General features: G+C 52.9%; 54 protein-coding genes, 1 other RNA gene and 1 other annotated feature (2 of these 56 cut by a window edge). Of the genes, 52 read left to right on the top strand and 3 right to left on the bottom strand.

All coding sequences use genetic code 11. The features are described 5' to 3' along the window. The 9 genes from DCCM_RS11665 to DCCM_RS11625 form a co-directional block, all read left to right on the top strand. Nucleotides 1–2,448: the 3' portion of a PAS domain S-box protein gene (locus tag DCCM_RS11665; protein WP_104372570.1), read on the top strand. It extends 93 nt beyond the left edge of the window; the window shows 2,448 of its 2,541 coding nt (coding positions 94–2,541); its start codon lies beyond the left edge, outside the window; its stop codon occupies nt 2,446–2,448. 34 nt (nt 2,449–2,482) lie between these two features. Then, the gene (locus DCCM_RS11660) at nt 2,483–3,754 is read left to right on the top strand and encodes a copper amine oxidase N-terminal domain-containing protein (protein ID WP_104372569.1); all 1,272 of its coding nucleotides are present in this window, start codon (nt 2,483–2,485) and stop codon (nt 3,752–3,754) included. A 94-nt stretch (nt 3,755–3,848) separates the two neighbouring features. Beyond that, nucleotides 3,849–4,121, top strand: a complete 273-nt coding sequence (locus DCCM_RS11655) for an acylphosphatase (protein ID WP_104372568.1) — start codon at nt 3,849–3,851, stop codon at nt 4,119–4,121. A gap of 85 nt (nt 4,122–4,206) precedes the next feature. Then, the gene (gene recJ, locus DCCM_RS11650) at nt 4,207–6,888 is read left to right on the top strand and encodes a single-stranded-DNA-specific exonuclease RecJ (RefSeq protein ID WP_104372567.1); all 2,682 of its coding nucleotides are present in this window, start codon (nt 4,207–4,209) and stop codon (nt 6,886–6,888) included. A 60-nt stretch (nt 6,889–6,948) separates the two neighbouring features. Further along, nucleotides 6,949–7,467 (top strand): adenine phosphoribosyltransferase, encoded by a 519-nt coding sequence (locus DCCM_RS11645; RefSeq protein WP_104372566.1) that lies wholly within the window; start codon nt 6,949–6,951, stop codon nt 7,465–7,467. 204 nt (nt 7,468–7,671) lie between these two features. Next, a complete protein-coding gene (locus DCCM_RS11640) occupies nt 7,672–9,834 on the top strand; it encodes a RelA/SpoT family protein (protein WP_104372586.1) in 2,163 nt (720 codons plus the stop codon). A 35-nt stretch (nt 9,835–9,869) separates the two neighbouring features. Next, on the top strand, nt 9,870–10,319 hold the full coding sequence (gene dtd / locus DCCM_RS11635; protein WP_104372565.1) for a D-aminoacyl-tRNA deacylase: 450 nt from the start codon (nt 9,870–9,872) through the stop codon (nt 10,317–10,319). A 164-nt stretch (nt 10,320–10,483) separates the two neighbouring features. After that, nucleotides 10,484–11,113 carry an MBL fold metallo-hydrolase gene (locus tag DCCM_RS11630; RefSeq protein WP_231702753.1) on the top strand — a complete coding sequence of 210 codons (630 nt, stop codon included), beginning with the start codon at nt 10,484–10,486 and terminating at the stop codon, nt 11,111–11,113. 374 nt (nt 11,114–11,487) lie between these two features. Beyond that, nucleotides 11,488–11,862, top strand: coding sequence for a PilZ domain-containing protein (locus DCCM_RS11625; protein ID WP_104372564.1), 375 nt, complete (start codon nt 11,488–11,490; stop codon nt 11,860–11,862). Here DCCM_RS11625 and DCCM_RS11620 read toward each other — a convergent pair. Both DCCM_RS11620 and DCCM_RS11615 read right to left on the bottom strand, forming a co-directional pair. Further along, nucleotides 11,859–12,437, bottom strand: coding sequence for a uracil-DNA glycosylase (locus DCCM_RS11620; protein WP_104372563.1), 579 nt, complete (start codon nt 12,435–12,437; stop codon nt 11,859–11,861). The genes DCCM_RS11625 and DCCM_RS11620 overlap by 4 nt on opposite strands. 87 nt (nt 12,438–12,524) lie before the next feature. Beyond that, on the bottom strand, nt 12,525–12,728 hold the full coding sequence (locus DCCM_RS11615; protein WP_104372562.1) for a hypothetical protein: 204 nt from the start codon (nt 12,726–12,728) through the stop codon (nt 12,525–12,527). 352 nt (nt 12,729–13,080) lie between these two features. Here DCCM_RS11615 and DCCM_RS11610 point away from each other — a divergent pair, with 352 nt between their 5' ends. Further along, a complete protein-coding gene (locus DCCM_RS11610) occupies nt 13,081–14,766 on the top strand; it encodes an AMP-binding protein (RefSeq protein ID WP_231702752.1) in 1,686 nt (561 codons plus the stop codon). A 35-nt stretch (nt 14,767–14,801) separates the two neighbouring features. On the opposite strand, the gene DCCM_RS11605 is transcribed toward DCCM_RS11610, so the two are convergent. Continuing rightward, nucleotides 14,802–15,053, bottom strand: coding sequence for a DUF896 domain-containing protein (locus DCCM_RS11605; RefSeq protein WP_231702751.1), 252 nt, complete (start codon nt 15,051–15,053; stop codon nt 14,802–14,804). Between the two features lie 408 nt (nt 15,054–15,461). Between DCCM_RS11605 and DCCM_RS11600 the strand changes: the two genes are divergently transcribed. The 42 genes from DCCM_RS11600 to DCCM_RS11400 all read left to right on the top strand — a co-directional run. Further along, nucleotides 15,462–16,448 carry a phosphotriesterase family protein gene (locus DCCM_RS11600; RefSeq protein ID WP_104372560.1) on the top strand — a complete coding sequence of 329 codons (987 nt, stop codon included), beginning with the start codon at nt 15,462–15,464 and terminating at the stop codon, nt 16,446–16,448. 1 nt (nt 16,449) lies between these two features. Beyond that, the gene (locus DCCM_RS11595; protein WP_231702750.1) at nt 16,450–17,394 is read left to right on the top strand and encodes a shikimate dehydrogenase family protein; all 945 of its coding nucleotides are present in this window, start codon (nt 16,450–16,452) and stop codon (nt 17,392–17,394) included. 125 nt (nt 17,395–17,519) lie between these two features. Further along, nucleotides 17,520–18,263, top strand: a complete 744-nt coding sequence (locus DCCM_RS11590; RefSeq protein WP_104372559.1) for a GntR family transcriptional regulator — start codon at nt 17,520–17,522, stop codon at nt 18,261–18,263. A 124-nt stretch (nt 18,264–18,387) separates the two neighbouring features. Then, nucleotides 18,388–19,407, top strand: coding sequence for a zinc-dependent alcohol dehydrogenase (locus DCCM_RS11585; RefSeq protein ID WP_165792129.1), 1,020 nt, complete (start codon nt 18,388–18,390; stop codon nt 19,405–19,407). Nucleotides 19,408–19,482: 75 nt separating this feature from the next. Further along, nucleotides 19,483–20,568 (top strand): substrate-binding domain-containing protein, encoded by a 1,086-nt coding sequence (locus tag DCCM_RS11580; RefSeq protein WP_165792128.1) that lies wholly within the window; start codon nt 19,483–19,485, stop codon nt 20,566–20,568. 79 nt (nt 20,569–20,647) lie between these two features. After that, nucleotides 20,648–21,667 carry a Gfo/Idh/MocA family oxidoreductase gene (locus DCCM_RS11575; protein ID WP_104372556.1) on the top strand — a complete coding sequence of 340 codons (1,020 nt, stop codon included), beginning with the start codon at nt 20,648–20,650 and terminating at the stop codon, nt 21,665–21,667. An 11-nt stretch (nt 21,668–21,678) separates the two neighbouring features. Then, complete coding sequence (locus DCCM_RS11570; RefSeq protein ID WP_104372555.1) at nt 21,679–23,166, top strand: sugar ABC transporter ATP-binding protein; 1,488 nt, start codon at nt 21,679–21,681, stop codon at nt 23,164–23,166. A 4-nt stretch (nt 23,167–23,170) separates the two neighbouring features. Further along, on the top strand, nt 23,171–24,169 hold the full coding sequence (locus DCCM_RS11565; protein WP_104372554.1) for an ABC transporter permease: 999 nt from the start codon (nt 23,171–23,173) through the stop codon (nt 24,167–24,169). 14 nt (nt 24,170–24,183) lie between these two features. Further along, on the top strand, nt 24,184–25,713 hold the full coding sequence (gene xylB, locus DCCM_RS11560) for a xylulokinase (RefSeq protein ID WP_104372553.1): 1,530 nt from the start codon (nt 24,184–24,186) through the stop codon (nt 25,711–25,713). Between the two features lie 124 nt (nt 25,714–25,837). Continuing rightward, nucleotides 25,838–26,809, top strand: coding sequence for a phosphoglycerate dehydrogenase (locus DCCM_RS11555; RefSeq protein ID WP_104372552.1), 972 nt, complete (start codon nt 25,838–25,840; stop codon nt 26,807–26,809). A 23-nt stretch (nt 26,810–26,832) separates the two neighbouring features. Continuing rightward, the gene (locus DCCM_RS11550) at nt 26,833–27,591 is read left to right on the top strand and encodes an HAD family hydrolase (RefSeq protein ID WP_104372551.1); all 759 of its coding nucleotides are present in this window, start codon (nt 26,833–26,835) and stop codon (nt 27,589–27,591) included. 10 nt (nt 27,592–27,601) lie between these two features. Beyond that, nucleotides 27,602–28,249 (top strand): bifunctional 4-hydroxy-2-oxoglutarate aldolase/2-dehydro-3-deoxy-phosphogluconate aldolase, encoded by a 648-nt coding sequence (locus DCCM_RS11545; RefSeq protein WP_104372550.1) that lies wholly within the window; start codon nt 27,602–27,604, stop codon nt 28,247–28,249. Nucleotides 28,250–28,268: 19 nt separating this feature from the next. Beyond that, nucleotides 28,269–28,829: a glucose-6-phosphate isomerase gene (locus tag DCCM_RS11540; RefSeq protein ID WP_104372549.1), complete on the top strand. Its 561-nt coding sequence runs from the start codon at nt 28,269–28,271 to the stop codon at nt 28,827–28,829. A gap of 50 nt (nt 28,830–28,879) precedes the next feature. After that, nucleotides 28,880–29,839, top strand: a complete 960-nt coding sequence (locus DCCM_RS11535) for a 1-phosphofructokinase family hexose kinase (protein ID WP_104372548.1) — start codon at nt 28,880–28,882, stop codon at nt 29,837–29,839. A gap of 37 nt (nt 29,840–29,876) precedes the next feature. Continuing rightward, on the top strand, nt 29,877–30,869 hold the full coding sequence (locus DCCM_RS11530) for a zinc-dependent alcohol dehydrogenase family protein (protein ID WP_207655589.1): 993 nt from the start codon (nt 29,877–29,879) through the stop codon (nt 30,867–30,869). Between the two features lie 36 nt (nt 30,870–30,905). Next, complete coding sequence (locus DCCM_RS11525; protein WP_104372546.1) at nt 30,906–31,850, top strand: sugar kinase; 945 nt, start codon at nt 30,906–30,908, stop codon at nt 31,848–31,850. A gap of 60 nt (nt 31,851–31,910) precedes the next feature. After that, on the top strand, nt 31,911–32,777 hold the full coding sequence (locus DCCM_RS11520; protein WP_104372545.1) for a class II fructose-bisphosphate aldolase: 867 nt from the start codon (nt 31,911–31,913) through the stop codon (nt 32,775–32,777). 110 nt (nt 32,778–32,887) lie between these two features. Continuing rightward, a complete protein-coding gene (gene deoC / locus DCCM_RS11515) occupies nt 32,888–33,565 on the top strand; it encodes a deoxyribose-phosphate aldolase (protein WP_104372544.1) in 678 nt (225 codons plus the stop codon). A gap of 270 nt (nt 33,566–33,835) precedes the next feature. Further along, nucleotides 33,836–34,051: a binding site (T-box leader), on the top strand. A 56-nt stretch (nt 34,052–34,107) separates the two neighbouring features. Further along, entirely contained in the window at nt 34,108–35,364 is a 1,257-nt protein-coding gene (gene hisS, locus DCCM_RS11510) for a histidine--tRNA ligase (RefSeq protein WP_104372543.1), read from the top strand. A gap of 76 nt (nt 35,365–35,440) precedes the next feature. Next, nucleotides 35,441–37,246 (top strand): aspartate--tRNA ligase, encoded by a 1,806-nt coding sequence (gene aspS, locus DCCM_RS11505; RefSeq protein ID WP_104372542.1) that lies wholly within the window; start codon nt 35,441–35,443, stop codon nt 37,244–37,246. Between the two features lie 163 nt (nt 37,247–37,409). After that, a non-coding RNA gene (ssrS, locus tag DCCM_RS11500) (6S RNA) lies at nt 37,410–37,597 on the top strand. Nucleotides 37,598–37,677: 80 nt separating this feature from the next. Next, complete coding sequence (locus tag DCCM_RS11495; protein WP_104372541.1) at nt 37,678–38,403, top strand: tRNA threonylcarbamoyladenosine dehydratase; 726 nt, start codon at nt 37,678–37,680, stop codon at nt 38,401–38,403. Between the two features lie 161 nt (nt 38,404–38,564). Then, nucleotides 38,565–38,894: a thioredoxin gene (trxA, locus tag DCCM_RS11490; RefSeq protein ID WP_104372540.1), complete on the top strand. Its 330-nt coding sequence runs from the start codon at nt 38,565–38,567 to the stop codon at nt 38,892–38,894. A 122-nt stretch (nt 38,895–39,016) separates the two neighbouring features. After that, on the top strand, nt 39,017–39,292 hold the full coding sequence (locus DCCM_RS11485) for a transcriptional regulator (protein WP_104372539.1): 276 nt from the start codon (nt 39,017–39,019) through the stop codon (nt 39,290–39,292). 436 nt (nt 39,293–39,728) lie between these two features. Further along, nucleotides 39,729–41,075, top strand: a complete 1,347-nt coding sequence (locus DCCM_RS11480; RefSeq protein WP_104372538.1) for a replication-associated recombination protein A — start codon at nt 39,729–39,731, stop codon at nt 41,073–41,075. Nucleotides 41,076–41,179: 104 nt separating this feature from the next. Then, nucleotides 41,180–41,626 carry an RrF2 family transcriptional regulator gene (locus DCCM_RS11475; protein WP_104372537.1) on the top strand — a complete coding sequence of 149 codons (447 nt, stop codon included), beginning with the start codon at nt 41,180–41,182 and terminating at the stop codon, nt 41,624–41,626. Nucleotides 41,627–41,860: 234 nt separating this feature from the next. Then, nucleotides 41,861–43,084 (top strand): cysteine desulfurase NifS, encoded by a 1,224-nt coding sequence (gene nifS / locus DCCM_RS11470; protein WP_104372536.1) that lies wholly within the window; start codon nt 41,861–41,863, stop codon nt 43,082–43,084. Nucleotides 43,085–43,144: 60 nt separating this feature from the next. After that, nucleotides 43,145–43,519: a Fe-S cluster assembly scaffold protein NifU gene (gene nifU, locus DCCM_RS11465; protein ID WP_104372535.1), complete on the top strand. Its 375-nt coding sequence runs from the start codon at nt 43,145–43,147 to the stop codon at nt 43,517–43,519. 316 nt (nt 43,520–43,835) lie between these two features. Next, a complete protein-coding gene (gene mnmA / locus DCCM_RS11460; protein ID WP_104372534.1) occupies nt 43,836–44,918 on the top strand; it encodes a tRNA 2-thiouridine(34) synthase MnmA in 1,083 nt (360 codons plus the stop codon). 130 nt (nt 44,919–45,048) lie between these two features. Further along, entirely contained in the window at nt 45,049–45,222 is a 174-nt protein-coding gene (locus DCCM_RS18650) for a YrzR-like zinc ribbon domain (RefSeq protein WP_165792127.1), read from the top strand. A gap of 18 nt (nt 45,223–45,240) precedes the next feature. Further along, on the top strand, nt 45,241–45,426 hold the full coding sequence (locus DCCM_RS11455; RefSeq protein WP_104372533.1) for a hypothetical protein: 186 nt from the start codon (nt 45,241–45,243) through the stop codon (nt 45,424–45,426). A gap of 71 nt (nt 45,427–45,497) precedes the next feature. Continuing rightward, complete coding sequence (locus tag DCCM_RS11450) at nt 45,498–46,535, top strand: AI-2E family transporter (RefSeq protein WP_104372532.1); 1,038 nt, start codon at nt 45,498–45,500, stop codon at nt 46,533–46,535. A gap of 120 nt (nt 46,536–46,655) precedes the next feature. Further along, the gene (alaS, locus tag DCCM_RS11445) at nt 46,656–49,292 is read left to right on the top strand and encodes an alanine--tRNA ligase (protein ID WP_104372582.1); all 2,637 of its coding nucleotides are present in this window, start codon (nt 46,656–46,658) and stop codon (nt 49,290–49,292) included. Nucleotides 49,293–49,507: 215 nt separating this feature from the next. Continuing rightward, a complete protein-coding gene (locus DCCM_RS11440; protein WP_269433752.1) occupies nt 49,508–49,765 on the top strand; it encodes an IreB family regulatory phosphoprotein in 258 nt (85 codons plus the stop codon). A 49-nt stretch (nt 49,766–49,814) separates the two neighbouring features. Further along, nucleotides 49,815–50,762 carry an aldo/keto reductase gene (locus DCCM_RS11435; RefSeq protein WP_104372531.1) on the top strand — a complete coding sequence of 316 codons (948 nt, stop codon included), beginning with the start codon at nt 49,815–49,817 and terminating at the stop codon, nt 50,760–50,762. Between the two features lie 90 nt (nt 50,763–50,852). After that, nucleotides 50,853–51,275: a Holliday junction resolvase RuvX gene (gene ruvX / locus DCCM_RS11430; protein ID WP_104372530.1), complete on the top strand. Its 423-nt coding sequence runs from the start codon at nt 50,853–50,855 to the stop codon at nt 51,273–51,275. Nucleotides 51,276–51,451: 176 nt separating this feature from the next. Beyond that, nucleotides 51,452–51,751, top strand: a complete 300-nt coding sequence (locus DCCM_RS11425; protein ID WP_104372580.1) for a DUF1292 domain-containing protein — start codon at nt 51,452–51,454, stop codon at nt 51,749–51,751. Nucleotides 51,752–51,928: 177 nt separating this feature from the next. Next, nucleotides 51,929–53,425 carry a VanW family protein gene (locus DCCM_RS11420; RefSeq protein WP_104372529.1) on the top strand — a complete coding sequence of 499 codons (1,497 nt, stop codon included), beginning with the start codon at nt 51,929–51,931 and terminating at the stop codon, nt 53,423–53,425. A gap of 133 nt (nt 53,426–53,558) precedes the next feature. Beyond that, a complete protein-coding gene (locus DCCM_RS11415; protein WP_104372528.1) occupies nt 53,559–54,314 on the top strand; it encodes a P-loop NTPase family protein in 756 nt (251 codons plus the stop codon). Nucleotides 54,315–54,441: 127 nt separating this feature from the next. Further along, complete coding sequence (mltG, locus tag DCCM_RS11410) at nt 54,442–55,485, top strand: endolytic transglycosylase MltG (RefSeq protein ID WP_104372527.1); 1,044 nt, start codon at nt 54,442–54,444, stop codon at nt 55,483–55,485. Between the two features lie 124 nt (nt 55,486–55,609). Continuing rightward, nucleotides 55,610–56,839 (top strand): peptidase U32 family protein, encoded by a 1,230-nt coding sequence (locus DCCM_RS11405; RefSeq protein ID WP_104372526.1) that lies wholly within the window; start codon nt 55,610–55,612, stop codon nt 56,837–56,839. A gap of 76 nt (nt 56,840–56,915) precedes the next feature. Beyond that, nucleotides 56,916–57,671 carry the start of a peptidoglycan D,D-transpeptidase FtsI family protein gene (locus tag DCCM_RS11400; protein ID WP_104372525.1) on the top strand. Its footprint extends 939 nt past the window's final position, so only the first 756 of its 1,695 coding nucleotides appear in the window; it begins with the start codon at nt 56,916–56,918; the stop codon falls past the right edge of the window.

Below are 57,671 nucleotides of genomic sequence, written 5' to 3'. Positions count from 1 at the left end.
ATGGCCGGGATAACGGGCTACAGTGCCGGTGAATTGCCCGGCACTCCCTTTACGTGGCTTTGTCACCCGGATGACAGTCCGGGCTTGATTAATGTTGTCAAAAAGTTGCTGGACGGGGGAGAGCATCCCGTTAGTCATAATTTTAGGGGTGTTAACAAACAGGGTGATACTTTGCTGGTAAAAACTTACCTGTCCCGTATTGAATTTGACGGACGCCCCGCCGTTCTCGGACAGGTCATTGACGAAACCCGGCAAAGCCTGGCGGAGGAAAAATTGTTGGCGGACCGCCACAGGTTTTTTTCCGTTTTAAATGAACTGCCTGCCGTGGTGTACCTGCAGTCCCCGGATTACACCATTCCCTTTGCCAACCGCCTATTAAGGGAGCGGTACGGCGATCCCGAAGGAAGATTTTGCTACGATATATTTCACGGCAGGAAGACGCCCTGTGAGATTTGCCGCACGTTCCGGGTATTTAAAACCGGCCGGACGCAAAAGCGGGAAAAATTCAGGGAATCCGACGGTGGGGTCTTCGAGGTGTATGATTACCCCTTCTGGGATGTTGACGGCTCTCCTCTTGTTTTGGAGCTTTGTATCAATATAACTGAACGTAAGCAGGTGGAAAGGGCGCTGCAGGAAAGCGAAGCCCGGCTCAGGCGCATTACGGATAACATGCTGGATTTAATCAGCCAGACCGATATCAGGGGCAAATACCTGTATGTAAGTCCTTCCCACGGTCCGGTGCTGGGTTACAAACCGGAATACTTCCAGGAAAAAACCATTTTTGATTTTTTACATCCGGAGGATCTAAAAAGAATCACAGAGGAATTTTACAATTCTATGCGGACATCTTCATCGGGAAAGGCCGAATACCGCTTCAGACACGCGGATGGCCGGTACCTCTGGCTGGAGACCGTAGGGAACCCGCTGTTCGATGACAGCTGGTCGGTTACCGGGGCAATATTCAGCAGCCGGGATATTACCCGGCGCAAACAGGCGGAGGAGGAGGCTGTTCGCCAGAAGGCTTATTTTCAGCAGCTTTTTGAAAGCTCTCCGGAAGCCATTGTGATACTTGGCAACAACAACAGGATAATCAATGCCAATAAAGGTTTTAAACAGCTGTTTGACTATTCCATTGGAGAAATAAAGGGCAAGTTATTAAATGATGTTATAGTTCCCGGGGAATTTTCCGGGGAGGCTGCTTTTCTTTTTGATACCGTAAGCGGCGGGCAGGTTGTACAAAGGGAGGCGGTGAGGAAGAGAAGGGACGGAACCCTTGTGGATGTGTCCATACTGGGTTTTCCCATTGTGGTGGACGGCAAGCAGGCGGGGATTTACGCCATTTACAGCGACATTTCCGAACGCAAGCAGGCAGTGAACAAGCTTACCTATTACAGCATGCATGACCAGCTTACAGGATTGTACAACCGTACTTTTTTTGAGCGGAAAATGCGGGAACTGGCGGCCGGCGCCCATATGCCTTTTGGTATAATCGTATGCGATGTGGACGGGCTCAAACTAATCAACGACACCATGGGACACGATGCCGGGGATGCTTTGCTGAAAGCGGCGGCAATGGTTGTGAAAAAGTGTTTTCGCCAGGGCGATACGGTTGCCCGGATCGGGGGCGACGAATTTGCCGTGCTGCTTCTCCAAAGCGGCAAGACGGTGGTGGAAAATGCGGTTTTAAGGATCAGAGCGGGGATAACGGGCTATAATGAAACCAATCCCGAATTGCCCTTGAGTATTTCCGTGGGCTTTGCCATAGCCGGCGGCCCGGGGGCAAATCCCGGGGATATTTTTAAAGAAGCCGACAACAACATGTACCGTGAAAAGCTGCACCGCAGCCGGAGTGCCCGCAGCGCCATCGTAAAAACACTGATGAAGGCGCTGGAGGCCAGGGACTTTATTACCGAGGGCCATGCCGACCGGCTGCAGGATCTGGTGGCCGGACTGGCTGTGGCCCTGGGGCTGTCCCGGCGCAGGATAACTGATTTAAGGCTTCTGGCCAAGTTTCATGACATAGGTAAGGTGGGGGTGCCCGACCGCATCCTATTCAAACCGGGCCCCCTGACTCCGGAAGAATTCGCGGAAATGCGCCTGCACTGCGAAATCGGTCACCGCATTGCGCTGTCCGCGCAGGATCTCGCGCCCATAGCCGATTGGGTTCTAAAACATCACGAGTGGTGGAACGGCCAGGGCTATCCCCTTGGCCTGAAGGGGGAAGAAATACCCCTGGAGTGCCGTATTCTGGCGATTGCCGACGCCTATGACGCCATGACCAGCGACCGGCCCTACCGGAAGGCCATGCCTTCCGGAGAGGCCCTGAAGGTAATAAAAAGCTGTTCCGGAACACAGTTTGACCCGTACCTGGTTAAAGCCTTTGAAAAAAACTATAAAATTTTTGAGGAAAAAAAAGGTATTTTTGAAAAGGAAGAAAAAAATATATAAAAGGAATCTTTAATAAAACGGGGAGGGGTTATATATGAAAGGCAAATTATATCTTGCTTTATGCGTGTCAATTCTGGCAATGCTGCTGGCGGCATTGCCGGCGGCGGCCGACGGCCCGGGCCTGAGCGTCAACAGCGACCCGGTGAAAATGGTCAAGCTGGAATTGAAAAATGATATTGTCATGATAGCGGCCGACGACTATGCCCGTATTGCCGGGGCGGACATTAAATATCCGGCGGAAGACAAGCTGACCATCGAGGAAGACGGAAAATCCCTGGAGATGACCATTGGCCAGACCGCTGCCCAGTTGGCCGGGCAGACATTAACCGCGCCCGGAGCCCCGGAGAAATCCGGCGACCGTGTGCTTATACCGCTTCGTTTCGTGGCTGGAATCTTCGGGTACGATGTCGGCTGGGACGACCGGCAGCAGCTGGTATCCCTTGCCCGCAAGGAAGTCAGAGACGGCATGTCCCCGGAGGAATTACTGGCAAAATCCACTAAGGCTTGCCAGGAATTCAATACCTATACCATGGAAGGCGATTTGGACATTCAAATGGAAGCTTACGCCGACGGTAAAAAGAACGAGGAAATGCCCGGCGGTTTTACCAGCAGTTTATATGGACAATATCAGAACGATCCTTTCGCCGTGTATATGAAACAAACAATAAAACCGGAGAGCCCGGATTTCCCCCTGGGAGAAACAGTGGTGGAAACCTACATGACCCAGGAAAACATGTATATCAAAATGCCCGGGCAGGAGTGGAGCAAAATGGATATGCCCTTCTCGCCGGAATTTTTCAAGCAGCAGCAGGATATCCAGTCGGATCCCCTAAAGGCTGTCGCCCAAATGAAGGAATTCGGTATAACGTTAAATTTCGGCAACAATGAAAAAATCGACAACCAGGAGTATTACGTGGTCAATGCCGCCATGGACATGGATAAATTTAAAGAGAGCTACCGGAAAATAATGGAGCAGGTAATACAAAACGTGCCCGGGGAGACGGAGAGCCAGGACCCTGGGCAGGAAATGCAGAATTTCATGCAAAGTATGTTCGAGAAAATGAAATTTGATTGTTACTATACATCTTATATCAATAAAAATACCCTGGTTTGCGATATAGTAAAATTTGACATGAAAATGAATTTCGATTTGGACCTCCCCGGGCAGGAGGCTGCTGAGGGCGACTCCGCAAAGCCCGCCCAGAAGGTGGAGATGGTGGTTACCAGCCGGGGTGACTTTAATATCAGGGACTGTGGAGAGCCCTTTTCGGCCCCGGATATAAGCGGGGCGTCCCAGGCCAACTAATCAAAAAAGGCCAGGCTGTTGCCGGGATTTACAGGCGGCAGCCTTTTTTTCAATAATAGAATATAATTTGCCACATTCAACAGGGGGGTTAAAAGTGCAAAGAAAGCATGTTTTGATATCCGGCCGGGTACAGGGCGTCTATTTCAGGGTATATACCAGGGAGGCGGCAGTCGGTTTCGGGCTCCGGGGCTGGGTGAGGAACCTGCCGGACGGCCGGGTGGAGGCGGTGTTCGAAGGAGAGGAGCAGGCCATTGAAAAAATGCTTGAATGGTGTTGGAAGGGTTCCCCTTCGTCCAGGGTGGACAAAGTTGAAATAATTGACGGGCCTTACCGGGGTGAATTCGCTGATTTTGTCATAAAGGGCTGATATTGATGTATATGCCTTATTTTTCATTGCCTCCCGGATATTAGTTGGATATAATCAAAAATAACTTTATATCAACGGGGGTTACATGAGAGGTAAAAGGAGCTGGCGGGTAAAAAAGGAATATCCCGCACTGATAAAAATTTTTCAGCACGAGCTTGGCGTTTCACCTGTTTTCGCCCGCTTGCTGATTAACCGGGGAATATACACGGTGGATGACGCCAGGTATTTTTTAGAGTCGGATACCGGGATGATGTTTGATCCCTACCTCATGGCGGACATGGATAAAGCGGTCCGGAGAATAACCCGGGCCGTGGAATCCGGCGAAAAAATACTGGTTTACGGAGATTATGACGCCGACGGCACCACAAGCACGGCCCTTCTGGTAAAGGTGTTGAGACGGCTGGGCGGAGAGGCGGGCTATTTTATTCCCCACCGTTTGGACCACGGTTACGGTCTTCACCTGGACGCGGTTAATAACGCCCGGGAGCAGGGATATTCCCTGCTGATAACGGTGGATTGCGGAATCAGCGGCTTTGCGGAGGTGGAAGCCGCGGCGTCCGCGGGAGGGCCCGACATTGTTATAACCGATCACCACGAAGTGCCTGAAAGGATTCCGCCTGCGGCGGCGGTGGTCAATCCCAAGCGGCCGGACTGTCCTTACCCCTTTAAGGAACTGGCCGGAGTGGGGGTCGCCATAAAGCTTGCCCAGGCATTGCTGACTAAATCCGGCTACGGAGAAGACGCCTGGCTTGAATACCTGGACCTGGCCTGCCTGGGAACAATTTCAGATATAGTGCCCCTCCAGGGAGAGAACAGAATACTGGTTAAACATGGACTTCCCAGGCTGGCCAATACTTCCAGCCCGGGTTTGCAGGCGCTTATTTCCGTGGCCGGGCTGAAGCCGGAACGCCTGGGAACCAGGGATGTGGCCTTCGCGCTGTCCCCGCGCCTCAACGCCGCGGGGAGAGTGGGTGAGCCTTCCGCGGCGGTGGAGTTGCTGCTGTGCGACCACCGGGAGGCGGCCCTGGAGATGGCTGCCCAGCTGAACCGGGGCAACCAGGAGCGACAGCAGATCGAAAGCCTTGTGCTGGCCGAAGCCCATGGAATGCTGGACGCCTCGCCGGAGTTGGCCTCCCAAAGGGTAATCGTGCTGGGGTCCCGGGGCTGGCACCCGGGGGTAATCGGTATAGTGGCCTCCCGGCTGGTTGATAAATATTACCGTCCGGTGCTTATGGTGGCCATGGATGGAGAGGAAGGCCCGGGTAAGGGCTCCGGGCGCAGCATCCCGGGGTTCCATCTGTACGATGCCCTTTCCGGCTGCAGAGATTGCCTTTTGGGGTTCGGCGGTCATGCCCAGGCGGCCGGATTTTCCGTAAGTCCGGACAGATTGGAAGATTTGCGCGGGGCAATTAATGATTATGCGGCCAAACAGGTGCCTGATGGAATATATACGCCGGAATTGGAATTGGACGCCACGGTTTCCCTGGGAGATATCTCCCAACAACTGGTGGAGGAATTGGAAATGATGGCGCCCTTTGGCCACTGCAACCCCGGGCCGCTGCTGGCCTGCCGGGAAGCGCGGCTGGTATCCTGCCGGGAAGTTGGGCGAAACGCCAGGCATCTTAAGTTATTGGTGGGGGAAAAGGATGTGGTTTTGGACGGAATTGCCTTCAACATGGCCTCCCGGGCTCCGGATATATCCGCCGCGGCGGCTGTGGACATGGCTTTTGTGCCTTCCATGAATTATTGGAACGGCAGGAAGTCCGTCCAGCTGGAAGTGCTGGACATTAAACCGTCAAAAAAAGGTTTTGTAAATGCTGCTGCTGAAAGTAAAGACAACCCCTGGGGCGTCGGGGATTATCTGGAGAAATTAGGCTATGCGGCTTATTTGCCCGAATATGTTTCCGGCCGCCTGGGAGCCATAGACTCCATGGCGGATATCGGCGCTTCATCCGAAGGTGGTTTTGATGGCAATATATTAAGCTTAAGCTCATCCGAAAAACCGGTGAAGGAAATCTTTCCAGTTATTAAAAATAAATGGCGTATACCTCACCGGCCGGCTAATATTAAAATGATGGCCTTCCAGCCGGGCAGAACCCTGGTGGTGGCATGTTCACCCAGCCGGACGGTGGAAGTGGCCTGTTACCTTCTTTTTTCCGGGATTTCCGCTGCCTTTCTGCATCAGGGGCTAAGCGGGGAAAACCGGGAATATTTGAAGGCCAAATTTGTTTCCGGAGATATAACCGTGCTGGTGGCAACTCCCGGAATGCTTCCCGGATTGAAAGAGGCGGAGTCCAGCAGGGTGGTATTATGCGATCCTCCCTTTTGCAGGGAGGAATTGCAAACCGTGGAGGAGTATGCCAGAGGAACGGACATTTACGCGGCATACAGCAGCCCGGGTTTGGCAGAATACAGGGAAATTATTGAAGCAAGCTTTCCCCCCAGGGAAAGCCTTGGCATAATATACAATTATCTGCGCAGGGAATGTTCCGGCGGGTTATTGGATCCGGTAAAAGCTGCGGCCCGGCTGCGCGCCGGCGGGGTGGCCAGGGCCGGCGAGAATACCCTTGCGGTCTGTCTGGCGATTTTTTCCGAATTGGGGCTGGTTAAATATACATATATTGATGGTATTTACCAGTTTAAACTGCTGCCGGTGAGTAAAAAGAAGGATTTAAGAAATTCTCCGGTTTATGCCCGGGGAAGGATAATAAGGGTTGAGGCTGAAAAATGGTGGGGAAAGCTGGAGGGTCTGACAGCCTGCCGTTAAACCCAAGGTTGACTGATTCCCGCGTCGTAGTGAGGCTTAATCACAATTCAGGAGGGAAACATGGATTTAAAACAAAAAATAAGGGTAATACCCGATTTCCCCAGGGAGGGAATCAGCTATAAGGACATTACCACCTTGCTCCGGGACGGGGCGGCATACAGGTATGCCGTGCAGGAACTGGCCCGGCAGTGCGCCGGCAAGGAAGCCGATTTGATTGTTTGCCCGAAGAACCGCGGTTTGCTGTTGGGAGCGCCGCTGGCCTACATTCTGGGACTGGGGCTGGTTACCGTGCGCAAAGCCGGGCAGCTTCCCGGAGAGGTCTTTACCTGGCATTACGACCTGGACTTTGGGGGAGAGGAGATGGAGGTGCACAAAGACGCCATCCTTCCAGGACAGAGGGTTATAATTGCCGATGAGCTTCTGGCCACCGGGGGAACAGCCTATAAAAGCGTCAGGCTGGTGGAAGAACTGGGCGGTCAGGTTACAGGAGCCGTTTTTCTTATTGAGCTGACCGGATTGGGCGGAAGACATAAACTGAGGGACTATGACACTATTTCCCTAGTGCAGTATAATTACTAATATAGTAAGTCTTTACGGGTACGAAGTGATAAGGCTTTGGCATAAGTTATGATAAATATCCAAAAGGCCGTTCAAAAACCGGTGTGACGGGATGGGAAGAGCCTGGCGGGACCGGCGTAATTGGTGAGGGGATACGCCCGGCAGCCTGATAAAGCCGGACCTGGTTTTTTAACGGCCTCCTGGCGGAGATGGCGGGAAGACGGAATGAATATCGAGGATGTTGTACAAAAATTAATACATTATAATCCCAAGGCAGACGTGACACTGCTTCACCGGGCCTATCGCTTTGCCGAGGAGGCACACCGGGGACAGCGCCGCTTTTCCGGCGAGGATTTTATCATTCATCCCTTAAACGTGGCCATGATTTTGGCAGAGCTGGAACTGGACATGGAAACCCTTCTAGCCGGTCTGCTTCATGACGTCGCCGAGGACACCAACAGGTCCCTGGAGGATATAAAGAACGAATTCGGGGAGGAAGTTGCCCTGCTGGTTGACGGGGTCACCAAACTGGGACGGCTGGAATTTAAATCCAAGGAGGAGCAGCAGGCGGAGAACCTGCGTAAAATGTTCCTGGCCATGGCAAAGGACATAAGGGTGATTTTAATTAAACTGGCCGACCGCCTGCACAACATGCGCACCCTGGTGTACCAGCCCGAGCACAAGCAGCAGGAAATATCCCGGGAAACCCTGGAGATATATGCGCCCCTGGCCAACCGTCTGGGGATTTACAAGCTTAAGTGGGAGCTTGAAGATCTGTCTTTCAGATTCATGAACCGCCGGGCTTATTACGATCTGGCCGAAAAAATAGCCAAAACCCGCTTTAAGCGGGAGGAATACATCCGGGGTGCCATAAAAGTCCTTGCTGAGAAACTTAAATCCATGGGCATCGAAGCGGATATACAGGGCCGTCCCAAGCACCTCTACAGCATATACCAGAAGATGCAGAAAAAACAAAAAGACCTGAGTGAAATATATGACGTTATGGCTGTGAGGGTGATTGTTCATTCGGTTAAGGACTGTTATGGCGCCCTGGGTATAGTTCATACCCTGTGGAAACCCATACCCGGCCAGTTCGACGATTATATCGCCATGCCGAAATCCAATATGTACCAGTCCCTGCACACCTCGGTGATGGGCTACCAGGGCGAGCCGCTGGAAATACAGATCCGTACGTGGGATATGCACCGCACATCGGAATACGGCATTGCCGCCCACTGGCGCTACAAGGAGGGCGGCCGGGGTGACAAGGAACTGGAACAGAAACTGGCCTGGCTGCGCCAGCTTCTGGAATGGCAGCATGATCTCAGGGACGCCAGGGAGTTCATGGAGACCCTGAAAATAGACTTTTTTACCGATACGGTTTTTGTCTTCACCCCCAAGGGCGACGTGGTTGAACTGCCCTCAGGCTCGGTTCCCGTGGATTTCGCCTACCGGGTGCATACCCAGGTGGGCCACCGCTGCGTGGGCGCCAAGATTAATAATAGGATCGTCCCCCTGGACTACAAGCTGAAAAACGGCGACATAGTGGAAATCTTGACCTCCAAGTCCATAGCCGGGCCCAGCCGGGACTGGTTAAACTTTGTTAAAACCTCCCAGGCCAAAAACAGAATCAGGCACTGGTTTAAAAAGGAACAGAGAGAAGAGAACGTGGCCAAGGGCAGGGACATACTGGAAAAAGAGGCCAGGAAGCACGGTATTGAACTGGAGCTTATTAAAGGGGACAAAGTGCTGGATTTCGGGAAAAAATACAGCCTGCAGACCATTGACGACGTTTATGCCGCCGTGGGCGACGGGGTTATAACCTCCCTGGCAGTGATCAATAGGCTCAAGGAGGAATCAAAGCCCCGGGAAAAGGGTACCCTGGCCGAAGAACTGCAGAACCTGGTAACCGAGAGCCGGCCAAAGCCCGACTGGGGCCGCCCCACCCAGGGAATCAGGGTGCGGGGTATAGACAATTTGCTGATCAGGCTGGCCCACTGCTGCAACCCGGTGCCCGGGGATCCTATTTTCGGCTACATTACCAGGGGCAGGGGGGTGTCCATTCACCGCCAGGACTGTCGCAATCTGGCCGTTTTTAAGCGGGCCGAGGGGGATAGGCTGGTGGAGGTGGCCTGGGACGAGGATTTCCAGGCGCCTTTTCAGGTTAAACTGGAAATATCGGCCATGGATCGGGCCGGCATGCTCAGCGATGTTTTAGCCGTCCTGCTGGAAATGAAAATAAGCGCCAACTATGTCAATGCCAGGGGACGCAAAGACTCCGCCACCATTGAACTGCTGCTGGAGGTAAAGACCAGGGAGCAGCTGGACTACATCATAGCCAAAATAGGCAGGATCAAGGATGTATACGGTGTACAGAGAACCAACTGATGGATGGAGCACCTTTATTATTGGAGCGTGGGAAAATGCGAGCGGTTGTTCAGAGGGCGGCCCGGGGCTCTGTTGTCGTGGAAGGAAAGACCGTGGGGAAAATAGGAGCCGGGGTTGTGGTACTCCTTGGCGTCGGCCGGGAAGACGGCCCGGAGGACGCCCGCTACCTGGCGGGTAAAATTGCCAACCTTAGAATATTCGAGGATGAGCAGGGCAAGTTGAACCGTTCCCTGCTGGATACCGGCGGGGCGGCTCTGGTGGTTTCGCAGTTTACCCTGTATGGTGACTGCCGCCAGGGCCGGAGGCCCGGTTTTTCTGATGCCGCCCCGGCTGAATTGGGCGGGGAACTGTATGAAATGTTTGTGGGTGAGATAAAAAGTTTGGGCCTGGAGGTAGCCACCGGGGTTTTTCAGGCGCACATGCAGGTGGAAATTATCAACGATGGACCGGTAACCCTGCTGCTGGACAGTAAAAAAACTTTTTAGGAAGCCGCCGCCGAGTTGTCTCCGGGCTCCGGCCGCAGTGTGCTTTTGCCTTGTCCGGTTTCGCCCTTTGCGCCATGCTTGTTTATTGAACGGGTTTTCGGCCGGTGCTTGAACCTTGGGCTAATTTCCAAATTTTCCAGTAATTCTATGGAGGAGGTATAATAGTGATTTTTGAAGGCTTTTCCGTGGGTCCCATGGATTCCAACTGTTACATTATCGGCTGCCGGGAAACTCTCCGGGCGGCTGTGGTGGATCCCGGCGCCGAGGGCGCAAGAATACTGAAGAGACTGGAAAGTCTAAACCTGGATTGTAAATACATAATATTGACCCACGGTCATGTGGACCACATAGGGGCCTTGCAGCAGGTGCAGGAAGCCACCGGCGCCCAGGTGCTGATACATTCCGCCGACGCCGCCATGCTCACCAATCCTTCCCGTAACCTTTCGGCCTTCATGGGGGCCAACATTAAGCTGAAGGAGGCCGACCGCCTGCTAAAAGACGGAGACACCTGCGATGTGGGTAAGATTCAGATTAAAATCATTCACACCCCGGGCCACACCCCGGGAGGGATAACCCTGGTTGTCGGCGACAACCTCATTACCGGGGACACTCTGTTTGCCGGGTCGGTGGGCCGCTCGGATTTTCCCGGGGGAGACCACGGGCAGCTAATCGCTTCAATTAAAGACAAATTACTAATTTTTCCGGAAAAAACCGGAGTATATCCCGGTCACGGACCTTCTTCCACCATTGGCGAGGAAGCGAAGCACAACCCCTTTCTTAACGGGACCTGGTAAAGCTCCTTTTAGCTTGATTGGTTTGCTAAGCAAAATTTTCTTCAGATAAACTTGGAGTCGGGGACATTCCTTTGCTGAATTAGTATGGAAATAGGAGATTATATAATAAAAAGGCGTGTCCCCTTACTTTAAATTATTTGCTAATGACAGGATAACTATCTCTGTCTTTTTTTATTTGCATAAGGAAAGAAACCTAAGGAGGCCGTGGCAATCCGGGATTTGCCGGATATAGCCAACCGGCTTCAAAAATAGGCATCAAAGTTTATAATTTAAAATTCAGTTAAATTTATTGACCCTATTCCGGGGATATACGATAATCGATTTGTAAGTTTTTTTAGAATTACCGGATATCTTGTTATAAGTGAGGGGATAGCGTGGAAAAAAGGAAATTTACCCGGGTTCCTTTCAGGGTGGAGGCTTCTGTTAAATACAAGGATATGGAATGCAGGGGAGAAGTGGAAAACTTGAGCTTAAGGGGCATGTTTTTAAGGATGCCGGAAAAAATATCCCTGGGTGAATGTGTGGATATCACCATATTACTTGCCGGGGACACATCAAAGTTGACTATTGATTTAAAGGGGAAAGTGGCCAGAACAGACCCGGACGGCATCGGCATAAAATTTCAGGAAATAGACCTGGATTCCTTTGTGCATCTAAAAAACATCGTGACATACAATAGCGGCGATGCGGAAAAAATTATGCAAGAATTCATCAATGCGGCGGAAAAGGGCGGGGAAACGGACGGTTAACAGAGTCCATTTCCCTTTAAATAATACCCCAGCTTTTGAAATTCGGCCCGTATTAATTCGTCCAGTTCCCGGCGATAAATGGCGGCGGCGGGGTGATACATGGGTATAATCGCCATATCCCCGGCCTTAAGCAGCTTTCCATGGCAGTTTCCAATATTGTATTGCTTTCCGCAAATCCATTTCAGCGATATATTTCCCAGGGTCACCACGGTTTTGGGCCGGATTATAGCCAGTTCACTGTTCAGCCAGTCCCCGCATGACGGGATCTCCCTGGAGGGGGTTCTGTTTCTTCTGCCGCCGTTGGATGTTGGCCGGCACCTGACAACGTTGGTGATATATACATCCTCCCTGGCAAGTCCCGCCAGGGCAAGATAGCCGCTTAGCTTTTTACCCGCCTCCCCCGCGAAGGGAATACCGTATTTCACCTCATTGGCCCCGGGAGCTTCCCCCACCAGTACCGCCGCCGCCTTTTCAGGATCGCCGTTGTCCCGGACCGGATTGGTTCTATCCGCGGCCAGCGGGCATTTGGTGCAAAGGGCTATGTCTTTATACAAATTATCAAGCTTTTTCAGCATTGTCTGCTTCGCTCCTGCTGTTCATAATAATTTCCGCCGGTAACCTTTTGTGTTATTGTGGTGTAAATTTCCCGCCTGGCAGGAAGATTAATTTTCACCCCCGTCAGCCCTGACTGTTACCACTATAGCCTTGCAGCAGTCCTCATTGCGGATGACGAAGCACTGCTCATTTTCCGTTATACTGTAAGGTCCGCTGGCTTCAATAACTAATCGCTCCCTGGAATAACCCTGTTTTTCCACAAAGAGCATCCTGCCCAGAGGCACGGTTTTGCTGGATGCCAGAACCGCCATGTCCAATCCCCCCAAACTTTTTTGCCGCCGGCCCCGGGCGGCGGCAAATTTATTTATAGTTCTATAACACCGCCGATAATCCTCCAGGCAGCCGGCTAGTATTTAAGGGGTTTAAGGGGCTGGTATGGAAGGAATATTCGCAATAGTGCGGAAATATATAGGTACAGGGATGCGGGTATGGGAACAAATCTTCTTAAATTACGCAAAATCTCATAATTCTAAACAATATAATATAGGAGCGTCCCCAATTTCCGGTGTGGGGACAGGTCTTCCCGGGCTACCTGATTTTCCATAATTCTAACAACCTCACGGAGCAATGTCCCTGTTTTACCAATGGAAAGGAGGAACCTACTTGGGTAATATCATTGCAGGAGCCATTCCGGGGGAACACAATCTTGGCGATTACGGAAAAGCGGTTAAGGATTTTGTTTTCGGGGAAGTTGAAAAGGAATTCAGCTGGTATACCACCGGTAACTGCAACATAGTCCATGAAGCGGTGGACCGCCATGTTATGGAGGGCGGGGGCGGCAGCCCGGCTCTTTATTATACCGACGGAAACAGGGAGGAAACGTACAGCTTTGCCATGCTCCAGGAGGATTCCAGCCGTTTTGCCGCCGTTCTGGCCAAATACGGGATAGGGAAAGGCGACAGGGTGGGTATATTTCTTCCCCGTTCCCCTGAACTTTATATCAGTTTTTTGGCCGCTGCCAGAATAGGGGCGGTGGTGGTGCCGCTGTTCGAGGCCTTTATGGAGGATGCTGTAAAAGATCGGCTGGGGGATAGCGGGGCGGTGGCGGTGGTCACCAGCCCGGAATTGTCCCAACGGATACCGTATCAGCAATTAGGCGAATTAAAACACGTATTTATAGCCCACGGAGAACCCTTAAGGCCCCAGGACATATCATGGCGCGGGGAGATGTCCGCGGCTCCTTCCTGCGCCAAAATCGAATGGGTGGACAGGGAACACCCCCTGTTTATACTTTACGCCTCCGGCGCCGACGGCAAGGCCAGGGGGCTGGTGCACGTGCACAACACCATGGTGGGCCTTTTAATCACCGCCCGCTGGGTGCATGATCTGAAAAAGGGGGATATTTACTGGTGCACCGCCGACCCCGGCTGGATAACCGGGATTGCTTACGGCTTTCTGGCTCCCTGGTTGCTGGGTATACCCGTGGTGGTCCGGGGCGGCCGTTTCAACGACGAGGACTGGTGCGCCACCCTGGCCCGCTACCGGGTTTCCGTGTGGTACTCCGCCCCCACGGCCTTCCGGCTGCTTATAGCCGGCGGGGATGATATGCTGCGCAGGTACGACCTGGGCAAGCTCAGGCATATTTTAAGCGTTGGCGAACCCCTTACCCCGGAGGTAATGGAATGGAGCATGGGCAAACTGGGGGTCCCCATATACGATACCTTCTGGATGAGCGAGACAGGTATGAACATGATTTGCAACTATCGCTGCCTGCCCATAAAACAGGGTTCCATAGGAAAGCCTTTCCCCGGCATTGTGGCCGGGGTGGTGGATGACCGGGGCGGGGAACTGCCTCCGGGTAAAATCGGCAATCTGGCCATAAAAGCCGGCTGGCCCTCCATGTTCCGCGGAGTGTGGGGGGATCCGGAGCTTTACCGCCGGTATTTCCGGTTTGAGCCCTGGTTCGTCACCGGCGACGCGGCCTATATGGACCGGGACGGATATTTTTACTTCCAGGGGCGGGTTGACGGAGTGATCAACACTTCCGGTGAAAGGGTGGGCCCCTGGGAGGTGGAGAAAAAACTTGAGGAGCACCCTGCCGTGGACAGGGCCGGGGTGGCCGGCAAGCCCGACAAGCTGCGGGGAGAAATAGTAAAGGCATATATCCAATTGAACCCCGGTATTATCTGGAGCGAATCCCTGGCCGGGGAACTGAGGGAACTTGTTAAATTCGGACTGGCTGCCCACGCGGCCCCCCGGGAATTTGAAGTTAAAGAACAAATACCTCTTACAGCGGACGGCGATGTGGACCGCAAGGCGCTGAAAGGATGGGTGCTGGGGCTGGAATAAAAAACGGCCCGCCTGTAACGGGCGGGTCGTTTTTTTTAGTGCTGTTCCAAATCATTGCAGTGGGCGCAGCCGCAACCCCTGTGATGGCCATTGTTTTGCCGGGTGTTATTCTTCCTGGGCTTGATGCCCATGGAATCCAGGGCGTCCACCAGCTGGGCGCGTATTCCCTCCAGGTAAAGCTCCCGGAGCTTTTTCTGCTCATATCTCTCGTCGTCGTTTAGCCCGCCGTCTCTTTGCTTGCGAGCCAGATAGTTGATTCTGTCCACCAGTTCCTTGGTTATTATCAAGTATATTCCCCCTTATTTTCTTTACAACCCACATCCCGCTCCTTTGGCGCGGCGCCGGCGTAAATGGAAATGGTTTGCGCGCCGGGGCTTATGGTTTTTATTCTCCTCATACAGGCTTTCCTCTACAATATACCCGCAGGCAGTGCCACAAATCAAGAGGAGGTAATGGCGCGGCGCGCCGCCAGGTGCGGGATAGCCCCGGCGGCACCGGCCGCTGCTGCCGCCGGGCAATATTCCCTTTTCCCGGGGGCGGTTTTATGGGCAAAAAAATATTAGAAAATTGTTAAAAATTTTTTTATTTTTATGAAGGAGTTTTGTTTTTTTGACAGAACTTATAATTACAAGTTAACAAGCTTACAACATGACATAAGCATGTTAGTATAATAAGTGGGAAGGTGCCCCAAAAAATTGGCAAATAATGTTGTTGCTGGGCGGGAAATAAGTACGGTGCTGGGATTGGTGCCTACGGAAAAGCTTGGCTACTGCCAGTGCCATGAGCATTTATTCATAGCCGCCGGTCATTCCGAAAAGATAAATCCCGCACTGCGGCTGGATGATTATGATTTAACCGTTAATGAATTGCTTTTATATAAAAAACACGGCGGGGTATCCCTGGTGGATGCGCAGCCCCTTGCCTGCGGCAGGATGGCCGGCAGACTGGTTGAGGCGTCACAGGCAACGGGAGTCAATATTATCGCTTCAACGGGGTTTCATAAACTGGTTTTTTATCCCGACTCCCACTGGATACACCATGTCCCCGGGGATACTTTCGCCGGCTTATTAATCGAAGAAATCAAAACCGGCATGTACATAGACGGGGACAATGAGTTGCCCGGGCAAAAAATCCCGGCGAAGGCGGGTATTATAAAGACTGCCCTGGATAGTGAAAAATTAACCGAAGCTTATAAAGGCCTGCTAACAGCAGCAGCCCGGGCCTCCAGGGCAACAGGGGCGCCTGTTATGTGCCACACGGAGCTGGGGCGGGGCGCGCTGGAGGTAATAAGACTGCTTAGGGACCACGGAGTGCCGTCCGATTCGATTATTATTTGCCACCTGGACAGGAGGGCCGACAATTTTGATTATCACCGCCGGGTGGCTGAAACCGGAGTGTTTGTGGAGTACGATACCATTGGCAGATTTAAATATCATTCGGATGAGGAAGAGGCCGGGCTGATTTTGAGGATGATTGAAAATGGTTTCGAAGACAGAATTTTATTGGGTCTGGATGTCACCAGGGAGCGCATGAAGAGTTATGGGGGAGATATAGGACTTGATTATATTTTAAGGACATTTATTAAACAGCTGTATAAACGTGGGATACCATCCAGGCATATTGAAAAAATGACAAAAACCAATCCAGCAATGGCGCTGACTATAAAAGAAAGGATTGATTAATTTGTTCGCCCTACCTGATAAAGCCACAGTGCCGACCATGTATTTTATAGGGGTTACCACAACCAAATCATCTATTATGAAGGTGTTTCCTCTCTGGGCCAAAGATATGGGTTTGGATGCCGCAATTGTAGGCATAGATATCGCTATTCACGCCGATGCCGGTGTTTACCGCGAAGTGGTTGACTTTATAAAAAACGATGAATTATCCCTGGGCGCCCTTGTAACCACCCACAAGATAGATTTATACAATGCTGCCCGGGATATGTTCGAATATCATGACCCCTACGCAGCGATGTTCGGGGAACTTTCCTGCATTTCCAAGGAAAACGGCCGGCTGAAAGGACATGCCAAAGACCCGATATCCAGCGGGCTGGCCCTGGAGTCCTTTGTGCCCCCCAATTACTGGAAGGAACATGGCGGGGAAGTCTTTATCATGGGGGCGGGGGGCTCCGCCATAGCAATGAGCGCGTATCTTATTAATAAAAACAAAGGCGGCAATATTCCTTCAAAGTTGATTATCAGCAACCGCAGCCAGCCAAGATTGGAGAATATTGCCGGGATTATCAAGGAGATTAACCCCGAGGTGCCGGTGGAGTATCATTTAACACCGGAGCCGCGGCAAAACGATATTATCCTGAAAGCTTTAAAACCGCATTCCCTGATAGTTAACGCCACCGGCCTTGGTAAGGACAGGCCCGGTTCCCCTTTGACCGACAGGTGTGATTTCCCTGCTGACAGCCTGGTGTGGGAGATTAATTACCGCGGCGATTTGAAGTTTATGGACCAGGCCCTGGGGCAAAAAGATGCAAAGGGCCTTTGGGTGGAGGACGGCTGGAAATACTTTTTATATGGCTGGACACAGGTAATCGCCGAGGTTTTTCATCTGGAGATTGATGACGGAACCTTCCAAAGGCTTGAAAATATTGCGGCGGAAATAAGAAAATAAGAATTAGCGGCAGGAATAATTAAGAAAAGAAAATAAATTTTTAATAGTATAAAGAATGTTATTATAATACCGGTTATGTAACTATTGTTTTATATTGAAATGTACAGGATGAAGGTGGAGAAAAAATGAGTATTCAGGAAGGCCTGAACATGGACCCGCGTATTCCTCTTTATTACCAGCTTATGCAGTTCTTCCGCCAGCAGATTGAAGGCGGGCAATATCAAGCCGGTGACGCCTTTCCCTCTGAAAATGAACTTTGTGAAAGATTCAGCGTCAGCAGGCCAACGGTGCGCCAGGCTATTAACGAGCTGGTGCGGGAGGGGCTGCTGCACCGCATCAAGGGAAAGGGCACCTTTGTTTCCGCCCCTAAAATTGAGCAGGATTTTATTCAAAAACTTATGAGCTTTACGGAGGAAATGCGGCAGAAGGGATTAAAGGACAGCACCAGGGTATTAAATTTAAAGGTCGCGTCCGCGTCCAAGGCAGTGGCCGCTCACCTTTCCCTGGGGATGGATGAATCTGTTTTCTGTTTGGAAAGGCTGCGTTTCATCAACGGAGAGCCGATAGTGGTGGTAACCACTTATTTGCCGCAGAAAAATTGCCCTGCCCTGGATAAACATGATCTTACCAATAAATCGCTGTACGAAACCCTGGAAAAACATTATGGAATAAAAGTATGCAGGGCCAGGAGGATTTTGGAAGTTGAGGCGGCCAACGAGGAAGACGCCGGCCTGCTGGGGGTTGAAGAGGGCGAACCGATACAATTGTCCAAAACGGTTGCCTGGAACCAGTTTGACAAGCCCATTGAATTTTCCATAGCCCGCTACCGCGGCGATAGAAGCCAGTTCACCATTGAGCTGCGCAGGTAAGCCGGTAAAGTCAAGGGGCTGTTTTTCACGCCCTGAGATGTAATAACAACATAACATTAATATAAGAGTATGTCATAATGTAAAAATATTCAAACACATTGTGATGCCCAAGGGGAGGACAAATATGCTTAGAGCAAACCTGGTTCAGCCCGGACAGTTCAGGATTGAAGACGTTCCGCTGCCGGATATCAAGGAAAACGAAGTATTGATTAAAGTAAAGGTGTGCGGCATATGCGGTTCGGATATTCACGCCTATTACGGCAAACATCCTTTTATCAGTTGTCCCGTTGTGCCGGGGCATGAATTTTCAGGGGTTATAGAAGAAATAAGAGCGAATGCGGCGGGCAAATGGCAGAAGGGGGACAGGGTTATTGTCGAACCTTCGCTGGTCTGCGGCAAATGTTACAACTGCCGTCATGACAGATATAACATCTGCAATGAATTAAAGGTAATGGGCTGCCAAAGCGACGGCGCCTTTTCGGAATATATCGCCGTGCCGGAGCAAAAAGTGATTAAACTTGACCCCAAGCTGACCTTTGAGGAGGGAGCCATGGTGGAGCCCCTGGCAGTGGGGGTGCACGCCGCGGAAAAAGCCCGGCTTAAAGCCGGCCAAACGGCGGTGGTTATCGGCGCCGGAACCATAGGGCTGATGGTGTTGCAGGCGGCTAAAGCCATGGGGGCCGGGGTGATAGTGGCGGACGTTATTGACGGCAGGCTGGATATGGCCGGACAATTGGGAGCCGATCATACAATCAACGTTAGCAGGGAACCCCTGGATACGGCTGTCAACAGGCTTTTGCCGGACGGTCCCGATGTGATACTGGAGTGCGTCGGGGCGGCGAACACGGTTAACGCCGCCATCCATACGGCAAGGAAGGGCGGCAGGATTGTTATTGTGGGTGTGAGCAGCGGCGATATTCCACTGCCGCTTGGTTTAATCCAGGATCGGGAGCTTGAGCTGGTGGGGGATTTAATGTACATGAGGCCGGATTTTATAAAGGCCCAGCAATTGGTGGCGGAGGAAAGGGTGAAGCTAAGGCCCTTGCTCAGCAAAACATTTAAATTGAAGGAGGTTGTGGAAGCGTTTAACTATATAGAAACGAATAAAGAAAACGCTTTCAAAGTTTTATTACTGGTAAACTAGGGAGGTGATGTAAAAGAAGGGGAGGTTATCGCTAATTTTACAGTGTATTAAAAAATGGCTCGAAGGAGGAAAATTATGAAAAAGAGATTTTTTGCGCTGGCCGTGTCTTTAATGATGATGGGAGTGTTACTGGCCGGTTGCGGCGGCGGTGAGCAATCGAAGGAAACCGGAAAGGACTCGGAAAAACAAATAGTGATTGGCTTCTCGCAGTATACCTTGGGAGCCCCTTATTTTGTGGAGATCGTCAATGCGGCCAAGAAAGAGGCGGAAGCCCAGGGTTGCAAATTCATCAGCGTGGACGCCCAGGACAATATTAACAAGCAGCTGGCCGATGTTGAGGACTTATTGGCACAGCAAATCGATTTGCTTATATTGAACGCCAAGGACCCTGTGGGCGCCGTACCCGCGGTTAAACAGGCCAAAGAGGCGGGAGTGCCGGTTATTGAAGTGGATAGTTCAATTGACCCCTCGGCTCCGGTGGTCACCACCATACAATCCAATAATGACGAGAACGGCAAGCTGGTGGGCAAATGGCTGGCCGGGCAGCTCAAGGGCAAACCGATTAAAGCCGCCCTCATAAGCGGGGCCCAGGGCAACCCGGTGGGACAGGCCAGGCGTGACGGTGTTTTTGCCGGGGTTATATTCGGGCAGAATCAGGCCCTGGGCAAAGAGATATCGGATGAGCAGGCGGCAAAAGGCGCCCAGGAGGTTGAAGAACAGCTTAAAAATACAGGCAAGTCCAATATTTCTGACGCCAAATTCCAGATTGTCGCCCAGGGCTGGGGCAACTGGGCCCATGAGGGCGGTCTGAAGGCAATGGAAGACATTCTTGTGGCCAACCCGGATATCAATGTGCTGATTACGGAAAATGACAGCATGGCCCTGGGTGCGCTGGAAGCCATCAAAGAAGCCAAGAAAGAAAACCAGATTCTTGTTGTGGCCGCCGCGGACGGGCAGAAGGAAGCCCTGGCGTTGATTAAGGAAGGCAAATATGGGGCCACGGGCATGAATAACCCCGCCATAATCGGAAAGACAGCGGTGGAAGTTGGCCTTAAAGCATTAAAGGGCGACAATTCATTCCCGGAAATTTACTACACTCCTCCGGTGGCCATTAATAAAGAAAACGTCGATCAGTATTATAATCCCGATGCGGGTTTCTAATTTAAGGAAGGTGGCGGGTTGGAACACCCGCCACCTTACAGCCTTAAGGGTAAAATTTTAAGGACGGAGGTTTTTGCGAATGGTAGGAATCGGAATTGTGGGCGCGGGCAGGATGGGCCAGTTGCACGCGGTAAATTTCGCCGGGCATACAGCCAAATCCAGAGTTGTCGCCGTGGCTGATGAAAACCCGGAATTGGCCGGGAGACTGGCCGGACAATACGGCGCCGCGGCCTTTGGAAAATACCAGGATTTAATAGAGGATGACAGGGTTGACGCGTTATGTATTTGCACCCCGGTTTTCACCCATAAGGAAATCTCCCTGGCGGCATTGGCCGCGGGCAAGCATGTTTTATGCGAGAAGCCCCTGGCCCTAACCCTGGATGATGCCCTGGCCATACACCAGGCGGCGGAAAAGGCCGGCGTGGTTTTTCAGGTTGCCTTTATGCGCCGCTTTGATGAAGCCTTCGTGACGGCGAAGGAGAAAATTAAAGCAGGGACCATCGGGCGGCCCGTTTTTGTAAGGTCCACGGGGCGGGATCCCGGCCTGCCGCCGGTGCCGGGCTGGGGTTCCGATCCCGACGCCTGCGGGGATATTTCCTTTGAGTTATGCTCCCATGATTACGACAGCATACAGTGGCTGCTTGATTCGGATATTAAAAGCGTCTTTGCCAGGGCCGGCATTTTATCGTCCGTGGAAGTGGCAAAATCCTGCGGCGGGAAAATGATTAACGATACCCTGGTTGTTACCGCTGAATTCGAAAACGGGGCTTTGGGGTCCATAGACGGCTTGCTGAATATTAAATACGGTTATGACGCCAGGGTGGAAGTGGTAGGTGACGAGGGAATAATAATGATTGGAAATGTCAGGCACCTGGATGTGATTACCGGAAAGGCCGATAAACACATGACTTATCCGGCAGCCCCTTCCTTTACGGATCGATTCGTGCACGCCTATGTAACCGAGGCCCGGCATTTTGTGGATTGCATATTGGAGGGAAGAAAACCCGTGGTAGGCTCGCTGGAGGGTTTAAAGGCCGTGCAGGTGGCACTGGCGGTTAATGATTCCATAAAAAAAGGATCCGTGGCGCAGGTTAAGTAAGGGGTGAAACAATGCCGGAGAATTATTGCGTGGAGATGCGGGGCATAAGCAAGGCCTTTGGGGGAGTCAACGCTCTGAAAAATGTTGATTTGGCTGTAAAAAAAGGCGAGATACATGCCTTGGTTGGAGAAAACGGAGCCGGCAAATCCACCCTGATGAAGATACTTGCCGGGGCGATTGCCAGGGATAACGGGCAAATATTGCTGGACGGCGGGGAAATATCCATTACAGACCCCAAAAGCGCCAGAAACCTGGGTATTGGAATTATATACCAGGAATTTGTGCTGGCAAAGGATTTGACCGTGGCCGAAAATATTTTTTTAAACCGTTTATCAGAGGGCCTTATCATTAATTGGAAAAAGCTGTACCGCAAGGCGAAAGATTTATTGGATAACCTCGGCTTTGACATTAACCCCTCTGCCACCATTGATACCTTAAGTGTGGCTCATCAGCAGATAGTGGAGATATGCAAGGCCCTTTCGGAGAATTCCAGGATTCTTATTTTTGATGAGCCTACCGCCGTACTGGCGACCCGTGAAGTGGAAAGACTGTTTACACTGCTGGAAACGTTGAAAAAGCAGGATGTAAGCATAATCTATATATCCCACCGGCTGGAGGAAATTTTTCGCATAGCGGACAACATCACCGTTTTAAAGGACGGAAGCACGGTGGGGACGGTCAGAACCAAGGATTCCGGCAAGGATGAGATAATAAGGATGATGATAGGACGCAATCTGGAATCGATGTTTCCGGACAGAAACGCGGAAATCGGGGAAGAAGTATTGCGTGTTGAGGGATTAAACAGCGGGCAAAGGGTGAAGGATGTCTCCTTTGTTGTCAAGGCGGGGGAGGTTGTGGGTATCAGCGGCCTGGTTGGGGCCGGGCGCACTGAAACCGTCAGGGCCGTTTTCGGCGCCGACAGGAAGGACGGAGGAAACGTTTATGTAATGGGCAAGCCCTCCAATATAAAATCCCCCAGGGACGCTGTGCGTCATGGTGTGGGATTGCTTCCGGAAGACAGGAAGGCCCAGGGCGTCTTGCTGCATTTGCCTATTAAGATTAACTCGACAATGAGTGCCATAAAAAAGATCAGCAAAGGAATGGGCTGGATTTCCAGCCAGGAAGAAAATAAGCTGGTGGAGGATTTAGTCAAAAAGCTGGCCATTAAAACCAGCGGCATCGATGCGGACGTATCCAGCCTGAGCGGGGGCAATCAGCAAAAAGTTGCCTTTTCCAAATGGCTTGCTTCCAATTGCAGGATATTAATACTGGACGAACCCACCAGGGGAGTCGATGTGGGCGCGAAGGTGGAAATTTATAAATTAATCAATGAAATAGCCGGGCAGGGCGTGGGAATACTGATGATTTCCTCGGATATGCCGGAGATAATAGGGATGTGCGACAGGGTGATGGTTATGAAGGACGGCCTGGTGTCAGGCGAGCTGGCGAAATCGGATTTAAGCGAAGAGAGTATTTTGAGGCTGGCGATAGGGGGTTAGAGACATGGGGGGTTCCAGTAGATCCGAATTGGATATCAGCCCGGGCAGTAACGTCAAACCCGGGGGCCTGGCCGTGGCGTGGAAATATATTTATAAATACAACACATTAATCATGCTGGTGCTGCTGATAATTGCGTCAAGCATGATTTCACCGGCATTTTTTACCGAAAGAAATATTTTCAACCTGTTGAGGCAGATTTCGGGCCTTACCATTATAAGCATGGGCATGCTATTGGTTATACTCACCGGGGGGATTGATTTATCCGTAGGCTCCCTTTTGGCCCTGGGCAGTGTGATCGTTGCCCTTTTTCTTAACGGGATGCCTCTCTCCGAAGCCATTTTACTCACCCTGCTGGTAGGCGCGCTGTTGGGCGGGGCATCGGGATTTTTGGTGTCCTTTGCCAAAATGGCGCCCTTTGTGGCGACTCTGGCCATGATGACCATAGCCCGGGGGCTGGCTTTTATCGTCTCCGGCGGACACCCGATTATAACCAGCAGCGAAGGCTTGAGTTCCTTTGGCACGGGCTATTTTTTGCATATTCCCCTTCCGGTGATTCTCATGTTCGTAATATTTATTATTACGGTAATCGTCCTGAGATACACGGTTTTCGGACGCATGGTGGTGGCCATAGGCAGTAATGAAACCGCCGTCAGACTGTCCGGCATAGGGGTTAAGGGATACAAATTTTCGGTTTACGCCATCGCCGGAGTCTGCAGTGTCATTGCGGGCATAATCAGCACCTCCCGCACCGGTGTCGGCTCGCCCATCGTGGGGACCGGAATGGAGCTTGACGCCATCGCCGCGGTTGTCATCGGCGGCGCCAGCTTAAACGGAGGCAGGGGAAGCGCCTTCAACACACTGCTTGGCGCGCTGATCCTCGGTTTGATCGGCAACATAATGAATCTGCTGAGTGTGCCTGCCTATCCGCAGCAGGTGATCAAGGGGCTGATTATAGTCATAGCGGTTTTGATGCAGGGGATTAAGAAACAAAGTGATAATTGATTTGAGGTGTGCATATGGGTTCGGAACAGTATATCATAGCTTACGACCTGGGCACCACCGGGAACAAGGCGACCCTGTACAGCAGTGAGGCCGTGCTGGTGGCAAGCACCTTCGTGGGCTACGATACCTATTACTTTTCAAGCAACTGCGCCGAGCAGGACCCGGAGGACTGGTGGCGGGCGGTATGCCGGGCTACCAGGGAATTACTGGCCAAAGGAAAAGTTGAGGCCCGTAATGTGGCCTGCCTGTCCTTCAGCGGCCAAATGATGGGTTGCGTTCCGGTAACCAGGGATACCACCCCGGTCCGGAGGGCCATTATCTGGGCCGACCAGAGGGCGGTGGAGCAGGCCGATAAATTAATTTCCGAACTGGGAAAGGAAAAAATATACGCAATCACAGGACATCGCCCCAGTGCTTCTTACTCCGCCGCCAAGATAATGTGGCTGCGTGATAATGAAGAGAATTCGTTTAATAAAATATACAAGGTGCTGCACGCCAAGGATTTTATAGTGGCGCGGCTGACCGGGAAATTTGTCACCGATTATTCAGACGCGTCGGGAATGAATCTTTTTGACATCGGAAAATTGCAATGGTCGGAAGAAATGCTGGCCGCCGCCGCCATTCCCGGGGGGATGCTGCCCGAACCCCATGCTTCCACGGAAATAGTGGGGCACATTCAAAAAGCCGTGGCGGGAGAAATCGGCCTTATGGCGGGCACCCCGGTTGTAATCGGAGGCGGGGACGGGGCCTGCGCCGCTGCCGGCGCCGGGGTGGTAAACGAAGGCAGCGCTTACAATTATGTGGGCTCCTCTTCCTGGATCGGCATCGCCACCCGCAAGCCCATATTGGACCCGGCCATGAGAACCTTCAACTGGGTTCACGTTGTGCCCGGTTTATACAGTCCCACCGGCACCATGCAGGCGGCGGGAGCCTCGTACCAGTGGCTGAGAGACAAGTTGTGCGGCGAGGAAACCGGCCTGGCCGGAAAGGAAGGGGTAAGCCCCTACGAAATAATGGACAGGGAGGCGGCGGACATTCCCCCGGGGTCCGATGACCTGCTATATTTGCCGTACCTGCTGGGAGAACGCAGTCCCCGCTGGAACCCCCGGGCCAGGGGAACTTTAATCGGTTTAACCATAAAACATACCCGGTCCCATATAATTCGCTCCTTTATGGAAGGTGTGGCCTACAACCTGAAAGTTATACTGGAGGCCTTTTTTGAGCAGGGGGCAAAGGTGGAGGCCATGCGCTTAATCGGCGGGGGCGCCAACGGAAAGGTCTGGCCGGGGATTATGGCTGATATATATGAGCTGCCGGTACTTAAGGCGGCCTATCTGGATGAGGCCACCTCCCTGGGGGCGGCGATTACCGGGGGAGTCGGCACAGGGCTGTTTGACAGTTTCGACGTGGCTGAAAGGCTGTTCCAGGTCAATGAAGAGATACTGCCCAACAGTGCCAACCTTGCAAAATACAGAAAGCTATACAAATTATTTAACGATGCCTATTACTCCCTGGAAAATATCTTCACTGAACTGCAAAACTGACAATTAATATGCAAGCAGGGGAAATAGGAAAGAAGTTGTCATAACAATATGAACAGATAACAAGATCTTGCATGAAAACGGAAAAACCTCTAAATTTGGACATTGATTAACGGGAGGCCGGCGCATGAGCTTTAAAATAGTGGTTACGCCCCGCTCCTTTGGAGCCGCTTCACCCAGGCCCATGGAGTTGCTGCAAAATAAAGGCTATGAAATTGTCCGGAATTCACTGGGGCGCCCCCTGAAGGAGATGGAATTGATCCGGCTGGCCGGCGGCGCCGACGCGCTGCTGGTGGGTATTGATGAGGTGACCGACCGGGTGGTTGACAGCCTGCCCAATCTTAAAGTAATTTCCAAATATGGTGTCGGGGTTGATAACATAGCCCTCGGGGCCGCCTCCAGGCGCGGCATTCCGGTGACCAACACCCCCGGGGTGAACACCGGGGCTGTGGCCGACCTTGCCATAGGCCTGATGCTTAGTGTGGCGCGCCAGATATCCGCCGCCGACCATTCCACAAAAAACGGGGAATGGAAAAGGTTTATGGGGTCGTCGCTGTACGGGAAAACGGTGGGCATACTGGGTACCGGAAAAATAGGGCGTGCCGTTGCCAAACGTCTCCGGGGCTTCGAAGTGGAACTGCTTTTGTATGATGAATTTAAAGACAGTGTTTTTGCCGGTGAGGTGGGCGGCAGGTACGCTGATTTACCGGAGATATACGGGAAGGCGGACTTCATATCCCTGCATTTGCCCCTTATGCCTGCCACCGGCGGGCTGATAGGCGAAAAGGAGCTGCGGGCCATGAAGCCCGACGCCATTGTTGTGAACACCGCCCGGGGCGGGCTGGTGGACGAAAAGGCCCTGGTCAGGGCCCTGCGGGAGAAATGGATCCGGGGCGCGGCTCTTGACGCCTTTGCTGCGGAGCCTCCCCGGGATGAAGAGCTGCTGGGGCTGCCGAATATCGTATTGACACCGCATATCGGCGCGTATACGGAAGAGGCCGTGCTGATGATGGGTATGCAGTCGGCCCGGAATGTTATTGCCGTGCTGGAAGGAAAACAGCCGGAAAATGTGGTGAATGAAATACCGAAACCCTCATGAAGGTAAAAAAATGAGGTAAAAATATGGTAAAACTTAAATTTGAACACAAAGAAATATGCTGCCAGGGTGTTATTTTTGACAAGGACTGCACCCTGACGGATTCCTTCGCCATGTGGCCGGAACTTATATCCAGGAGAGTTGACAAACTGGTTGACTGCCTGGCCTTGCCCCCCGGAGCCGACGCCTTGCTTTTTAAAATAATGGGACTGGACCCTTTTTCAAAAAAGATGTCCAGGAGCAGCCCGGTGGTGGCCGGCACCCGCCTGGAGACCGCCGCCGCGGTGGCCGGTGTCCTCTATATGAACTATGGCTATGCCTGGGACTATATAATCAGAAAGGTAAGCTGCCTGTTTGAGGAAAGCGATGGCGAAATGGGCCTGGATAAGCAGGCTATTCCATTTCCGGGCCTGCCGGAAAAGATACAAATGCTGCACCAGGCGGGATGCGTCCTGGCGGTGGCCACCAATGACAGTTATGCGCGAACCAGAGAAATTATCAATATCTTGGGGCTGGAGAATTATTTTGCGGCCATTGCCTGCGCGGACCAAGTGGCCAACGCAAAACCGGACCCCGCAATGGTTAATCTTGTTTGCCAAAAAACAGGCTTGAAGCCGGCTGATTTTATACTGGTGGGGGACTCCCTGCTGGATATGCAAATGGGTGTTAAAGCGGGAACAAAGCTGAATGTCGGCGTTCTCACCGGGGCGAGCCGCAGGGAGGAACTGCTGGGGACGGCCGACTGGGTGCTTCAATCCGTAACTGACCTGGAAATTGTAAAGTGAGGTGTGCCAATTGAAAAAGAGCGAAGTGCTGGAAACCATAGAGAAATCAGGTGTGGTGGCGGTGGTCAGGGTCAGCAACCCGGAAGAGCTTTTGAATATTACGGAAGCGTTATTGAAAGGCGGGCTTAAAGCCATAGAGATTACCATGACCACCCCCGGCGCCCTGGAAGCCATAAAGGAAATAAAAAATCACTTCGGCGGCGGCATTATCATCGGCGCCGGTTCCGTTTTGGATGCTGAAACCGCCAGACTTTGCATTCTGCAAGGGGCGGAGTTTGTGGTAAGTCCTATTTTTAACAGGGGCATGGTGGATTTATGCAAACGGTACTCCACCGCGGTCATACCCGGCGCCTTTACCCCCACTGAAATATTAACGGCATGGGAGGCCGGGGGAGATGTGATCAAGGTTTTTCCCGCCACCTCCGTGGGCCATAAATATTTTAAGGACATTAAAGGGCCTCTGCCCCAGGTCAAGCTCACCCCCACCGGCGGTGTCAGCCTGGAAAACGCCGGGGACTTTATCCGGGCGGGGGCCGCTTTTGTGGGAGTGGGCGGCAACCTGGTGGATAAAAGGGCTGTGGCTGAAAAAAGATGGAGCCGGCTGACCGAGAATGCCGGGAGTTATCTGGAAAAGGTTGCATCGGCCAGAAACAACTAACTGATTGGGAGGCATTACGGTGACTAAACTTACCTTTCCTTTTAAGGTGGACATAGATTTTGCAACAGGTCATGTAACGGCGCCGGCAAAGGTGCTTACCAGAAGGCTCAGTGATTTGCAAGGGCTGTTTATGGACAGCGCGGCCTATGAGCAAATGCTGTCCCGGGAAAACCCGGTGCTGTACGATGTTTACGAAATCCAGGTGCCGGAGGAGGCCGGGCACCTGGCCTCCTGCACAACAGTTATTTACCCCGGCAAGGTTGGCAAGGAATACTTTTTTACCAAAGGGCACTTCCACACCATAGAAGAAACAGCCGAAATCTATACCTGCCTGAGGGGCGAGGGGTACTTGCTGATGATGACCAGGGACGGCCGGTCCCGGGCAATTAAAATGACCCCGGGGGTGTCCGCTTATATACCGCCGTACTGGGCGCACCGCACTCTGAACTGCGGCGGCGAACCCTTTGTATTCTACGGGGTGTGGCCGGCGGACGCCGGACATGATTATGCGGCCATCCTGGATAAAGGCTTTAAACAAAGGGTTATGGAGGTCGACGGTAAACCGGCGGTTACGGAGTGAAATTTGAATTTTATTTCCTCGCCGATTAAATAATGGAATGGTGTTGAAAAATGATTGCCACGGTTACATTAAACCCGGCCCTGGATAAGGTTTACCGGGTTAACAAACTAAATCTGAACGGTGTCAACAGGGTTTTGGACGTATCCGCGGCACCGGGCGGTAAGGGAATTAATGTGGCCAGGGTAGCCCACCTGCTGGGCGCTCCGGTTGTTGCCACCGGTTTTTTGGGCGGCGCGGCGGGGCGGATTATTCTTGAGTCCATTGGCGCCAGGGGGATTATGGCGGATTTTATCAATATCAGGGGCGATTCCAGGGAAACAATCACCATAATTGATGAAGCGGCCCGGACCCAGACCGAGCTGCTGGAACCCGGTCCAATTGTCCGTGAAAATGAAGTTTACAGTATGACCGGCAAGGTATCGGAGTTGGCCTGCAAAAGCGGGGTCGTCTGTTTTTCCGGTAGTCTTCCCGGCGGCCTTGCCCCGGACTACTACGCCACTCTGGTCCGGGCCGCCAAAGCCGCGGGTGCCGTAACAATGCTTGATACCAGCGGCCAATACCTGTCTTCAGGCCTGAAGGGCGCGCCGTTTTTCAGCAAGCCCAATTTGGACGAGCTGGAACAGTGGCTGGGTCATCGCCCGGGGACCATTGATGAAGTTGTAAAAGCAGGCCAAAGGATTCTGGAACTGGGCGTCAAGCTGGCGGTGGTTACCCTGGGAAAGGAAGGCTCCGTGGCGGTAACGGAAAATTCGGTGTGGCGGGTGGAGTCCCCCGCGGTCAGGGCGGTAAACACGGTTGGCTGCGGCGACGCCCTGGTTGCCGGGTGCGCCGTTCATTTCAGCAGCCTGCAGGCGGAACCGGGTGAAGACGATATTGAAACAGCCTTGATTCTTGGGACTGCGGCGGCGGCCTCCAACGCTTTAAATTTTTCGGCCGGCGATGTCCGGCCGGAAGAGGTGGACAGCCTTTTAAAAAAGGTGGTTGTGGAAAGGAAAAAAGCTCCATTTTGATGAGGGAAAATTTCCACGGAAGGTGCTGAAAGGGAAAATGGATTTAAATTCCTTTGTTGTGAAGGCTCCTCAAAATATAGCAATTGAAAATATCCCATTGCCTGAAATCGGTGACAGGGATGTTCTGGTCCGGGTGGCGGCCTGCGGCATTTGTGGAACGGACCGGCATATTTATCACGGTCATTATCCTGCCAATTACCCGGTTGTCATCGGTCATGAGTTTTCCGGCAGGGTGGAGCGGGCAGGCAGGGAGGTCCGGGAAGTCACTCCCGGTGACAAAGTATCAATCGATCCCAATATATTGTGCGGCACCTGTTCATCCTGCCGGGAGGGGCATCCAAATCTTTGCCGCAACATGGTCGCCCTGGGGGTGGATTTGAATGGAGGTCTATCGCCCTACTGCCGGGTGCCCGTGTCCCAGATTTATAAATTGCCTCCGGAAGCGGATTTGGCTGACGCTTCCCTGGTTGAGCCTCTTTCCTGCGTATTGCACGGGGTTGATTTGCTGGGAGTGAAGGCGGGAACCAGGGTTGTTATTTTCGGCGGCGGTTTTATCGGCCAGCTGATGGCCCAGATTATCCGGTTACAGGGCGCGGCCCGGGTTGTGCTGGTGGACCCCAATGAAGATAAAAGGGCCATTGCCCGGTCGCTGGGATTCGACACAATTAATTCCAGGGACTTGCGGCAGCTGGAGTCCCTTGCTGAATTCGATGCTTCGGTGGACTGCGCCGGGGCGGGTAAAGTCCTTCAGCAGTGCATTGAAATAACCCGGCCCGGGGGGAAGATATTAATGTTCGCGGCCTATGGGCAGGGACAGGAGGTTGCCGTAACCCCCTACGACATTTTTAGGAAACAGCTTCAGCTAATCGGCTCCTTTACCTATCCGGACACACAATCCCGGGCAATACGCCTGTTAACCTCCGGTAAGATTGTTCTGGACCCGCTGGTGACCAGAATCCGGCTTGATGAAGTGGTTTCGCTTTTCACCGGTGAGCGCAAGCTGATTAAAGGAGTTGTGGTTTTCCCCTGATATGAAGCCTGATTTATCAACCTGGAGGGAAATGCAATGCATTGGGTGGCAACCGTTGGAGAAATATTGGCTGAGGTTATGAGGACCGGGCTTAACGTCGCCCTGTCCGAGCCCGGCCTGTTTGCGGGGCCGTATCCCAGCGGCGCCCCGGCGATTTTCGCTGATGCGCTGGGCAAATTGGGTGTGCCTTCGGCAATCATCGGCTGCGTTGGTGATGATGATTTCGGCAAATGCAATATTGACCGTTTATCGGCGGACGGGGTGGATATCAGCCAGATTCGCATACTGGAGGATAAAATCACCGGGATTGCTTTTGTCACCTATTATGACGACGGGTCGCGCCGGTTTTTGTACCATATTAAAGATTCGGCGGCAGGCCGGATTAAAGTTGAGGATTTGGACAAGGAATTCCTGAAAACTGTTAAGGTGCTGCATGTTAACGGCTCCAGCCTTGCCATAAACGAAAACGTCAGGAAGGCCTGTTATGAAGCGGCGGGATTGGTTAAGGAAAACGGGGGAATTGTCAGTTTTGATCCCAACCTGCGGCCGGAGATATTGCCCCTGGAGGAAATACAGAATTACTGCAGGCCAATATTAAAGAAATGTGATTATGTGCTGCCCAGCGGTGGTGAAGCCCAGTTGATTACAGGGGAGGGCGCCCCGGAGGATGCCGTAAAATCCTTGCTTGCCACGGGAATAAAAGCCGTGGTTGTCAAGAAAGGGGAAGAGGGAAGCGTCATGTACACCCCTTCGGCCACCCATGTGGGGAAATCTTTTCAGGTAAAGGCCGTGGATCCCACGGGGGCGGGGGATTGCTTCAGCGCCGGGTTTGTTTACGGACTTTTGCAGGGGTGGCCCCGGGAAAGGATATTGACTTTCGCAAATGCCATGGGCGCCCTGGCGACCACAAAACCCGGTCCGATGGAAGGAAGCCGCACGCTGTCACAAATTAATGAGTTCATGGAGATTAGCAATAATTAGACATGAAATGCCGCGAAAAGTAAATGTTTTCAATGATTAGCGGGGGGAGCCGGTGGCTTTATGGAATTGGTTTCATCGACCCAGATGCTTGAGGACGCCAGAAAATATAAATACGGCGTGGCGGCCATAAACTTTCATTCCCTGGAAATGCTTCAGCCCATAGTTGGCGCTGCCGAAGAATGTCGAGCACCCATTATATTGCAAACCACGGAGGGGACCGTCAGGCATTTGGGACTGGAGTATATTGTTGCCCTGGTCCGGGTCGCGGCGGCAAAGTCAAAAATTCCAATGGCCCTTCATTTGGATCATTGCAGGGATTTCAACGTTATCGTGCGGGCTGTCCGGGCGGGCTATACTTCGGTGATGATCGACGCCTCGCTGGATTCCTTCGAGGATAACGTAAGGAAAACAAAAGAAGTTGTCAGGATGGCCCGGGCTGTTAACGTTAATGTGGAGGCTGAAATCGGCAAAGTGGGCGGAGTGGAGGATGAGCTGGCGGTGGATGAGAAAGACGCCTTTTTGGCTGATCCTGGAGAATGCGAAGAATTTGTACGGCGGACAGGGGTGTCAACCCTGGCGCCTGCCGTGGGCACGGCCCATGGTATGTATAAAGGGCTGCCCGGGATAGATTATCCCAGGATCCGGGAAATTGCCTCCCGGGTTAATATTCCACTGGTACTGCACGGGGGCTCGGGCATTCCCGATGAACAACTGAAACTTTGTGTGGCTTCAGGTATGGCCAAAATAAATGTCGCCACCGAGATAAGGAACACCTTTACCGACGCCGTCAGGCAATTCTTTACGGAGCAGCCGCAGCAAAAGGATCCCCGTTACTATATGGCTTATGCCAGGGAGGCAGTGCAAAATCTGGTTAAGAAAAAGATAAACATATGCGGCGGCCCGGAGGCGCGCGCCCAATATCAATAATTAATCCCGGCAAAATTCTCCCCGGTATGGCGGATAAACTTGTTTTTGCCCCGGCCAGGTAGTATTGTACTTTATATACACTGTAAAGCTTTTTAAAAAAGGGGATAAACATGAAAATATCCAAGAGGGAAATGGCCAAAATGATTGACCATACCTTGCTAAAAGCTGCGGCCACCGGGGAGGACATAAGGCAATTGTGCCGGGAGGCCGGGGATTATGGTTTCGCCACGGTGTGTGTCAACCCCTGCCATGTTCCCCTGGCCGGGGATATGCTGGCTGGAACGGGAATCGGCGTATGCGCGGTGATAGGGTTTCCACTGGGGGCCACGTCGTCCGCCGCCAAGGCCTTTGAGGCGGCTGAGGCAATCCGGTCCGGGGCCTGTGAAGTTGATATGGTTATTAACATCGGCGCGTTGAAATCCGGTGGTTACGACCAGGTTCTGCAAGACATCCGGGCAGTGGTGCGGGCGGCTGAAGCAGCCGATCAGGCCGCCCTGGTGAAGGTGATAATTGAGACCTGCTACCTGACTGACGGGGAAAAGGTTGCGGCTTGCAGGCTGGCCGGGGAGGCCGGGGCACATTTTGTCAAAACCAGCACTGGTTTCGGCACAGGGGGGGCAACGGTGGAGGATATAGCCCTGATGAGGAAAACAGTGGGCCCCGGGATGGGGGTTAAAGCCTCCGGGGGCATTAAAAATGCCCGGCAGGCCCTGTCAATGATAGAAGCCGGGGCGACCCGGATAGGCGCCAGCGCGGGTATGGAAATTATTGCTGAAATTGCGGACTGAATAAGTATCGGGCCGTCACCCCATGTGGCGGCCCGATTGAAGTCCCGGGGCCTGCCAGGAGCCTGGCTGGCAAATAAGGCCGGGGCATTTTTTTTCTGTAAATTGTGCCGGAGTTGACAAACATTTACCCTTTGCGTAAAATTTATAGGTAAACTTTTTGTGCTAAATGTGGATTTGTGCGGACGGCACGGTAAGGGAAAGAGGAGACACCTTCCCGTGTGGCGTAAATCCCTTTTCGCTTTACTGTTTCCTCAGGGAATGTCCCCAAATTATAAAGCGATGACCGGGAAAAGTAAGCGTGGCATCCGCGGAGCAGGGAGGAAGGGCCGGGACTGTGAGCCCTTCCCCGGGTATACGCCGAAGGAACACCCGGGAGCGGCCCCCGAAGATTGAGTAGGATGGCACGGCGGCCCCGTTAAAGGCCTGGTTGAGAGGGATTTATTATCCAAACAGGGTGGCACCGCGGGAACTGTTCCCGTCCCTGGCCTGTATTTTTTGCATGGCCGGGGACGGGGTTTAATTTTTTTAGGAGGGATTAAAGTATGGCTATCACCAGACCCCGGGGAACCGGTGATATCCTGCCGGGTGATATTTACAAATGGCATTATGTGGAGGATGCCTTCAGGAAAATCTGCCGTGAATACAAATATGAGGAGATCCGGACTCCTATTTTCGAGCATACGGAACTGTTTGAAAGAGGCGTGGGAGATACCACGGACATAGTGGAAAAAGAAATGTACACTTTTCTCGACCGGGGCGGCCGCAGCATTACCCTCCGGCCGGAAAACACCGCCGCCGCGGCAAGGGCTTACATGGAAAGCAGTCTTATCGCCGGGCCGCAGCCGGTAAAGCTTTATTATATCGGGCCCATGTTCCGTTACGACCGGCCCCAGGCCGGCCGGTTCCGCCAGTTCCACCAGTTTGGGGTGGAGGTCTTCGGGGCGAACGACCCGGGGATAGATGCCGAGGTTATCGCCATGACCATGAACTTTTATGGTCGCCTGGGGTTGAAGGAACTGGAATTGCGCATCAACAGTGTGGGCTGCCCAAAATGCCGGTCGGTGCTGAGGGAAAAACTGCTGGAATTCTTCCGCCCCTCCCTGGACCAGCTTTGCGATAACTGCAAGGGGCGCTATCAGCGCAATCCCTTACGCATCCTGGACTGCAAAAGCGCCCGCTGCGGAGAGCTTGCCGCGGGGGCTCCCACCACCTTAAAATGCCTGTGCGGTTCTTGTGCGGAGCACTTTGAGGCGGTGAAAAAATATCTGGAGCTGCTTAACATCCCCTATATCGTGGATTCCAGCATGGTAAGGGGACTTGATTATTATACCAACACGGCTTTTGAAATAATGGCGCCGGATATCGGCGCCCAGAGCTCAATAGGGGGCGGGGGCAGGTATAACGGGCTGGTTGAGGCCTGCGGCGGGCCTTCCACCCCGGGCATCGGATATGCCCTTGGTATTGAGCGCATTATCCTGACCATGGAACGCCAGGGAATTGCTTTTCCCCCACCCTTTACCGTGGACGTATTTGTGGCCGCTGCCGGTTCCCAGGCGGAAGAGGAAGCTTTAAGGCTGCTTTTTGAGCTCAGAAAAAACGGGATCAGCGCCGAAAAGGATTATATGAAACGCAGCCTGAAAGCCCAAATGAAATATGCCGGGAAGCTGAATCCGCGCTATACCGTGCTGCTGGGCGGCGACGAACTGGACAGGGGCGTCGCGGGGCTCAAGGACATGTCCAGCGGAATACAGGAGGAAGTGCCGCTGAATAGCCTGGTTGAAAGGATTAAGCGGAGATAAAAAACATTGCCGTTTAAAGTCCGCAAAAAAATAGTGAAAAAATTTATTAATACTGATAGACCGGGAGGAATAACTAGTGTCTGAAAATATGGGAGGATTAAAAAGAACCCACATGTGTGGAGCCCTAAGGCCCGAAAACGTGGGACAGCGGGTGGTGCTTATGGGCTGGGTGCAAAAGCGCAGGGATCACGGAGGCCTTATTTTTGTCGATCTGCGGGACCGGAGCGGCCTGGTGCAGGTGGTTTTCAGCCCGGACTCCTCGGCGGAGTCCTTTGCCAAGGCCGGGGGGGTGCGCAACGAGTATGTTCTGGCGGTGGAGGGTAAGGTTGTTCCCAGGCCCGAGGGCACGGAAAATTCCGCCCTGCCCACGGGGCGGATTGATGTAATCTGTTACGGGCTTAGAATACTGAACCGGGCCAAAACACCGCCATTTTATATTGAAGACGGCATTGACGTGGATGAAAACCTGCGCCTGCGCTACCGCTACCTGGACCTGAGGCGCCCGGAAATGCAGCTGACACTGGAGATGCGCCACCGCACGGTGAAAGCCGTAAGGGATTACCTTGACCAAAAAGGCTTCCTGGAAATTGAAACACCCATGCTCACCAGCAGCACGCCGGAAGGGGCCAGGGACTATCTGGTTCCCAGCAGGGTGAATCCAGGGCGCTTTTACGCCCTGCCCCAGTCACCCCAGTTATTCAAACAAATACTGATGGTTGCCGGTATGGACAGGTACTTCCAGATAGTTCGCTGTTTCAGGGATGAGGATCTCAGGGCGGACCGCCAGCCGGAATTTACCCAGATAGATATGGAGCTGTCCTTTGTGGATGTGGACGACGTTATATCCCTGACCGAGGAGATGGTGGTCCGCATATGCTCCGAAGCCATTGGCCTGAAGCCGGAACTGCCCTTCCCCAGGCTCAGCTATCAGGAGGCCATGGACCGGTATGGCTCGGACAAGCCGGATACCCGCTTTGGCCTGGAGCTTGCGGATATATCCGATGTTGCCCTTAACTGCGGCTTTAAGGTGTTTTCCTCGGCGGCGGCTTCCGGCGGGCTGGTAAAGGGAATCAACGCCAAAGGCTGCGGCGGCTTCAGCCGCAAGGACATTGACGATCTCACCGCCTTCGCCTCCATATACAAGGCAAAGGGACTGGCATATTTCATCGTTACGGCCGAGGGCGTGAAGTCACCCATAGCAAAATTTTTCGGGCCCCAGGAAATCGACACCATACTTACCCGGCTGGACGCCCGGGAGGGTGATTTGCTGCTTTTTGTGGCCGACAGCCCAGGCGTGGCCTATGCCGCCCTGGGGGCACTGAGGGTTCACCTGGCGGAAAGGCTCAACCTAATACCCGAAAACCTTTTTAACTTCCTCTGGGTTACGGATTTTCCCCTGCTGGATTACGATCAGGAGGAGCAGCGGTTCGTGGCCATGCATCACCCCTTTACTTCTCCCCGGGAAGAGGATCTGGGGCTGCTGGAGAGCGACCCGGGCAATGTCAGGGCCAGGGCTTACGATCTGGTGCTCAACGGCATTGAGGTTGGGGGCGGCAGCATCAGGATTCACCGGCGGGATATCCAGGAGAAAATGTTTAAGGCCATTGGTTTCACACCGGAGGAAGCCGTGGATAAATTCGGCTATATGCTGGAGGCTTTTGAATACGGCACCCCGCCTCACGGCGGCATTGCCTTCGGTTTGGACCGCCTGGTAATGCTTCTGGCGGGAAGAAAAACCATCCGGGATGTCATACCCTTCCCCAAAACCCAGAGCGCGGCCTGCCTCATGACCGGCGCCCCGGGGCCCGTGGACCCGGTTCAGCTCAAGGAACTGCATATACGCACGGAAGTAAAGCAGCCCAGGACGGCTAAACAGGGATAGGGTGTTCCATATCATGGAATGATGTTGAAGAAGTTCAAACCTTGTCGAAATGAAATGTATACGGCGGATAAATATTACTAATAATATAAATGAAAAAATACCTGATATGTCTTTAGCTTGCAACGCTGTCGGGGATTATGGTAACATAATAACTACAAAGCCTAATACCCTACTATGTGCGTGATAACCCTGGAGTTTTGAGCCAACACTGCTTGATAGGGAGTCCGGGCTCTGATTGCGGCTTACAGGCCCTTGAAATACCAGGGACGTAAAAAACAGTCAGGAGGGCACCCACCTGTTTGGAACAGGTTCAAGGAAACTTTGGGGTTTCACGGCATCAGTGGGGTTTATTCATGGTGAAGTTTTCGAGCCGTAAGCCAGGTCGAAAACTTTTTTGTTATTGCAAAAGTTTACAATTTGGAGGTAATTGATTGGACCGCAGGTTTTCCCGCACGGAGCTGTTAATCGGCAGGGAAGGGCTGTCCAGGCTTGCCGCCGCCAGGGTTTGTGTTTTCGGGCTGGGGGGGGTCGGCTCCTTTGCCGCCGAGGCCCTGTGCAGGGCCGGGGTGGGCGGCTTCATCCTGGTGGACAGCGATGTGGTGGATGTTAGCAATATAAACCGGCAGTTGCACGCCCTGGACCACACGGTGGGCAGTCCCAAGGTGGAGCTGATGGCCCGGAGAATGGCCGGCATAAACCCTTCGGCCGGCGTGCATACATATTTTGAGCGTTTAAAACCCGGTGAAGAAGAAAGGTTTTTAAAACCCGGGCCCGATTATGTGGTGGATGCCATTGACGACGTCACGGCCAAAGTGGAGCTGCTGAAGTATTGCGTTACCAAGGGCGTACCGGTGGTGTCCAGCATGGGGGCCGGCAATAAACTGGACCCGGCGGCCTTTAAGGTTGCCGATATATCTGAAACATCGGTTTGCCCCCTGGCCAGGGCTGTAAGGAGGCGGCTGAGGCAGGAGGGTGTGGAAAGGGGAATTAAAGTGGTGTATTCCACGGAGAAACCAATGACCTCCGGTGCCGGCGGCGGTGGTGACCACGGGGAAAAAAGCCCTCCCGGCAGCATTTCCTTTGTTCCGCCCGTTGCCGGATTGATACTGGCGGGCCTGGTGGTGACAGACCTCCTTCATAATAAAAAGCCTTTTTAAGGCAAATGAATTGACAATGACTTTTGGGGAATATTATAATTTAGCAAGGGAAAGGCATAGTTTGCATTTATTAACATGGATTATGTTTGTTTATTACTGGGTTAGGGGTAATTTTAACCGGACATGCAAAGGCCGGAATTATATAAGGAGGGGTGGATGTATTGGCCAGCGAACTCATTCAATATTTATCTGATACCACTTTCAAGGATGTTGTAAGCAAATCGGATGTGCCGGTGGTGGTGGACTTCTGGGCTGAATGGTGCGGGCCTTGTAAGATGATTGCACCTGTGGTGGAGGAACTGGCTTCGGAATACCAGGGGAAAGCGGCGGTGGCTAAACTGAATGTAGACGAAAACCGTTCCACTCCCACCGAGTTTAAGGTTATAAGCATTCCCACCTTGATAATTTTCAAGGGCGGCAAGGAAGTTGAACGCTCCATCGGCTTTAAAACCAAAAAAGAATTAAAGGCGATTATCGACAAGCACCTTTAAAACAGACCCGGACACGCGTGGTAAAACACGCGTTTTTTATTTTTTTCACCTCCCTGGTATTATTTAATTAAAAAAATGACCATACTATTAGCAGCTTACATTTTAAACGGGAGGTGATTAACATGGTAGGAACACCGCTGGCGGATTATTTCAGAAAAGTAAACGACCGCCTGCCCGAGGAAGCCGAACGGGTGCTTTTGGCGCTTGTGGACCAGGGCAGCATGAATAAAGAGGAATTATCTCTGACCGCCAAAGTTAAACGGGCGGTACTGGATCACGTGGTAATGCAGCTTTACGCCCTGGGGCTGGTGGAAGTATCCACTGAGGGAAAAAGTAAAATATGCAGCCTTACAAGGTTGGGTGATGAATTCTTAAACCTGATCAAAGAAGCCGGTTAAAATTTAACCGGCTTTTCTTATTGACTGACTGGAATTAGCTGGAGAAGTCGGCGGGACATTATACACTGGGACATTATACGTTGGGGACATTCCTCTGATAAGAGGAGTGTCCCCTGACATTTTTAAGAGGTGTGTCCCCTGACCTTTTTAAAAGGCGTGCCCCGCTCCTTTTTTATCCCATTAACAGCCTGTAAGACCCCGTCCTTGAAGGTCCGGGATAAACGGGCTGTAAGCTCGAAATTATAAGGCCAGGGGATACTCCTTACTTTGGAGCGCGGCCTTAGGGCCGGAGGAATGTTCCCGACATATGCCCGGCGGGGGAATAACCCCTTGCGGACCCAAGGCTCACTTATATGTTGTAACCCTGGCGGCGTAAGGATATAATGTGTTAAAGCACGGCAAACAACAGTTCTGCAAATGGCCGGAGGTGGTAATTATGAAAAGTCTCTTCGACCAGACAATGAAGGATGATATGCGCCGGAGGGCTCCGCTGGCGGAAAGGATGCGTCCCGCCGGCCTGGATGACTTTGAAGAACAAAACGGCGTTATCGGTGCCGGAACCCCCCTGCGCAGGGCCATTGAGAGTGATACCCTTACCTCGGTGATACTTTACGGCCCGCCGGGTACCGGGAAAACAACCCTGGCCAGGATAATCGCCGGGATGACCAAAAGTCATTTTGAGACCATCAACGCGGTGATGGCCGGAGTGGCGGATATCCGCAGGGTAGTGGACCAGGCCCGGGAGAGACTGTCCCTTTACCGTGAGGGCACTGTTCTGTTCATTGATGAAATCCACAGGTTCAATAAAGCCCAGCAGGATGCGCTGCTGCCCTTTGTGGAGAGCGGGCTGCTTGTATTAATAGGCTCCACCACGGAAAACCCCCTTTTTACTGTGAATCGTCCCCTGTTGAGCCGCTCCAGGCTGTTCAGGCTGGAGCTCCTGTCCCGGGAGGCGCTGGTGCGGTTGCTGAATCGCGCCCTGAAAGACGTGGAAAGGGGACTGGGCAACTATACCGTCAGCCTGGAGCCGGGGGTGCCGGAGTATATGGCCGGAATCGCCAACGGTGACGCCAGGGCGGCCCTTAATTGCCTGGAATTGGCTGTCATGACGACTCCTCCCGGAGAGGACGGGGTACGGAGGATCGGCCTGGGACTGGCGGCCGAGGCGTGTGGCGGCAGGGTTCTGCAGTATAACCGGGAAGACGAGCATTACCACGTGGTTTCCGCTTTTATCAAAAGCATGAGGGGATCGGATCCCCAGGCCACGCTGTACTGGCTGGCCCGTTTGATATATGCCGGGGATGATCCGGAATTTATCTGCCGCAGGATTATGATCCATGCGGCCGAGGATGTGGGCCTGGCCGACCCCGGAGCCCTTAGGGTGGCCGTGGCGGCGGCCCGGGCTGTGGAGCGGGTGGGCATGCCCGAGGGGAGGATTATCATGGCCGAGGCCGCCCTTTACGTGGCCCTGGCTCCCAAAAGCAATTCCGTGGTAATGGGTATAGACGCCGCCATGAAAGAGGTCAGGGACGAGCAGGCCATGGACGTGCCCAGGCATTTGAGAGACGGCAGCTATTTTAAATTAGAGAAAATTGCTGGAAATAATACCGTAAATGAATATAAATATCCCCATGATTATCCCGGGCATTATGTCCGGCAGCAGTACCTTCCGGACAATATGAGGGGAAAAGTGTTTTACAGCCCGTCGGAAAACGGTGAGGAAAAACAAATCAAGGCCCTTCTGGAACGGCTGAAGAACATGGCAAATAACAGGCAAAAATAATTCAGACCAAAATACTCGGGATTATTGACTTCAATGTTCAGCCGTGATAATATATGCCATAGTAATTCAGAGTAAAATACTCTGAATTAAAAGGGGGTGGGACGTTGAGGCTTTCCACCAAGGGACACTACGGGCTGAAGGCCATGTTTGACCTGGCGCAGCATTACGGGTCGGAACCCATTCCTTTAAAGAGCGTGGCTGAACGTCAGAATTTGCCCGAGTATTACCTTGAGCAGATTGCGGCGGTTTTGAGAAAGGCCGGCCTGGTAAAAAGTGTGCGGGGAGCCCAGGGTGGATACATTCTGGCCAGGGCGCCCGGTGATATTAAAGTGGGCGATGTTATAAGGGCTATGGAAGGTCCTATAGCCCCGGTGGAATGTGTCAGTGAATTTGAGCCGGCGGAGTGCGACAATGCCGACTACTGCATCACCAGAAGCGTTTGGGCCAGGGTCAGGGACAGCATTATTCAGGTGCTGGACTCCATTAGCCTTGAGGATATGTGCCGGGACTCGGAAAAACTGCGCCCGCACCGGGATAAGCCGGAAGTGTAAAAATAGTTTTTATGCGGCCGGCACTGTGGACGGCAAATGGAAAAGCCCGCCGAAAAGAAGGGGAAATAGGGTCAGCGCGGTCATTTGAACCTGCTCCGCTTTTAGAGGAGGGGGTTTTGGGGAAGCGTTTCGTGAGGGTATCTGCCGGTTTTAAGATAGACTGTTATTTCGTAGCAAGGCAAACTTTTTATCAGTTGTTATTGAGCTGCAATAATACCACAGGAGGTTATGGACATGCGTAGAGTTTATTTCGACCACAGTGCCACCACCCCGGTCCGCCCGGATGTAGCCGATGAAATGTGCGCTTTCCTTAAAGAAAACTTCGGTAATCCCACCAGCCTGCACTATTTCGGCCGTCAGGCCCGCAAGGAAGTTGAGGCCGCCAGGGAAAAAGTGGCTGCGGCCATCGGCGCCACTCCCAACGAAATAGTGTTTACCAGCGGCGGAACCGAATCGGACAATATGGCCATACACGGTGTGGCCATGATAAATAAAAACAAGGGCAACCACATTATTACAAGCGCCGTGGAGCACCATGCGGTGATCAACACGGTAAAGGCCCTGGGCAAAGAGGGATTCACCGTTACCATATTGCCCGTGGATAAATACGGCATGGTCAGCGTGGACGACGTGGCCGCGGCCATCACCGACAAGACCATTTTGATTACCATAATGCATGCCAACAACGAAGTGGGCACCATCATGCCCATCAAGGAAATAGGAAGCCTTGCCCGCTCCAAGGGAATTACCATGCACACCGACGCGGTCCAGAGCTTTGGAAAAATACCCTTTAGCGTGGAAGAACTGGGAGTGGATTTGTTAACCATATCCGGCCATAAAATATACGGGCCCAAGGGTGTTGGCGCCCTTTATATAAGAAAGGGCACCCGCTGGAAGCAATCCCTTTTCCACGGCGGGGCACAGGAGCGCCTGCGCCGGGCGGGCACGGAAAACGTGCCGGGGATAGTGGGCCTGGGCAAGGCCGCCGAACTGGCCATACGGGATTTGCAAAGCGAAGCGGAGCACCTGAAAGCCCTGCGGGACCGGTTAATTCATGAAGTAACCACTAAAATCGACTATGTGAAGCTTACCGGCCACCCCACCATGAGACTGCCCAATCACGCCAGCTTTACCTTTGAATTTATTGAGGGCGAGTCCATGCTGCTGAGCCTGGACTTAAAGGGTGTGGCGGCATCCAGCGGTTCGGCCTGCACCTCCGGCTCCCTGGAGCCCTCCCACGTATTGCTGGCCATGGGCATACCCCACGAGATTGCCCACGGTTCCATCAGGATTACCCTGGGCAGGGACAATACCATGGAAGACATTGATTACTTCCTGGAGATAATGCCGCCCATTGTAAACAGGCTGAGAGCCATGTCGCCCCTGGACCAGGAAACCGAATTCGCCATCAACGGCAGCTGCGATGCCTGCAAGGCACACGGTTCCTGCAAGATGTAACGATGCTGGATTAATATTTATGGCTCCGCTGGAAAAGATAATTTATAGGAGGTTTGGGCCATGTATACAGAGAAGGTAATGGATCATTTTGAGAATCCCAGGAATGTAGGAGAGATTGAAAATCCAGACGGTGTGGGACAGGTGGGCAATCCAACCTGCGGCGACATAATGAAAATTTACTTAAAAGTTAAAGATAATGTAATCGAGGATGTTAAATTTAAAACCTTCGGCTGCGGCGCGGCCATTGCCACCAGCAGCATGGTTACCGAGATGGTCAAGGGGAAAAGCCTGGACGAGGCTCTGAAAATAAGCAACAAAATGGTGGCCGAGGCCCTGGGCGGGCTTCCCCCCAAAAAGATGCACTGCTCCAACCTGGCCGCGGATGCCCTGCAGGCCGCCATACAGGACTATATGGACAAGCAGGAAAAGAAATAAAGTTTTCAGGTCAGGAATCAGGAGCCGGCAGGAGAGAACGGTTTTATCCCGCCAACAGCCTATAAGACCCCGTCCTTGAAGGCCGGGGATAAACAGGCAATTAAGGAAAGGGGACATACTTCTCTTTAAAGGTCAGGGGACACACCTTCATTTGGAGCATACCTTTAGGGTAGAAGGAATGTCCCCAACGTAGGTTCGGAAGGGGGATAACCTCTTCCGAACCCAGGGCTTACTTATATGGTCTTGAAATTTCGACTCCTGAATTTTTGGATACCTGAATAGTACCTTTCTATTTCGGATAAAAAGGTGAGAGCCATTGGGCAACGGTAAGAAAGTTGTTGTAGCCATGAGCGGCGGGGTGGACAGTTCGGTCACCGCCGCCATTTTGCTTGAGAAAGGTTACGAGGTCGTAGGGGTGACCATGCAGATATGGGACCCCGGCATCACCGAGGTTGAGGGCGAGCATGTGGGCTGCTGCTCCCTGGCGGCGGTGGAGGATGCCCGGAGGGTGGCCAACAGGCTGAACATACCCTATTATGTGATGAACTTCAGGGGCGCCTTCCAGGAAAAGGTGGTAAACTACTTTATCGAGGAATACATTGCCGGCAGAACTCCGAACCCCTGTATAGCCTGTAACCGGTACGTTAAATTTGAAACCCTGCTGCAAAAGGCCCTGGCCCTGGGGGCGGACTATGTGGCCACGGGGCACTATGCCAGACTTTTTTGGGACCCGGCCAGGGAAAGGCACCTGGTGCGCAAGGCCGTGGACAGCAGGAAGGACCAGACCTACGTGCTCTACAACCTGACCCAGGAGCAGATAGCCAGAACGTTGATGCCCCTGGGGGATTATACCAAGGAGCAGGTGCGCGGCATGGCGGCGGAGCGGGGTCTGGCCGTGGCGGACAAGCCTGAAAGCCAGGAAATATGTTTTGTTCCCGATGACGATTACACCCGCTTTCTCCAGGAAAGGGCCGGGGATCGCATAAAACCCGGCAATTTCGTGGATATGCGGGGAAATGTCATCGGCAGGCACCGGGGAATACCCTTTTACACCATAGGCCAGCGCAGGGGGCTTGGGTCCGGTTTCGGCCGGCGCATGTACGTGGTGGATATGGACAGGGACACCAACGACGTGGTGCTGGGCTCCAATGACGATCTGTACGCATCGGCCCTGGAGGCGGTGGACAATAATTATATACTTTTTGAGGAATTATCCGGGACGGAACCGGTGGAGGCCCAGATACGCTACAACGGAAGCCCGTCCCCGGCGGTTATTTCCCCCCTGCCCGGAGGCAGGGTAAGGGTATCCTTTGAAAATCCCCAGCGGGCCATCACCCCCGGCCAGGCGGTGGTATACTACCGGGGCGACCTGCTGGTGGGTGGAGGCACCATAATATAAGGGGTCAGGCTATTAACTTATTAACTTATTCCGTGGAATAAGTTAATAAGTTAATAGCCTGACCCCTTGCATTTTTTATTTGATAAGCGGGTATAATACCCATTACGAATGGTTTGGGAGGCGAGGCAAATTGCAATGCCCTATTTGTGGCGGCAAGGCCACCGGCAAAGTAGGAGTGGAGCAATATTACTGCTGGGATTGTTGCGTTGAGTACAGGCTGAATAAAGAGGGCGTTCAGATTTACGAGGTTGCCGAGGACGGCAGCCTGGTGGCCTTCGATCCGCACAATGAATTCCTGATGTGACTTCCGGGAGGGAAATCGATGAAAAGGGGATTTTTCAGGGGTGTCATCACCGGCGCAGTGATGGGAGCCTTTGCCGGACTGTTCATGAAACCCCAACGCAAGATGGAAATAAAGGGTTTTAAAAACATGGCGGACCCCGAGCAAATTCAGAAAAAAGCGCAGCATATGGTAAAGGGTTTAACCAGAAGATTAAGGGTTAAGTGAGTGAGGATATTGTCCTCACTTTTTCTTTAAATAGACACGCGTTGTTGCAATGCTTCCGGGAGGGCGTCCAAGTGGCCTGGTGGAGTGAAAGGTTATATCACCGGAGATTGTTTTATGGATTATTAATTGTCTTGTTCCTTTTATTTTTGTATGTTATCCGAAGCGTGCTGCCGGCGTTTATTCTGGCCGGGGTGCTGGTATATCTGCTCAGCCCCATTGTGAACGCCGTGGAAAAAAGGGGGACCGGGAGGGTAACGGCAATATTGCTGGTTTACCTGGCAATGATCATTCTTGGTGCATCCGTGGGCCTCTACGGAATGCCCAGGCTGGTGGGGCAGCTGAACACCCTTGCCAGCACGGTGCCGGTTTATACCCGGCAGGTCCAGGAAATAAGCGAAGATATCCAGGCCAGGTATACCAGGGCCGGCCTGCCCAGGGAAATGAAAGACATAATCGACGGCCAGATTAAAAAGGCGGAGGAAGAGATACTGTCTCTGGCCGAAGATGCCGCCGCCGGGATGATTGGCCTGGCGGGACATGTTGTCAGCATTTTTCTGGCCCCGGTGCTGGCTTTTTATATTTTAAAGGATCTGGGGCACTTTAAATCGGAATTTACCAGGATAATTCCGGTACGCTGGCGTATGGACGTTCTGGAGTTGCTCAGCGATGTCAACCGGGTGCTGAAGAGTTATATCCAGAGTTATTTGCTGGTTTGCCTGGTGATAGGGGTGCTGGTGGGGTTAACCCTGGCCGCCCTGGGGCTGGAGTTTGCCCTGACCCTGGGTATTTTCGCCGGTCTTACGGAACTCATACCATATTTCGGGCCGGTTATCGGGGCTGTGCCGGCGGTGGCCCTGGCGCTCTTAAGTTCCAATTGGCTGGCCGTAAAGGTGGCCTTCGCCTTTTTTATCATCCAGCAGCTGGAGGGCAGCGTTATTTCTCCCAAGTTGCTGGGGGACAGGATGGGGCTGCACCCTCTGGCCGTGATTGTTATCCTGTTCGCCGGGGGAAGGCTGTACGGTCTCACCGGGATGCTTCTGGCGGTGCCCACCGCGGCGGTGTTGAAGATTTTTCTGACCTTCGCCTGGCGCAAATTGGCCGGTGCTTGATGAAATCCACCGGGCCAAACGGATTCTTGACACTTCGCTGGCGGAGTATGTATAATTATACAGCAAAAAATCAAAGATGGCAGGATGAGGAAAGAAAGTGGAGTGATTTGCTTGAAGAGAATGTCCGGTAGTGAAATAAGAGAACGATATCTTGGTTTTTTTGAAAGCAAAGGGCATAAAAGACTACCCAGCGCCTCTTTAATTCCGGCCAACGACCCCAGCATACTCTGGACCGCCGCCGGAATGGTTCCCTTTAAACCTTACTTTACCGGAGCGGCAAAGCCGGAAGTGCGCCGGGCAACCACCTGCCAGAAATGCCTGCGCACTCCGGATATTGAATCCGTGGGACGGACTGCCCGGCACCATACATTTTTCGAGATGCTGGGCAACTTCTCCTTCGGCGATTATTTTAAAAGGGAGGCCATATCTTGGGCCTGGGAATTTGTTACCAAACAGCTGGAGCTTCCCCAGGACAAATTGTGGATTACAATTTACCTGGATGACGACGAGGCCTTTGATATATGGCACAGGGAGATCGGTGTGCCGGAAAGCCGGATTGTCAGGATGGGGAAAGACACTAACTTTTGGGAAATAGGCGTGGGGCCCTGTGGGCCTTGCTCGGAGATATATATTGATCTGGGCGAGGAAAGGGGCTGCGGCTCCCCGGAATGTTCAGTGGGCTGCGACTGCGACCGCTACCTGGAAATATGGAACCTGGTGTTCATACAGTTTTTCCGGGACGAGGGGGGTAATTATTCTCCTCTGGAAAATAAAGGGATAGACACGGGCATGGGGCTGGAGAGAGTGGCCTCGGTGCTGCAAAATGTTCCCTCCAATTTTGATACCGACATTTTTAGGGAAATTATGGATTTTACCGCCGGAGAAATCGGCGTCAAATATGGAACGGATAAGGACACGGACCTGGGTTTGAAGGTTATAGCCGATCACTGCCGGGCGGTTACCTTTGCCGTATCCGACGGGGCGCTGCCCTCCAACGAAGGCCGGGGGTACGTGTTGCGCCGCCTTTTGCGCCGGGCGGTGCGTTTCGGCAGGCTGCTGGGGGAGACGGAGCCTTTTCTGTTTAAAGTAGCGGGGGCCATAATCCGCCAGATGTCACCGGCCTACCCGGAATTGGAAAAGAACAGTGAGCACATTCTGAAAGTTATAAGCACGGAGGAAGCACGTTTTGGGGAAACCCTCTCCCAGGGGACCGAAATATTAAACAGGCTGGTTCAGGAGGCCAAAGCCGCCGGCGGTACGGAGATTACCGGCAGTGACGCGTTTAAGCTTTACGACACCTATGGCTTCCCCCTGGAACTGACCATGGAAATAGCGGAGGAAAACGGCCTGGGGGTTGACCAGGACGGCTTTGCCGCGGCCATGGAGGAGCAGCGACGGCGTGCCCGCAGCGCCAGGCAGGAGACCGAATACCTGTCGGAAACCGGAGCGCTGTTCAAGGAAGTGAGAGATAAATACGGCGAAACCGTTTTTGTGGGCTACGGCACCCTGGAGGCGGAGGGCCGTGTGATCGCGCTGGTGAAAGAGGGGCAGCGGGCCGACAGGGCTGTGGCCGGTGAGGAAATTCAGTTTGTTTTGGACAGCACTCCCTGTTATGCCGAATCCGGCGGCCAGGTAAACGATTACGCCAGGTTAACGGGAGCCGGGTCTGAAATTGAGGTTTTCGAAGTGTATAAACCGGTGGAAGGACTTTTCGTGCACCGGGGCAAGGTATTAAGCGGCATGGTGCGGGAAAGCGACCTTTTTAAGGTCAGTGTGGACCTGCCCAGGCGCTCGGCGGTTGCCCGCAATCACTCGGCCACACATTTGCTGCACAAGGCTCTCAAGGAGGTGCTGGGGGAGCATGTGAACCAGGCCGGCTCGCTGGTGGAACCGGATCGGCTGAGGTTTGACTTTACCCATTTTAGCCCGGTAACCCCCGAGGAAGCCCGCCGCATTGAAGAGATAATTAACGCCAGGGTACTGGATAACCTACCGGTGGAAACCCGGGAAACCTCTCTGGAAGAGGCCAGGGCAACCGGTGCGGCGGCACTGTTCGGGGAAAAATACGGCGAGAGGGTACGGCTGGTGAAAATGGGGGATTACAGCCTGGAGCTCTGCGGCGGTACCCATGTAAGGAGCACCTCGGAAGTGGGGCTGTTCAAACTGCTGGGCGAGAGCTCGGTGGGCTCCGGTTTGCGCCGGGTGGAAGCGGTCACCGGGGAGGGAGCCCTGCGCTATATCAATGCCAGGGACCAGCAACTGGAAAGCATAGCCCGGGCGGTGAAGGCCGCCCCCAGCGAGGTGGTGCACCGGGTGGAATCCCTGGTTAAGGATTACAGGGAACTGGAGCACGAGGCGGAAAATCTGCGTGCCAAGCTGGCCCGTTTCGAGGTGCAGAGCATGCTGGACCAGGTAACCGACTTGAAGGGAGTCAAATTTTTGGCGACCCATACCAGCGCTCCGGATATGGACAGTTTACGGGCCATGGTGGACCTTTTAAGGGACCGTATGGGCTCCGGGGTGATTGTCCTGGCCAGTCCGGTGGGCGACAGGGTCAACCTTGTGGTGGCGGTTACCAAGGACCTGCTGGGCCTGGGGCTGCACGCCGGCAAAATCATTAAAGAGGCGGCCGCGGCGGTTGGCGGCGGCGGTGGAGGACGTCCGGAAATGGCCCAGGCCGGGGGAAAGGAGCCCGGCCGCGTACAGGAAGCCCTGGACAGGGCCAGGGCGGTTGCCGGGGAACAGATAAAAGGCTGACTGGAATAAAAGCGGGTTACCCCCGCTTTTTATTTTACTTCCGGCTTTTTCATTTGTCAGGTATAATAATATTTAATCACAAAAATCAGCGGCGGAGTTGGAAATGGTTGATAACTTATTTTTCCTGGGTTATTATAGCAGTGGAGGAAAAGACAAAATAGCAACGAATTATAATTATCAAATGAGGTTATATTTTTCCTAAGGGGGGGTAAACCGTGCTAAAGGAACCTTTTGAAGAAACAGTAATGTTTAAAGTACAGGCGGAAGAAGTAAATCAGGCCAGGGAAATACTGCTTACGGTGTATTCCGCCCTGAAGCAAAAGGGATATAACCCCATCAATCAGATTGTAGGCTACCTGCTGTCAGGAGACCCTGCTTATATCACCAGCCACGGCAATGCCCGGAGCCTAATCCGGCGGCTGGAAAGGGACGAACTGCTGGAGGAGTTGGTGAAAAACTATCTGGAAAAGTAACCCTGCGTAAATGCAGGGTTTTATTTTGAATGTAAAAGGGAGATTGGTCTTGCAGTACAACTATCTGGGGAAAACCGGCATTAAAGTTTCACGCCTGTGTTTCGGGGCGCTTACCATAGGGCCGTTGCAATCCAACCTGCCGGTCAAAGAGGGGGCCGGGATTATTCGCCGGGCCCTGGACGCCGGCGTGAATTTCATCGATACCGCGGAATTATACCAAACCTACCCCCACATCAGGGAGGCCATACGGGGCCGCTCCGGTGAAACGGTAATTACCACCAAATGCTACGCCTATACCAGGGAGGGTATGGAAAAAAGCCTGAGCACCGCGTTAAAGGCCCTGGGCAGGGATTATATAGACATTTTCTTGCTGCACGAGCAGGAATCGGAACTTACCATCCGGGGCCACTGGGAGGCCGTGGAGCGTCTGCTGGAGGCAAAGGAGAAGGGTGTTGTAAGGGCCCTGGGCATCTCCACCCACTCGGTGCGGGGCGTCAGGGCGGCGGCGGCGGTTCCGGAGTTTGACGTTATTCATCCCCTGGTGAATATTACAGGCATAGGAATTCAGGACGGCACGGTGGAGGACATGGCCGCGGCCATCGCCGAAGCCGGCAGGGCGGGAAAGGGTATTTACGGCATGAAGGCCCTGGGAGGAGGCAACCTGATCAGCGATACCCGGCAGGCTTTTGATTTTGTCCTTTCGCTTCCCGGGCTGGCAGCGGTGGCTGTGGGGATGAGAACCGCGGCCGAAGTGGACTATAACGTGGCGGTGTTCAACGGTCTGACTCCGGACAGCCGGGTGCAGAGGCTGGTGAATGTCCAGAGCCGCCGCCTGCACATAGAGGACTGGTGCCGTGGCTGCGGACAATGCGTGGAACGTTGCGGGTCCGGCGCCCTGTTTCTGGACGGGGACAGGGCAAGGGTGAACCCGGAGCTTTGCCGGCTGTGCGGTTATTGCGGCAGCGTATGCCCTGAATTTTGCATAAAAATTATATAAATTGAGAAATTTAAACAAATTGCAAAATAAAGGCATCCGGTGAGGTTAGTTGGCAGGGAATTTTGGCAACACTGGAAGGTGTGATAAAATGTGCGGGTAATGGGCCTTGATCTGGGAGACAAAACGATAGGGGTTGCGGTGAGCGATCCCCTGGGCTGGACCGCCCAGGGGGTTGAAGTGATACGCAGGGATGGCAATAAGGCTAGGGAAATGGACAGGCTGAAGGAACTGGCTGGGACTTACGGGGTGGAAAAAGTGGTGCTGGGACTGCCCCGGAATATGAACGGGACGCTGGGAGAAAGGGGAGAAAAGTCAAAGGCATTTGCCCTGGAGGTGGAAAAACTCCTGTCCCTGCCGGTGGAGCTCTGGGATGAGCGGTTAAGCACCGTGGCCGCGGAAAGGATTTTGCTGGAGGCGGACACCAGCAGGGCGAAACGTAAAAAAGTTATAGACAAGGTGGCCGCCGCCATAATTTTGCAGGGATATCTGGATTCCGGGGGAGCGGGCAGGTGATTATCCGTTTTCAACCGGCCTTATTGGCAAAATGCTTTGTTTTGCTTGCCATGATTCAATTTCCTTGACAATTGTCTTTTCCTGGTATAGAATAGGTTGAATTTTTGATTATGAGGTGAGCTATATTGGCTGACAAGGACAACAACAAGCCGGGCAACGGTGCCGGCAGCGACCACGTGGACGGGCACCATTGCGGGTGCGATCACGACTGCAGCTGTGACGGCGGGGAGGATGAAGTTCTTACACTTATCGACGAGAACGGCGAGGAACGCAACTTTACAGTAATAGATATTCTCGAGGTGGAGGGTACTGAATATGCCATCCTGCTGCCTGTGGACGAGGAATCGGACGAGGCTATCATATTAAGGTTCGAAAAGGACGAGGAAGGCAACGAACTGCTGGTGGACATAGAAGATGACGAGGAATGGGAAAAAGTAGCCGATGCCTGGGAAGAAATGATTGCACAGGAAGAATAATGGGATATAATATCAGTAACCGGATTAACCGGCCCGGGGATTATCCCCGCCGGTTTTTTTATTGCGATCAAGTGCGGGGTTTTTTAGCATAATCTGCTTTAAAAATATTTATCATGCTGTCGGAACATCGACGGAATTCGGGGCGTCCTTCTTGTTAGCAGGGAGGGAGTTTTTACTTTGAAGTACAAAACAGCAATAACCGGCGGGCTAATCGGAGTGTTTCTGGCAACAGGGCTTTTATTTTTTATGGGTGCAACCCAGGCGTCAGATTCGCAAAAGGTGCTGGAGGGCGTCAGTTTTATAGGACAGAATTTATCCGGGCTGGAGAGGGAGAGCGGTATTAAAGAAATTGCCTCCCTGGAAAAAGACTACCTGTCCACCCCGGTAATTTTGGAGTATCAGGACCGTGCCTGGCAGATAGCGCCGGCATCACTGGGAGTCTCCCTGGATGCTGAGAAAATAATGGAAAAAGCCCTAAAAGTCGGGAAAGAAGGCTCTTTTATCGACAACTGGCGGGAGAAAAGCCGGATCAGGACCAATGGTGTTGATCTGGTTCCGGTGCTTAAGCTGGACAGGGAAATGTTTGACCACGGGCTGGATAATTTAACCGCCGATTTGATCATTTTGCCGGTGGATGCGGGTTTTGCCGTCACAAAAGCGGATACGGTTGAAATAATTCCAGGCCGGGAAGGGGTGCTGGTGGATAAGGAAAAGGCCGCCAGGGACCTGCTGTCCGTGCTGGAAAACAACCGTGTGGTCCCCAGGGTGGAACTCTCTCTGAAAAAGGCGCAGCCGGACGTAACCACTGAAGAAGTGAGGGAATACGGGCTGGATACGTTGCTTGGCTCCTATACCACCCGTTTTGACGCCTCGGTAACGGACCGGGCCTTCAACGTAAGGGTGGCTGCCGGCGCCCTGGACAATTTGCTGGTCCCTCCCGGCAAGGAAACTTCTTTCAACAAAGTGGTTGGCCCCAGGAGTTCGGAGGCCGGTTACAAAAACGCCAAAGTCATTGTTAACAACGAATTGGTGGACGGCCTCGGGGGAGGGGTTTGTCAGGTCAGCACAACCCTTTACAATGCGGTATTGATGTCCGGCCTGGAGGTGGTTACCCGTAAAAACCACTCCCTGCCCGTGGCTTACGCTCCGGCGGGAAGGGACGCCACCGTGGCTTATGACTATATAGATTTTGTATTCAGAAATAATACGGATAAATATTTGTACATAAAGACTTATACCGGCGGAGGCAAGGTAACCGTAAAAATATACGGCAACTCCCAGGCCAGGAAAGATATAATCATTAAAACAAAAACCGTTGAAACATATGATTACAAGGTGGTTTACGAGCCGGACCCCACCCTGGCCAAGGGAACCCAGAAGGTTAAAAAAGAAGGGGTAAAAGGGGCGAAAATAATCGCCAGCAGGATTATAGAGGAAAACGGGGCATCCAGGCTGGAATCCCTGCCCGCCAGCCTTTACAATCCCCAGAACCAGATAGTTCTGGTGGGCACGGGTGAGAGTGTTTCACCTGTCCGTCAGGCTGGCGGCACAGCGCCCGGCAGCGGTCCGGACAGCCGTAAAAACGGGCAAAACGAACAGGTAACCGGGGAGGCCGGGGCCGGTCAGGAACCCCCCCCGCCCCAGGGAGGTATCGTTCCTCCGTCGGGGGCGTGAACCCTACTATGACATTTCTTTTTTGGAGAGAGCCAGGGGCTCTCTTTTTTTATTCCCTTTTTATTCTATCAATTTCATATCCCACATATTTTTTAAATATAGTTTATTTGGTAGAAAGGGGTGCAAGCCGTTAATGAAAAAAATAGTCATTGCCGGGCGAAATGACAGCGGCAAATCAACCATTGTGGGGGAATTGTACCGCGGCCTGAAGGCCAAGGAGTATCAGCCCCTGGCTGTGGGCTCCGGCATACAGGATGAAAAACCTTATTTGCACAAGGGTATAGACGTTACCTATCTTACCGTGGCCGTTCCGGAGCCGGGAATGGACGTGGTGTCGGATGTTGAACGGGTTATCAGGAGCCATGTCAACCAGATTCAGGAGAAGAACAGGCTGATACAGCATGCCAGGAGGGCCTTGGAGGAGTTGAACAAAGTCCGTTCGGTGCTGGAATTGGGCAATCTTTCCCAGCGGGATATACCCGACATTTCAACGCTTCCCGATGTGGTCCTGATAGAGGCGGTGGGGATTAACGACGGCTATAAATCGGCTGAATGCAGAAATCTGGCCGACATTCTGGTAAGTGTGATACCGGCGGGAATAAAGGGCGAGATAATTATGGAGCAGGGCAGCATACTGCTGGATGAGGCGGATATAATTGTGGTTACCAAGATAGACGAAACTCCCAGGGACGTGTCCAACACCACCATCAAGCTGCTGCAGAGAATATACAGGCACAAGCCAATCATACCGGCGGTGGCCACCCAGGGAATACATATGGAACTGGTGCTGGAAGAGGTGGTAAAGAGGCTTAACGAACCGGTATTCCTGCTGGACAACGCCCAGCCTCAGGCCAAGGTGGTCATATCAAAGGAAAAGGGAACTGTCTAATGATTGGGGTCAGGCTTTACTTTGTTACTTTCCGCGGAAAGTAACAAGCTAAAGCCTGACCCCACTTAGGTTGTAAGAAAAAGAAAAAGGATGGTATAATTATAAAAAATGTCGACATGGAGTATAGATGAAAAGTCATATTTATCCTGCCGGCCGGAGACGCCTGAAGGTGCTGGTCCTGCTGGCCCTTGTCCTGCTGGTGGGAACGGCCTTACTGGCAAAACTGTATTTCAACGCGCTGATCACACCGGTGGACCCCTCCCAAAAGGGTAATGAGGTGATTTTAGACATTCCTCCCAACGCCTCCGGTGAGTATATCAGTCAAAAACTGTACCAGGCCGGTCTTACCAGGGGGCCCGAGGTATTTAAACTGTATGCCAGGTACAGGGGTATAACCGGCAAGTTAAAGCCGGGTAAATATATATTTAATCCTGCCCAGCCCCTGGAGGAAATCGCCACCGCGCTGGTAGCCGGCCCGCCGGATAAAATAGCCTTTACGGTGCCGGAGGGGTATGACTTTCGCCAGTTGGTGGACATGCTGTCCCAGCGGGGTTTGATCCAAAGGGAAGAATTCACCCGCCTGGTTTTCCAGGGGGATTTCGGCTATTCCTTTTTAGAGGGGATTCCCCGGAACAGCCGGCGCCTGGAGGGCTATCTTTTTCCCGATACATACCATATAGGCAGCGAAACCACTGAAAAAGAAATAATAGAAATGATGCTCAAACGCTTTAACGATGAGCTGGTGAAAATTAATTTCTCCGAGCATACGGCCCTGCTGGGGCTGAGCCTTCACCAGGGGGTTACCCTGGCCTCCATGGTGGAAAGGGAAGCCCGGGTGGACAGGGAGCGGCCTCTGATCGCGGGAGTCATGCTAAACCGGCTGCACCGGGGAATGAAACTTCAGATTGACGCCACTGTGGAGTATGCCCTGGGTGGCCACAGGGATAAAATATATTACAAGGATCTTGAAACCGATTCACCGTATAACACTTACAAGTACTACGGGCTTCCCCCTGGACCCATTTCCTTTCCCGGGGAGGCTTCCCTGTTGGCGGCGGTCCATCCGGAAACAACTGATTATCTGTACTACGTGGCCAGGCCGGATGGAACCCATGTCTTCTCCAAAACCCTGGCCGAGCATAATGCCAACAAGGCCAAATATATTAAATAAGGTAAAGCAAAGTATGAACACTTTGCTTTTTTACTGGGCAGCACGCTTATAACCGGTGCCCGGTATTGGAAAAGACCCTGTTATAAAGGTTTTTGCATTAGTCTTCCACGGGATGGTGACGTTTTTGAAAAGGCCCGAGCTGCTGGCCCCGGCCGGCGACATGGAAAAGCTGAAGGCCGCCGTGGTTTACGGCGCCGATGCGGTTTATCTGGGAGGAAAGAGTTTCGGCCTGCGCATGGGGGCGGAAAACTTCGACCCCGACGGGATGAGGAGGGCTGTGGAATTTGCCCATGCCCGGGGGGTAAAGGTTTATGTAACTGTAAATATATTTGCCCATAACAGGGACCTGGATAACCTTCCCGGATACCTGGGGGAGTTAAGGGATATTAATGTTGACGGGATAATCGTGGCTGATCCCGGGGTTTTTTCCGTGGCCAGAAAGGAGGTCCCGGAACTGCCGGTGCATGTCAGCACCCAGGCCAACATAACCAACCGGGCCTCGGCCGCCTTCTGGGAATCTATCGGTGCCCGGCGGCTGGTGCTGGCCAGGGAACTTTCCCTGGAGGAAATAGCCGGCATCCGGGAGTCGGTGGCACTGGAGTTGGAGGTTTTCGTGCACGGCGCCATGTGCATATCTTATTCCGGCAGGTGTCTGCTCAGTAATTACATGACCGGCCGGGACGCCAACCTGGGGGATTGCGCCCAGGCCTGCCGCTGGCGTTACGCCCTGCAGGAGGAAAAAAGGCCGGGGCAGTATTTTCCCGTGGGGGAGGACAAACGCGGGACTTATATATTAAGCTCCCGGGACCTGTGCCTGCTGGATTACCTTCCGGAGCTAATCCGGGCCGGTGTGGGCAGCCTCAAGATTGAAGGGCGGGTTAAAGGGGTTCATTACGTGGCCACGGTGGTGAAGGTTTACCGGCAGGCCATCGACCGCTTCATGGCGGACCCTGAAGGGTACCGCGCCGATCCCGCCTGGTGGGAGGAACTGGGCAAGGTAAGCAACAGGGATTATACCACCGGATTCATATCCGGGCCCGTCGGGTCTGAGGGGCAGGGCCACCTGGATAAAATATACCGCCGGCAGTACACCTTCGTGGGGACCGTGGAGAATTACCACCGGGTTTCAGGTGTGGTCGAGGTTCAGCAGCGCAACCGCTTTGCGGTGGGTGAGACCCTGGAGGTGCTGGCTCCCCCGGGAAAACCCCAGGGTATATTCAAAGTGGAGAAAATGTATGACGGAGAGGGCGGGGAGATTGAAAACGCCCCCCACCCCTGTCAAAAGGTGCTGCTGCCGGTACCCTTTCCATTGGAACCTGGCAGCCTGTTAAGGCGAAGAGAACAAACCGGTTAGACAAAAAAATTGTATATAATCCGTTCTTTCCGGCCAAGCTGTTTATAAATGGCTGATCCTGGAAGGATTGGATTTAATGGACATAATTATATCCAAGAGGCTGGTGTGGATCTTTTCACTGCTGGCCCTTTTCTTATTGATGCTTACCGCCCGGCTGGGCTACCTTCAAATCGCCAGGGGTGAAATCTATGCCCGCCAGGCCCTGGAGAGGGAAACGGAAAAGGTTGTCCTGGAGGATTTCAGCCGGGGGATGATTCTGGACAGGAATTATAATTCTTTAACCGGCTCTCATAACGCCAACCGGGTGGTGGTGTTTCCCCGGCTGGTGGAGGATAAGGCTCTGGTTTCAACCGGCCTGGCCTCAATTCTGCGGGTGGATGCCGGGGAAATCAGGAAGAAAATTTCCTCCGGGCCCGGGCTGCTTTCCTATCCCCTGGATGCCGGGCAGGCTTTGGCCGTAAAACAGCAGGGCTGGGAAGGCGTGACGGTGGTTCCCGCGCATTTCCGCTATGGAGTGAGGCCTCTGGCCACCCAGGTGGTGGGGCATCTGGGCCGGGTGCGTGATAATGCGGAAAGGGAAAAACTGGCCCGGCTGACCGGCAGGAGTTACAGCTTAAGTGACTGGGTTGGCCGCCAGGGTCTGGAAATGTATTATGAACAGGTATTGAAGGGAGACAGCCCCGCCGCCAGCGCCAGGCTATTCCTGGATGCCTCAGGCAAAGCCCTGCCCGGCCTGCCCCTGGAAGTCAATACCAACGGGGCCGATCCTTCCCGGGGCAATGTGATTACCACCCTGGACGCCGCCATTCAGTCCAAGGTGGAGGAAATCATG

This window comes from Desulfocucumis palustris (assembly GCF_002933875.1).
GTDB classification, from domain to species: Bacteria; Bacillota; Desulfotomaculia; order Desulfotomaculales; family Desulfocucumaceae; genus Desulfocucumis; species Desulfocucumis palustris.
Note: the sequence above shows the minus strand (reverse complement) of the source record. Positions and strands in the feature narration are given on the sequence as shown.

What these genes read in the sequence shown, in the direction of transcription:
- DCCM_RS11660 (WP_104372569.1), top strand. Translation starts at nt 2,483, where the DNA reads ATGAAAGGCAAATTATATCTTGCTTTATGCGTGTCAATTCTGGCAATG.
- recJ (WP_104372567.1), top strand. Translation starts at nt 4,207, where the DNA reads ATGAGAGGTAAAAGGAGCTGGCGGGTAAAAAAGGAATATCCCGCACTG.
- DCCM_RS11645 (WP_104372566.1), top strand. Translation starts at nt 6,949, where the DNA reads ATGGATTTAAAACAAAAAATAAGGGTAATACCCGATTTCCCCAGGGAG.
- DCCM_RS11640 (WP_104372586.1), top strand. Translation starts at nt 7,672, where the DNA reads ATGAATATCGAGGATGTTGTACAAAAATTAATACATTATAATCCCAAG.
- dtd (WP_104372565.1), top strand. Translation starts at nt 9,870, where the DNA reads ATGCGAGCGGTTGTTCAGAGGGCGGCCCGGGGCTCTGTTGTCGTGGAA.
- DCCM_RS11620 (WP_104372563.1), bottom strand. Translation starts at nt 12,437, where the DNA reads ATGCTGAAAAAGCTTGATAATTTGTATAAAGACATAGCCCTTTGCACC.
- DCCM_RS11615 (WP_104372562.1), bottom strand. Translation starts at nt 12,728, where the DNA reads ATGGCGGTTCTGGCATCCAGCAAAACCGTGCCTCTGGGCAGGATGCTC.
- DCCM_RS11590 (WP_104372559.1), top strand. Translation starts at nt 17,520, where the DNA reads ATGAGTATTCAGGAAGGCCTGAACATGGACCCGCGTATTCCTCTTTAT.
- DCCM_RS11585 (WP_165792129.1), top strand. Translation starts at nt 18,388, where the DNA reads ATGCTTAGAGCAAACCTGGTTCAGCCCGGACAGTTCAGGATTGAAGAC.
- DCCM_RS11580 (WP_165792128.1), top strand. Translation starts at nt 19,483, where the DNA reads ATGAAAAAGAGATTTTTTGCGCTGGCCGTGTCTTTAATGATGATGGGA.
- DCCM_RS11575 (WP_104372556.1), top strand. Translation starts at nt 20,648, where the DNA reads ATGGTAGGAATCGGAATTGTGGGCGCGGGCAGGATGGGCCAGTTGCAC.
- DCCM_RS11570 (WP_104372555.1), top strand. Translation starts at nt 21,679, where the DNA reads ATGCCGGAGAATTATTGCGTGGAGATGCGGGGCATAAGCAAGGCCTTT.
- DCCM_RS11565 (WP_104372554.1), top strand. Translation starts at nt 23,171, where the DNA reads ATGGGGGGTTCCAGTAGATCCGAATTGGATATCAGCCCGGGCAGTAAC.
- xylB (WP_104372553.1), top strand. Translation starts at nt 24,184, where the DNA reads ATGGGTTCGGAACAGTATATCATAGCTTACGACCTGGGCACCACCGGG.
- DCCM_RS11555 (WP_104372552.1), top strand. Translation starts at nt 25,838, where the DNA reads ATGAGCTTTAAAATAGTGGTTACGCCCCGCTCCTTTGGAGCCGCTTCA.
- DCCM_RS11550 (WP_104372551.1), top strand. Translation starts at nt 26,833, where the DNA reads ATGGTAAAACTTAAATTTGAACACAAAGAAATATGCTGCCAGGGTGTT.
- DCCM_RS11535 (WP_104372548.1), top strand. Translation starts at nt 28,880, where the DNA reads ATGATTGCCACGGTTACATTAAACCCGGCCCTGGATAAGGTTTACCGG.
- DCCM_RS11530 (WP_207655589.1), top strand. Translation starts at nt 29,877, where the DNA reads ATGGATTTAAATTCCTTTGTTGTGAAGGCTCCTCAAAATATAGCAATT.
- DCCM_RS11525 (WP_104372546.1), top strand. Translation starts at nt 30,906, where the DNA reads ATGCATTGGGTGGCAACCGTTGGAGAAATATTGGCTGAGGTTATGAGG.
- DCCM_RS11520 (WP_104372545.1), top strand. Translation starts at nt 31,911, where the DNA reads ATGGAATTGGTTTCATCGACCCAGATGCTTGAGGACGCCAGAAAATAT.
- deoC (WP_104372544.1), top strand. Translation starts at nt 32,888, where the DNA reads ATGAAAATATCCAAGAGGGAAATGGCCAAAATGATTGACCATACCTTG.
- hisS (WP_104372543.1), top strand. Translation starts at nt 34,108, where the DNA reads ATGGCTATCACCAGACCCCGGGGAACCGGTGATATCCTGCCGGGTGAT.
- DCCM_RS11485 (WP_104372539.1), top strand. Translation starts at nt 39,017, where the DNA reads ATGGTAGGAACACCGCTGGCGGATTATTTCAGAAAAGTAAACGACCGC.
- DCCM_RS11480 (WP_104372538.1), top strand. Translation starts at nt 39,729, where the DNA reads ATGAAAAGTCTCTTCGACCAGACAATGAAGGATGATATGCGCCGGAGG.
- nifS (WP_104372536.1), top strand. Translation starts at nt 41,861, where the DNA reads ATGCGTAGAGTTTATTTCGACCACAGTGCCACCACCCCGGTCCGCCCG.
- nifU (WP_104372535.1), top strand. Translation starts at nt 43,145, where the DNA reads ATGTATACAGAGAAGGTAATGGATCATTTTGAGAATCCCAGGAATGTA.
- DCCM_RS11455 (WP_104372533.1), top strand. Translation starts at nt 45,241, where the DNA reads ATGAAAAGGGGATTTTTCAGGGGTGTCATCACCGGCGCAGTGATGGGA.
- alaS (WP_104372582.1), top strand. Translation starts at nt 46,656, where the DNA reads ATGTCCGGTAGTGAAATAAGAGAACGATATCTTGGTTTTTTTGAAAGC.
- DCCM_RS11415 (WP_104372528.1), top strand. Translation starts at nt 53,559, where the DNA reads ATGAAAAAAATAGTCATTGCCGGGCGAAATGACAGCGGCAAATCAACC.
- mltG (WP_104372527.1), top strand. Translation starts at nt 54,442, where the DNA reads ATGAAAAGTCATATTTATCCTGCCGGCCGGAGACGCCTGAAGGTGCTG.